58 protein-coding genes and 1 pseudogene (2 of these 59 running past the window's edge) are annotated in these 54622 nt (G+C 62.4%); 35 read left to right on the top strand and 24 right to left on the bottom strand.

Translation table 11 applies throughout. The features are described from left to right. The 3 genes from proB to DIC66_RS04670 all read left to right on the top strand — a co-directional run. A protein-coding gene (gene proB / locus DIC66_RS04660) for a glutamate 5-kinase (protein WP_117174567.1) crosses the window boundary here: on the top strand, window positions 1-625 show its 3' portion. It extends 512 nt beyond the left edge of the window; 625 of the gene's 1137 nt are visible here — the last part of the coding sequence; its start codon lies off the left edge, out of view; the stop codon is at window positions 623-625. 101 nt (window positions 626-726) lie between these two features. Then, a complete protein-coding gene (locus DIC66_RS04665) occupies window positions 727-981 on the top strand; it encodes a type II toxin-antitoxin system Phd/YefM family antitoxin (protein WP_117174569.1) in 255 nt (84 codons plus the stop codon). After that, window positions 978-1403, top strand: a complete 426-nt coding sequence (locus DIC66_RS04670; RefSeq protein WP_199534663.1) for a type II toxin-antitoxin system VapC family toxin — start codon at window positions 978-980, stop codon at window positions 1401-1403. Before DIC66_RS04665 ends, DIC66_RS04670 begins: the two co-directional genes overlap by 4 nt. Here DIC66_RS04670 and DIC66_RS04675 read toward each other — a convergent pair. Next, entirely contained in the window at window positions 1396-1923 is a 528-nt protein-coding gene (locus tag DIC66_RS04675; RefSeq protein ID WP_158558843.1) for a CNP1-like family protein, read from the bottom strand. The two genes, DIC66_RS04670 and DIC66_RS04675, sit on opposite strands and share 8 nt — an antisense overlap. Before the next feature lie 117 nt (window positions 1924-2040). Continuing rightward, window positions 2041-2563: pseudogene (locus DIC66_RS04680) on the bottom strand (RNA pyrophosphohydrolase); the annotation flags it as partial. Between the two features lie 102 nt (window positions 2564-2665). Here DIC66_RS04680 and DIC66_RS04685 point away from each other — a divergent pair. After that, window positions 2666-4408, top strand: a complete 1743-nt coding sequence (locus DIC66_RS04685; protein WP_117174573.1) for a proline--tRNA ligase — start codon at window positions 2666-2668, stop codon at window positions 4406-4408. Window positions 4409-4410: 2 nt separating this feature from the next. After that, entirely contained in the window at window positions 4411-5055 is a 645-nt protein-coding gene (locus DIC66_RS04690) for a lytic transglycosylase domain-containing protein (protein WP_117174575.1), read from the top strand. Window positions 5056-5079: 24 nt separating this feature from the next. Here DIC66_RS04690 and grxD read toward each other — a convergent pair whose 3' ends face one another. After that, a complete protein-coding gene (gene grxD, locus DIC66_RS04695) occupies window positions 5080-5406 on the bottom strand; it encodes a Grx4 family monothiol glutaredoxin (protein WP_117174577.1) in 327 nt (108 codons plus the stop codon). 136 nt (window positions 5407-5542) lie between these two features. On the opposite strand from grxD, the gene DIC66_RS04700 reads away from it, so the two are divergent. From DIC66_RS04700 to DIC66_RS04720, 5 genes are all read left to right on the top strand, one after another. After that, the gene (locus DIC66_RS04700; protein ID WP_117174578.1) at window positions 5543-6019 is read left to right on the top strand and encodes an FKBP-type peptidyl-prolyl cis-trans isomerase; all 477 of its coding nucleotides are present in this window, start codon (window positions 5543-5545) and stop codon (window positions 6017-6019) included. A 62-nt stretch (window positions 6020-6081) separates the two neighbouring features. Beyond that, window positions 6082-6594 (top strand): putative pterin-binding protein, encoded by a 513-nt coding sequence (locus tag DIC66_RS04705; RefSeq protein WP_117174579.1) that lies wholly within the window; start codon window positions 6082-6084, stop codon window positions 6592-6594. After that, window positions 6587-8470, top strand: coding sequence for a response regulator (locus tag DIC66_RS04710; protein WP_233505783.1), 1884 nt, complete (start codon window positions 6587-6589; stop codon window positions 8468-8470). Before DIC66_RS04705 ends, DIC66_RS04710 begins: the two co-directional genes overlap by 8 nt. 143 nt (window positions 8471-8613) lie before the next feature. Continuing rightward, window positions 8614-10350, top strand: coding sequence for a 2-isopropylmalate synthase (leuA, locus tag DIC66_RS04715; RefSeq protein ID WP_117174581.1), 1737 nt, complete (start codon window positions 8614-8616; stop codon window positions 10348-10350). After that, window positions 10347-10751 (top strand): VOC family protein, encoded by a 405-nt coding sequence (locus tag DIC66_RS04720; RefSeq protein ID WP_117174582.1) that lies wholly within the window; start codon window positions 10347-10349, stop codon window positions 10749-10751. The genes leuA and DIC66_RS04720 overlap by 4 nt, the downstream gene beginning before the upstream one ends. A 36-nt stretch (window positions 10752-10787) precedes the next feature. Here the strand turns inward: DIC66_RS04720 and DIC66_RS04725 are convergent, their stop codons facing one another. Next, window positions 10788-11123, bottom strand: coding sequence for a zinc ribbon domain-containing protein YjdM (locus DIC66_RS04725; RefSeq protein WP_117174583.1), 336 nt, complete (start codon window positions 11121-11123; stop codon window positions 10788-10790). Between the two features lie 192 nt (window positions 11124-11315). Here DIC66_RS04725 and DIC66_RS04730 point away from each other — a divergent pair, with 192 nt between their 5' ends. Next, window positions 11316-11882 (top strand): surface-adhesin E family protein, encoded by a 567-nt coding sequence (locus DIC66_RS04730; protein WP_117174584.1) that lies wholly within the window; start codon window positions 11316-11318, stop codon window positions 11880-11882. Between the two features lie 138 nt (window positions 11883-12020). On the opposite strand, the gene prmC is transcribed toward DIC66_RS04730, so the two are convergent. From prmC to hemA, 3 genes are all read right to left on the bottom strand, one after another. Beyond that, a complete protein-coding gene (gene prmC / locus DIC66_RS04735; RefSeq protein ID WP_117174585.1) occupies window positions 12021-12938 on the bottom strand; it encodes a peptide chain release factor N(5)-glutamine methyltransferase in 918 nt (305 codons plus the stop codon). A gap of 57 nt (window positions 12939-12995) precedes the next feature. After that, on the bottom strand, window positions 12996-14114 hold the full coding sequence (gene prfA / locus DIC66_RS04740; protein WP_117174586.1) for a peptide chain release factor 1: 1119 nt from the start codon (window positions 14112-14114) through the stop codon (window positions 12996-12998). Between the two features lie 72 nt (window positions 14115-14186). Then, window positions 14187-15446, bottom strand: a complete 1260-nt coding sequence (gene hemA / locus DIC66_RS04745) for a glutamyl-tRNA reductase (RefSeq protein WP_117174587.1) — start codon at window positions 15444-15446, stop codon at window positions 14187-14189. Window positions 15447-15524: 78 nt separating this feature from the next. Between hemA and DIC66_RS04750 the strand changes: the two genes are divergently transcribed. Further along, a complete protein-coding gene (locus DIC66_RS04750) occupies window positions 15525-15803 on the top strand; it encodes a hypothetical protein (protein ID WP_117174588.1) in 279 nt (92 codons plus the stop codon). 27 nt (window positions 15804-15830) lie between these two features. Further along, window positions 15831-16334: a GNAT family N-acetyltransferase gene (locus tag DIC66_RS04755; protein WP_117174589.1), complete on the top strand. Its 504-nt coding sequence runs from the start codon at window positions 15831-15833 to the stop codon at window positions 16332-16334. On the opposite strand, the gene DIC66_RS04760 is transcribed toward DIC66_RS04755, so the two are convergent. The 5 genes from DIC66_RS04760 to DIC66_RS04780 form a co-directional block, all read right to left on the bottom strand. Beyond that, window positions 16331-16594: a helix-turn-helix domain-containing protein gene (locus DIC66_RS04760; RefSeq protein ID WP_117174590.1), complete on the bottom strand. Its 264-nt coding sequence runs from the start codon at window positions 16592-16594 to the stop codon at window positions 16331-16333. The genes DIC66_RS04755 and DIC66_RS04760 overlap by 4 nt on opposite strands. Beyond that, a complete protein-coding gene (locus tag DIC66_RS04765; protein WP_147321239.1) occupies window positions 16594-17172 on the bottom strand; it encodes a hypothetical protein in 579 nt (192 codons plus the stop codon). Before DIC66_RS04765 ends, DIC66_RS04760 begins: the two co-directional genes overlap by 1 nt. Window positions 17173-17248: 76 nt before the next feature. Next, window positions 17249-18046, bottom strand: coding sequence for a glycerophosphodiester phosphodiesterase (ugpQ, locus tag DIC66_RS04770; protein ID WP_117174594.1), 798 nt, complete (start codon window positions 18044-18046; stop codon window positions 17249-17251). Between the two features lie 49 nt (window positions 18047-18095). After that, window positions 18096-18515 (bottom strand): putative toxin-antitoxin system toxin component, PIN family, encoded by a 420-nt coding sequence (locus tag DIC66_RS04775; RefSeq protein ID WP_117174596.1) that lies wholly within the window; start codon window positions 18513-18515, stop codon window positions 18096-18098. After that, a complete protein-coding gene (locus DIC66_RS04780; protein WP_117174598.1) occupies window positions 18502-18753 on the bottom strand; it encodes a type II toxin-antitoxin system Phd/YefM family antitoxin in 252 nt (83 codons plus the stop codon). The genes DIC66_RS04775 and DIC66_RS04780 overlap by 14 nt, the downstream gene beginning before the upstream one ends. Before the next feature lie 196 nt (window positions 18754-18949). Between DIC66_RS04780 and DIC66_RS04785 the strand changes: the two genes are divergently transcribed. From DIC66_RS04785 to DIC66_RS04860, 16 genes are all read left to right on the top strand, one after another. Continuing rightward, the gene (locus tag DIC66_RS04785) at window positions 18950-22864 is read left to right on the top strand and encodes a DUF3683 domain-containing protein (RefSeq protein ID WP_117174600.1); all 3915 of its coding nucleotides are present in this window, start codon (window positions 18950-18952) and stop codon (window positions 22862-22864) included. 16 nt (window positions 22865-22880) lie between these two features. Then, on the top strand, window positions 22881-23294 hold the full coding sequence (locus tag DIC66_RS04790) for a gamma-butyrobetaine hydroxylase family protein (protein WP_117174602.1): 414 nt from the start codon (window positions 22881-22883) through the stop codon (window positions 23292-23294). Window positions 23295-23412: 118 nt separating this feature from the next. After that, window positions 23413-24144: a bifunctional demethylmenaquinone methyltransferase/2-methoxy-6-polyprenyl-1,4-benzoquinol methylase UbiE gene (ubiE, locus tag DIC66_RS04795; RefSeq protein ID WP_117174604.1), complete on the top strand. Its 732-nt coding sequence runs from the start codon at window positions 23413-23415 to the stop codon at window positions 24142-24144. 22 nt (window positions 24145-24166) lie between these two features. Beyond that, window positions 24167-25138, top strand: coding sequence for a Tim44 domain-containing protein (locus DIC66_RS04800; RefSeq protein WP_117174606.1), 972 nt, complete (start codon window positions 24167-24169; stop codon window positions 25136-25138). Between the two features lie 15 nt (window positions 25139-25153). Continuing rightward, entirely contained in the window at window positions 25154-25708 is a 555-nt protein-coding gene (locus DIC66_RS04805; RefSeq protein ID WP_117174608.1) for a ubiquinone biosynthesis accessory factor UbiJ, read from the top strand. Further along, entirely contained in the window at window positions 25705-27273 is a 1569-nt protein-coding gene (gene ubiB, locus DIC66_RS04810; protein WP_117174610.1) for a ubiquinone biosynthesis regulatory protein kinase UbiB, read from the top strand. The genes DIC66_RS04805 and ubiB overlap by 4 nt, the downstream gene beginning before the upstream one ends. 52 nt (window positions 27274-27325) lie before the next feature. Further along, window positions 27326-27667 (top strand): FmdB family zinc ribbon protein, encoded by a 342-nt coding sequence (locus DIC66_RS04815; protein ID WP_117174612.1) that lies wholly within the window; start codon window positions 27326-27328, stop codon window positions 27665-27667. A 57-nt stretch (window positions 27668-27724) separates the two neighbouring features. After that, window positions 27725-28369: a DUF502 domain-containing protein gene (locus tag DIC66_RS04820; protein ID WP_117175090.1), complete on the top strand. Its 645-nt coding sequence runs from the start codon at window positions 27725-27727 to the stop codon at window positions 28367-28369. 38 nt (window positions 28370-28407) lie between these two features. Continuing rightward, entirely contained in the window at window positions 28408-30225 is a 1818-nt protein-coding gene (aspS, locus tag DIC66_RS04825) for an aspartate--tRNA ligase (protein ID WP_117174614.1), read from the top strand. Between the two features lie 67 nt (window positions 30226-30292). Beyond that, window positions 30293-30850 carry a dihydroneopterin triphosphate diphosphatase gene (gene nudB, locus DIC66_RS04830; RefSeq protein ID WP_117174616.1) on the top strand — a complete coding sequence of 186 codons (558 nt, stop codon included), beginning with the start codon at window positions 30293-30295 and terminating at the stop codon, window positions 30848-30850. Further along, window positions 30847-31584 carry an endonuclease/exonuclease/phosphatase family protein gene (locus DIC66_RS04835; protein ID WP_117174618.1) on the top strand — a complete coding sequence of 246 codons (738 nt, stop codon included), beginning with the start codon at window positions 30847-30849 and terminating at the stop codon, window positions 31582-31584. The genes nudB and DIC66_RS04835 overlap by 4 nt, the downstream gene beginning before the upstream one ends. A gap of 6 nt (window positions 31585-31590) precedes the next feature. Then, window positions 31591-32814 (top strand): cardiolipin synthase ClsB, encoded by a 1224-nt coding sequence (clsB, locus tag DIC66_RS04840; protein WP_117174620.1) that lies wholly within the window; start codon window positions 31591-31593, stop codon window positions 32812-32814. A gap of 102 nt (window positions 32815-32916) precedes the next feature. After that, on the top strand, window positions 32917-33618 hold the full coding sequence (gene folE, locus DIC66_RS04845) for a GTP cyclohydrolase I (RefSeq protein WP_233505784.1): 702 nt from the start codon (window positions 32917-32919) through the stop codon (window positions 33616-33618). 4 nt (window positions 33619-33622) lie between these two features. Beyond that, window positions 33623-34045: a BLUF domain-containing protein gene (locus DIC66_RS04850; protein WP_117174624.1), complete on the top strand. Its 423-nt coding sequence runs from the start codon at window positions 33623-33625 to the stop codon at window positions 34043-34045. Between the two features lie 7 nt (window positions 34046-34052). Next, window positions 34053-34934 (top strand): DMT family transporter, encoded by an 882-nt coding sequence (locus DIC66_RS04855; protein WP_117174626.1) that lies wholly within the window; start codon window positions 34053-34055, stop codon window positions 34932-34934. Between the two features lie 6 nt (window positions 34935-34940). Then, window positions 34941-35786 carry a DUF429 domain-containing protein gene (locus DIC66_RS04860; RefSeq protein ID WP_117174628.1) on the top strand — a complete coding sequence of 282 codons (846 nt, stop codon included), beginning with the start codon at window positions 34941-34943 and terminating at the stop codon, window positions 35784-35786. 205 nt (window positions 35787-35991) lie between these two features. On the opposite strand, the gene DIC66_RS04875 is transcribed toward DIC66_RS04860, so the two are convergent. From DIC66_RS04875 to gpmA, 5 genes are all read right to left on the bottom strand, one after another. Further along, the gene (locus DIC66_RS04875; protein WP_117174630.1) at window positions 35992-36825 is read right to left on the bottom strand and encodes a MinD/ParA family protein; all 834 of its coding nucleotides are present in this window, start codon (window positions 36823-36825) and stop codon (window positions 35992-35994) included. Continuing rightward, window positions 36825-37562: a GGDEF domain-containing protein gene (locus DIC66_RS04880; protein ID WP_233505785.1), complete on the bottom strand. Its 738-nt coding sequence runs from the start codon at window positions 37560-37562 to the stop codon at window positions 36825-36827. The genes DIC66_RS04875 and DIC66_RS04880 overlap by 1 nt, the downstream gene beginning before the upstream one ends. Before the next feature lie 130 nt (window positions 37563-37692). Further along, window positions 37693-38451: a HesA/MoeB/ThiF family protein gene (locus tag DIC66_RS04885; RefSeq protein WP_117174634.1), complete on the bottom strand. Its 759-nt coding sequence runs from the start codon at window positions 38449-38451 to the stop codon at window positions 37693-37695. A 17-nt stretch (window positions 38452-38468) separates the two neighbouring features. Beyond that, window positions 38469-39905 (bottom strand): S41 family peptidase, encoded by a 1437-nt coding sequence (locus tag DIC66_RS04890; protein ID WP_117174636.1) that lies wholly within the window; start codon window positions 39903-39905, stop codon window positions 38469-38471. Between the two features lie 100 nt (window positions 39906-40005). Then, window positions 40006-40749 (bottom strand): 2,3-diphosphoglycerate-dependent phosphoglycerate mutase, encoded by a 744-nt coding sequence (gene gpmA / locus DIC66_RS04895; protein WP_117174637.1) that lies wholly within the window; start codon window positions 40747-40749, stop codon window positions 40006-40008. 114 nt (window positions 40750-40863) lie between these two features. On the opposite strand from gpmA, the gene DIC66_RS04900 reads away from it, so the two are divergent. The 4 genes from DIC66_RS04900 to DIC66_RS04915 all read left to right on the top strand — a co-directional run bounded on the left by DIC66_RS04900 (window position 40864) and on the right by DIC66_RS04915 (window position 43171). After that, window positions 40864-41271 carry a rhodanese-like domain-containing protein gene (locus tag DIC66_RS04900; protein ID WP_117174639.1) on the top strand — a complete coding sequence of 136 codons (408 nt, stop codon included), beginning with the start codon at window positions 40864-40866 and terminating at the stop codon, window positions 41269-41271. Between the two features lie 24 nt (window positions 41272-41295). Further along, window positions 41296-41556, top strand: coding sequence for a glutaredoxin 3 (grxC, locus tag DIC66_RS04905; RefSeq protein ID WP_117174641.1), 261 nt, complete (start codon window positions 41296-41298; stop codon window positions 41554-41556). 82 nt (window positions 41557-41638) lie between these two features. Further along, entirely contained in the window at window positions 41639-42094 is a 456-nt protein-coding gene (gene secB, locus DIC66_RS04910) for a protein-export chaperone SecB (RefSeq protein ID WP_117174643.1), read from the top strand. 57 nt (window positions 42095-42151) lie between these two features. Continuing rightward, a complete protein-coding gene (locus tag DIC66_RS04915; protein WP_117174645.1) occupies window positions 42152-43171 on the top strand; it encodes an NAD(P)H-dependent glycerol-3-phosphate dehydrogenase in 1020 nt (339 codons plus the stop codon). Between the two features lie 41 nt (window positions 43172-43212). On the opposite strand, the gene cphA is transcribed toward DIC66_RS04915, so the two are convergent. Beyond that, window positions 43213-45783 carry a cyanophycin synthetase gene (cphA, locus tag DIC66_RS04920; RefSeq protein WP_117174647.1) on the bottom strand — a complete coding sequence of 857 codons (2571 nt, stop codon included), beginning with the start codon at window positions 45781-45783 and terminating at the stop codon, window positions 43213-43215. A 7-nt stretch (window positions 45784-45790) separates the two neighbouring features. Next, window positions 45791-47968 carry a cyanophycin synthetase gene (locus DIC66_RS04925; RefSeq protein ID WP_117175092.1) on the bottom strand — a complete coding sequence of 726 codons (2178 nt, stop codon included), beginning with the start codon at window positions 47966-47968 and terminating at the stop codon, window positions 45791-45793. Between the two features lie 215 nt (window positions 47969-48183). On the opposite strand from DIC66_RS04925, the gene DIC66_RS04930 reads away from it, so the two are divergent. Both DIC66_RS04930 and DIC66_RS04935 read left to right on the top strand, forming a co-directional pair. Then, window positions 48184-50490, top strand: a complete 2307-nt coding sequence (locus DIC66_RS04930) for a cyanophycin metabolism-associated ABC transporter (RefSeq protein WP_117174649.1) — start codon at window positions 48184-48186, stop codon at window positions 50488-50490. Continuing rightward, window positions 50490-50981, top strand: a complete 492-nt coding sequence (locus tag DIC66_RS04935) for a cyanophycin metabolism-associated DUF1854 family protein (protein ID WP_117175094.1) — start codon at window positions 50490-50492, stop codon at window positions 50979-50981. Before DIC66_RS04930 ends, DIC66_RS04935 begins: the two co-directional genes overlap by 1 nt. 359 nt (window positions 50982-51340) lie before the next feature. On the opposite strand, the gene panC is transcribed toward DIC66_RS04935, so the two are convergent. The 5 genes in view from panC to DIC66_RS04960 are tightly spaced (at most 56 nt apart) and all read right to left on the bottom strand, a layout consistent with a single transcriptional unit that may run on beyond the window. Continuing rightward, entirely contained in the window at window positions 51341-52174 is an 834-nt protein-coding gene (gene panC / locus DIC66_RS04940) for a pantoate--beta-alanine ligase (RefSeq protein ID WP_117174651.1), read from the bottom strand. Window positions 52175-52184: 10 nt separating this feature from the next. Continuing rightward, the gene (panB, locus tag DIC66_RS04945; protein WP_117174653.1) at window positions 52185-53081 is read right to left on the bottom strand and encodes a 3-methyl-2-oxobutanoate hydroxymethyltransferase; all 897 of its coding nucleotides are present in this window, start codon (window positions 53079-53081) and stop codon (window positions 52185-52187) included. Window positions 53082-53137: 56 nt separating this feature from the next. After that, window positions 53138-53935 (bottom strand): segregation and condensation protein A, encoded by a 798-nt coding sequence (locus tag DIC66_RS04950; protein WP_117174655.1) that lies wholly within the window; start codon window positions 53933-53935, stop codon window positions 53138-53140. A gap of 18 nt (window positions 53936-53953) precedes the next feature. Further along, window positions 53954-54160 carry a DUF3460 family protein gene (locus DIC66_RS04955; RefSeq protein WP_117174657.1) on the bottom strand — a complete coding sequence of 69 codons (207 nt, stop codon included), beginning with the start codon at window positions 54158-54160 and terminating at the stop codon, window positions 53954-53956. Between the two features lie 23 nt (window positions 54161-54183). Beyond that, window positions 54184-54622: the 3' portion of a SulP family inorganic anion transporter gene (locus tag DIC66_RS04960; protein ID WP_117174659.1), read on the bottom strand. Its footprint extends 1286 nt past the window's final position; 439 of the gene's 1725 nt are visible here — the last part of the coding sequence; the start codon falls outside the window, past its right edge — the gene reads right to left on this strand; its stop codon occupies window positions 54184-54186.

Consider the following 54622-nt stretch of genomic DNA (forward strand, 5'->3'; position numbering starts at 1 on the left):
CGATGCACTGATCATCCTCACGGACCAGAAGGGCCTGTTCACGGCCGATCCGCGCAAGGACCCCTCTGCCCGCTTTGTGCACGAAGCCAAGGCCGGTGACCCGGAGCTCGAGCAGATGGCCGGGGGTGCTGGCTCCAGCATTGGGCGCGGCGGCATGATCACCAAGATTCTGGCAGCCAAGCGCGCCGCGGGCTCCGGGGCCTCCACGGTGATTGCCTGGGGCCGTGAGCCCGACGCGCTGATCCGCCTGACGGCGGGCGAGCCCATAGGAACGCTGCTGGTGGCACAAACCCAGAAGACGCAGGCCCGCAAGCAGTGGATTGCTGACCATTTGCAGATGCGCGGCGCCGTGGTGGTGGACGCCGGTGCGGTGGCCAAGCTGCGCGATGGGGGCAAAAGCCTGCTGCCCATTGGCATGGTGCAGGTAGAAGGCGATTTTTCGCGCGGGGATGTGATTGCGGTGCGCGACGACAGCGGCACCGAGATCGCCCGCGGACTGGCCAACTACTCCAGCGCCGAGGCGCGCCTGATATGCCGCAAGCCGTCTTCAGAGATTGAGCGGCACCTGGGCTATGCAGCCGAGTCCGAGATGGTGCACCGCGACAACCTGGTGATTACGCGCTAGTTGCCAAGAGAGCGCCTGCCCAGGCACTCATGCGTTGGCTTGAACCTGCTGAAGTGATGTAGTAACATTTCTACCTCTCTTGAACATGCGGGGTAGTTGCCATGACCATCACCACCTTATCAAGCCGGGAGTTCAACCAAGGCGCTAGTGAGGCAAAGCGGGCTGCAAACAATGGGCCTGTGTTCATCACAGATCGGGGCCGACCGGCCCACGTGCTCCTGAGCATTGAGGACTACCAGCGTCTCACAAAGCAACGGCGCAACATTGCCGATGCGCTTGCCATGCCGGGTGTTGCTGACATCGAGTTTGAGCCGCCCCGTATGAACTTTGAAGCGCGGCCGGCTGATCTCTCATGATGTTTGTTCTTGATACCAACGTGGTGTCTGAACTGCGCAAGGTGCACCTTGGCAAGGCGGCCCCGAGCCTGATGGCATGGACCGAAAGTGTTGATGCAGCTGATCTTTATGTATCAGCCATCACCATCATGGAACTGGAACTTGGCGTTCTGTTGATTGAGAGAAAGGACGCCACCCAGGGGGCCTTGCTGCGCTCGTGGCTGGAGCAGCACGTGTTGCCTGAATTCTCCGGGCGCACGCTGCCTGTCGATACCGCGGTGGCACAACGCTGCGCCCGGCTGTACGTACCTGACAAACGCGGCGAGCGTGATGCACTCATCGCGGCGACTGCCCTTGTGCACGGCATGACAGTGGTCACTCGCAATGTCGCAGATTTCCTGCCCACCGGAGTCAGCCTCGTCAATCCGTGGGATTTCAGTTAGACCGCTTGCCTAGGCCTGGCTTTTGCCCACTGCGCAGTGCGTCAATGATTTCTTGCTTGCTGGTTGCCAGGCGGCTCTGGCAACCGCCTTGCCGTGCAAAGGCCTGGGCGTGGCGGGAGGGCATGTTGTCGTTGACCGGTTTCCAGTCTGTTTTTGCCTGTGTGACCCATGCGCCAGACGCGTTGAGCCGTGCGTAGGTTTTCACTTCATCGGTAACGCAGCGTATGCCTTCATAGACCGCGTTGGTGCTGCCGGTGGCGTTGGCCATGACAATGACATAGCGCACCACGCCATCACTACCCACAGCAATGGTTTCCGGGTCCACGCCCACTTTGATCGACACATAGCTTGGCATGTCGATGGGAATCAGCCGGTCTTTGGAAAATGCGGGGGGCGGGGGTGTTGCTTCTTCCGCCCAGTCCGGGTTGTCAGTGCCGTTGCCGGACTGCGCCAGACTGCATGTGCCAGACAGCGCCAGCATGCATGCCAGAGTCAGCCGGGCCAGGTTGTTATTGCTCATTGGAATCCGTGAGGTCGCCATGGGGCAGGCTTTGCCCGGCGGCTGGTTCGCTGCCTATGGGGGTGAAAGGGGCAAAGGGTGCGAGCGGCGCGGGTGCACTTTGGCGCGCGCCCGGGTCAGCGTCACGCGTGCGGTTGCCGTGGCGCAAATAGCGGTTGCGGATTTCGCTGCGCGGCAGAAAGCGGGCCAGCTCGGTCAGGGCCATTTCATACACGCCACGTTTGAATTCGACTACCGACTCCAGCGGTACCCAGTAGTCATTCCAACGCCAGGCGTCGAACTCCGGGTGGTCGGTGGCGCGCAGGTTCAAATCCCAGTCGTGGCCGGTCAGTTGAAGCAGATACCAAATCTGCTTCTGGCCCTTGTAATGGCCACGCGCGTCGCGTCGGATGTACCTGTCTGGCACCTCATAGCGCAACCAGTCTCGGGTACGGGCAACGATCGCTACATGCTGCGGATGCAGCCCCACTTCTTCGTGCAATTCACGGAACATGGCCTGCTCGGGAGTCTCCCCCCGGTCAATGCCACCCTGCGGAAATTGCCACGAGTGGGTGCGTAAACGTTTGCCCCAAAATACCTGATTTCTCTGGTTGAGCAGGATGATGCCGACATTGGGGCGAAAGCCGTCCCGGTCAAGCATAATCAAACCCCAATTCTTAAACTTCGTTCATTATGCACAGCAACTGAGGTGCATCAAGGGACGAAGCCTTCTGCAGCCTTTGAAGAACATCCAAGCAGCGCCATGAAAGCCTCCCAATTCCTTATCTCCACCCTCAAAGAAGCGCCGGCCGATGCCGAGGTGGTCAGCCACAAACTGATGATGCGTGCGGGGATGATCAAAAAGCTGGGCGCCGGCATTTACAGCTACATGCCCATGGGTCTGCGGGTGGTGCGCAAGGTGGAAGCCATCGTGCGCGAGGAGATGAACCGCGCTGGCGCTGTGGAGCTGGCCATGCCGGTAATTCAACCCGCCGAGCTGTGGCAGGAGACCGGCCGCTTTGAGGCCATGGGCCCGGAACTGCTGCGCATCAAGGACCGCCATGAGCGCGACTATGTGGTGCAGCCCACCAGCGAAGAGGTGGTGACCGACATCGCGCGCCAGGAGATCAAGAGCTACAAGCAGCTGCCCAAGAACTTCTACCAGATACAGACCAAGTTCCGCGACGAGCGCCGCCCGCGTTTTGGCCTGATGCGTGGGCGCGAGTTCACCATGAAGGACGCCTACAGCTTTGACCGTGACCAGGATGCCGCCAAGCTGAGCTACCAGGTCATGGCGAAGGCCTACCGCAAGATTTTTGACCGCTTTGGCCTGGTGTACCGCGCCGTGGCCGCTGACAGCGGTGCCATTGGGGGCGACCTGTCCGAAGAGTTCCAGGTGATTGCCGCCACCGGTGAAGACGCCATCGTCTACTGCCCGGGCAGCGACTACGCCGCCAACATGGAAAAGGCCGAGGCGCTGGCGCCCCAGAGCCCACGCGCAGCGGCCACCCAGGCGTTGGAGAAAGTCTCCACCCCCGGCATGAGCACCTGTGTGGACGTTGCCAACTACCTGAAGCTGCCGATTGAAAACTCGCTCAAGACCCTGGTGGTGGCTACCGATGAGCGTGATGACAAGGGCGAGATCGTCAAGAGCCGTGTGTGGCTGCTGCTGATTCGTGGCGACCGCAGCATGAACGAGGTGAAGGTTGGCAAGATACCCGGCCTGGCCGGTTTCCGCTTTGCCACACTGACCGAGATTGACGAGCACTTTGGCTGCGAGCCCGGCTACCTGGGCCCGGTGGGCCTGAAGAAGCCGCTGAGCGTGGTGGTTGACCGCGAAGTGGCCGTGATGTCCGACTGGATTTGCGGCGCCAATGTGGCCGACTACCACCTGAGCGGTGTGAACTGGGGCCGTGACCTGCCCGAGCCCGATGTGATTGCCGACCTTCGCAATGTGGTGGAGGGCGACCTGTCGCCGGATGGCAAGGGTGCGTTGGCGATTGAACGCGGCATTGAAATTGGCCACGTGTTCTACCTGGGCACCAAATACAGCCGCGCCATGAACGCCACTTTTCTGGATGTGAACGGCAAGCCGCAGTTCATGGAGATGGGCTGCTACGGCATTGGCATTACCCGCCTGCCTGCAGCTGCCATTGAGCAAAACCACGACGAGCGCGGCATCATCTGGCCGGATGCCTTGGCACCGTTTACCGTGGTGTTGTGCCCCATCAGCCCGGACCGTTTCCCCGATGTGAAGGCCGCCGCCGACAAGCTGTACGCCGAGCTGATGGAAGCCGGTGTGGACGTGATTCTGGACGACCGCAACGAGCGCCCGGGTGCCATGTTTGCCGATTGGGAACTCATCGGTGTGCCGCACCGCGTGACCCTGGGCGACCGGGGCCTGAAGGAAGGCATGGTGGAGTACCAGCACCGCCGCGATGCAGCAGCCACCAGCGTGCCCGTGGCCGAGGTTCTGGGTCTGATCCAGGCGCGCCTGAAGGCCTGAGCATGGTGGCGTCGGCGCAGGGTGGGCCCAGTCGACGCGGCGTGTTGACCTTGTTGGGCGCACCCGCTTTGATGGGGCTGCCACAACTGGCCCGGGCAGGTGCGCAAATCGAAGAACCCTTGGCTGATGCGGTACGCAATGCCCTGAGCACAGCCGTCAGCAGCAGCGAGCCGCCCGAACCCGTGTTTGCCGATACCGAGGCGCGGCTGCACTACCTGCGCTGGAAGGTGGAGATGAACCAGCGCCTGGTGGCGCGCAATTCCGATCTGAAAACCCTGCAGGACCGAGACGAGTTCCTGCAGACGCTTTGGTACAACTGCAAGCGCACGCGGCTGGATGTGGCCCTGGTGTTGGGTCTGATCCAGGTGGAGAGTAACTTCCGCCGCTTTGCCGTGAGCAGCGTGGGTGCGCGCGGCTACATGCAGGTAATGCCGTTCTGGACCCGCAGTATTGGCGACGGCAACCCCAACAACCTGTTCCACAAGAAAGTGAATTTGCGCTTTGGCTGCGTGATCCTGCGCCACTACCTGGATCTGGAACGTGGCGACGCGTTTCTGGCGCTGGGGCGCTACAACGGCTCACGCGGCAAGGCGCCGTACCCCGATGCGGTTCAGGGTGCCCGCCGCCGCTGGGAAATCAAGGCCTGAACAAGGCCCGGATTGGTTTGGTGTTCAGGCCGGTTTGGCGGCCAGCGTCTGGGCCAGTTCGCCGGATTCGTACATTTCCATCATGATGTCCGAGCCACCAATGAACTCGCCCTTGACATAGAGCTGGGGGATGGTGGGCCACTGGCTGTAGTCCTTGATGCCCTGGCGGATTTCGTCGTCTTCCAGCACGTTGACGGTCTTGACCGCCTTGGGATCCACGCCGCAAGCTTTCAGGATCTGGATGGCGCGGCCCGAGAAGCCGCACTGGGGAAAGCTGGCCGTGCCCTTCATGAAAAGCAGGACTTCATTGGACTTCACCAGTTCATCGATACGTTGCTGTGCGTTGCTCATGTCAAAAACCTCTTTAAGTGCAAGCCCGGATTATTTCATCTTTGTTCAAGGCTGGATGCAATGAGCCGGTCTGGCCGCCAAAGCGGTGGGGTTTTTTACTGATAATCGGCCATCCCCACCTGTTCAGGTCCTCACCATGAAAATCGAAAAAAATTCCGCCGTTACCCTGCACTACACCGTCTCCGACACCTCTGGCAAATTGCTGGAGGAAAGCAAGGAGCCCATGTCCTATCTGCACGGCGGCTATGGCAACACCTTCCCCAAGGTGGAAGAAGCCCTGGAAGGCCAGCAAACCGCCTACCAGACCACGATTGAACTCAAGCCCGAAGATGCCTTTGGCCTGCGCGACGAAGGCCTGCTGCAAACCATTCCCAAGAGCCAGTTCCCGCCCGGCGTGAAGATTGGCGGCCAACTCGAAGGGCGCGATGACAGCGGCCACAGCATTGTGTTCACGGTGCTCAAGATCAAGGGCGACACGGTGTACCTGGATGGCAACCACCCGCTGGCTGGCAAGACCCTGCGCTTTGGCATCAAGGTGCTGGAGGTGCGGGCTGCCTCGGAAGAGGAAATTTCCCATGGACATGTGCACGGTGCACACGGCCACCACCACTGAACTGGATCCATAATGCGGGCCTAGGGAAGATAATTACAGTTTTTATCAATAAAAGGGTCTTTATGCGTCCAGCATTTCCTCGCGCCTTGTCGGCACTGATTGCGGCCACGGCCTTGTGCTTGGCGTTGCCTGCGGCAGCACTCCAGCCCGCCGCTGGCAAGGTGATCTTGTCCATTTCGGGCAATGTGGCTGAAAAGAACACGGCCACTGCGGCGGTATTTGATCTGGCCATGATCGAAAAGTTGCCACAGCGCAGCTTTACCACGATGACCCCCTGGGACAAGCAGCCCATCAAGTTCACCGGCCCCTTGTTGCGTGACGTACTGGCAGCGGCCAAGGCAACAGGTACCACCATCAAGGCGGTGGCCCTGAATGACTACCAGAGCAGCATTCCGTTGGAGGATGCACAGAAGTTCGACGTCATCCTGGCCCACAAGATGAATGATGCCGACATCCCGGTGAAGACCAAGGGCCCCTTGTTCATCGTCTACCCCTACGACACCAAGCCCGAGTTGCGCGCCGCCACCTATTACGAGCGCTCGGCCTGGCAGCTCAAGTCCCTGACGATTGAATAGCCTGCAAATGCAGGCCCGTACCAACAACCAGCGCTACCTGCTTTGGCTGGCGCTAGGTACGGCGGCCATGGCGCTGGCCATGGCTTCGTTGCTGGTTTTTGTGCTGGCGCAGAAGCGCGCCATCGATCAGAGCAGCGCTATCCAGTCGGACTCCCTCACGGCGCTGGCCTTCCAGTTTGAGCGGGAGTTCTTGCGCACCCGGCAATCATTTGCCGTCGCGTTGGCTAACCCGGACGCCGCGGATCTGGACGAGCTCACGTTGCGCTACGATATTTTCCAAAGCCGGTTGACCCTTCTGCGCGAAAGCCCAGGCGTCTCCCTGCTGGCTTCACGCAGCGAGTACCAGAAGGTCATCCCCCGGCTGGAGCACCTGGTGTCTGAATCGGATCAGGCGCTGTCGGGAAAACCCATGGATCGCGGGGCGCTGGCCCATGCGCTGGCGGAGTTCAACAGCCTGGGCTCTGATGTGCAGGCCTTGACGCTGGCAGCCAACTCCGAGGTGGCGCGCTTGCTGGAGCGCCAGTCGGACACGATGCGCAAACAGAATGCGCTCATCGTGTGGCTGACAGTGGCCCAATTGGTGCTGCTCCTGATTGCTTCGGGTGCCTTGGTGCTGCGCCAAAGGCGGCTGGAAGCCGAGCGTCTGGCCCTGGAGAAGATGACCGATGAACTCCGCGAGGCACATTTCCGGGCCGAAGCCGCCAACCGTGGCAAGAGCCAGTTCCTGGCCAATATGAGCCATGAGTTGCGGACCCCTTTCAACGGCCTGATGGGCATGCTGGGCCTGATGCAAAGCACGCCCATGACGCCGCAACAGGCCGACTACATTGAGACGGCACAGGGTTCTGCCAGCCACTTGTTGACCTTGTTGAATGACATTCTGGATCTGTCGGCGCTGGAGACCGGCAAGATGACCATCAAGCCCGCTCCTCTGGATCTGCCGCGCCTGCTGCGTGAGGTGAACGCGCTCATGCTGCCTCTTGCCAAGAGCAAGGGCCTGGGCTTCCAGATCCATGCGCCATCCGGGCCTTTGGCGCCCGTGCTGGCCGATGAGACGCGCATCAAGCAGATCGTGTTCAATCTGGTCAGCAACGCCATCAAGTTCACGGCCCAGGGTCGAGTGGACGTCAGGGTGTCGTGGCAGCTGCTCCCCGACGCAATCCAGGAAGTTGCCTTCGAGATTCAGGACACGGGCCTCGGCATGGACGCCTCGGTGCTGTCCCGCCTGTTCCAGCGCTTCTACCAGGTGGACGACAGCAGCACGCGGCGTTTTGGCGGCACGGGCCTGGGGCTGGAAATTTCGCAGTCGTTGGCGAACATGATGGACGGCGAAATTACGGTGCGCAGTGAAGTGGGCGTGGGTTCAACCTTTACCGCCACACTGCGCTTGCCCCTGGACACCGCTGCCCCCGCGTTGCCCGCGGTGGTCCCTGCAGGTGCCACGCAGGTGAGTCTTCCCTTGGTGGCTGCACCGGTGCCCGAGCTTGCACATACCCTGCGTGTGCTGGTGGTGGAGGACCACCCCATCAACCAGAAACTGGTGGGGGTGCTTCTGGGGCGCATGGGCTGCCACATCAGCTACTGCGAAAACGGGCAACTGGCCGTGGAGCAAGTGCAACGCGAGGCGTTTGACCTGATCCTGATGGATGTGAATATGCCGGTGATGGACGGGCTGGCCGCCACCCGTCTGATCCGGGCCTTGCCAAGCCCTGTAGCGGACACCCCGATTGTGGTGCTGACGGCCGATGTGATGAACGAAGCCAGCGAGCAGGCGCTGGCGGCCGGTGCCAACGACTTCATCAGCAAGCCGCTCAAGGTTGAGCAGTTGCGTGCCATCATTCAGAAGCATGCCGTAGCCAGGACTTTGCATAAGTAGATTTATTGCTTGAATATCAAAAATTTGGCAATTAAATTGCTAAAAACACCTTTTCAATAATTTTTTGGCAATAGTCTGCGCTTCTTGTTGGCATACCATACTTCTTAGACGGCTTCGTATGCAAAGCCCAAGGAGTTTCACCCGTGTTAGCCCAGCCCGCCACCAAATACCGCGCCTTCCAGGGCATTCAGCTCACTGACCGCCAATGGCCCTCGCGCACCCTGACCAGCGCACCCCTGTGGATGAGCAGCGACCTGCGCGACGGCAACCAGTCGCTGTTTGAGCCCATGAACGGCGAGCGCAAGATGCGCATGTTCCGCACCCTGTGCCAGGTGGGTTTCAAGCAGATTGAGGTGGCTTTCCCCAGCGCCTCGCAAACCGAGTTTGACTTTGTGCGCAGCCTGATTGAAGGCGGCAATATTCCGGCTGACGTCACCATCGAGGTGCTGACCCAATCGCGTGAACACCTGATACGCCGCACCATGGAGTCGCTCAAGGGCGCCCGCAGCGCCATCGTGCACGTGTACAACGCCACCGCCCCGGTGTTCCGCGAGGTGGTGTTTGGCATGCAAAAGGCCGAGATTGTGGAGATGGCCCTGCAGTCGGTGCGCCTGATCAAGCAACTGGCCGCCGAGCAGCCCGAGACCGCCTTCACCCTGGAATACAGCCCCGAGGTCTTCAGCAGCACCGAGCCTGAATTTGCGCTGGAAATCTGCAACGCCGTGACGGCCGAGTGGGGCGCAACCCCTGCCAACAAGGTGATTCTGAACCTGCCTGCCACTGTGGAAGGCTCCACGCCCAACGTGTATGCCGACCAGATTGAGTGGATGCACCGCAACCTGGCGCGGCGCGACAGCGTCATCCTCAGCCTGCACCCGCACAACGACCGCGGCACCGCCGTGGCCGCTGCCGAGCTCGGCCTGATGGCCGGTGCCGACCGGGTGGAAGGCTGCCTGTTTGGCAATGGCGAGCGCACGGGCAATGTGGACATCGTCACCCTGGCCCTCAACCTCTATACGCAGGGTGTAGCGCCCGGCCTGGACTTTTCCGACATCAACGCCGTGGCCCGCACGGTGGAGTATTGCAACCAGTTGCCCATCCACCCGCGCCACCCCTATGTGGGCGACCTGGTCTTTACGGCCTTTAGCGGCTCGCACCAGGACGCCATTAAAAAAGGCCTGGCCGCGCAAAAGCCGGACACGATTTGGGACGTGCCCTATATGCCCATTGACCCTGCCGACCTGGGCCGCAGCTACGACTCGGTGATCCGCGTCAACAGCCAGAGCGGCAAGGGCGGTATCGCCTACCTGATGGAGGTGGATTACGGCGTCGTGATGCCGCGGCGCCTGCAGGTGGAGTTTTCGGGCGAGGTGCAAAGCTACACCGACGCACACGGCGGCGAGATGACGGCACAAGACATCTGGAAGCTGTTTGACGCCACCTACCTGCACGCTGCCAACGCCGGTGTGCGCTATGTGGACCACCATCTGTTTGAGGCTGCCGCCGTGGGCAGCATGCATGTGCAGGGCATTGAGCTGCATTTGGAGTCCCACGGCAAGCCGCTGCATCTCAAGGGCGCTGGCAACGGCCCTATTGATGCCGCCGTGCACGCCCTGCGCAGTGCGGGTATCGAGGTGCAGGTACGCAGCTTTGAAGAACGCTCCACCAAAGCCAGCCACCAGGGCGCGGACGCCCAGGCCTGCGCCTTTCTGGAGCTGGCCGCGCAGGGTGCCGTCAACGCCAAGCAGGGTGAGCGCTTTGGCGTGGGGCTGGACAGCAACATCGTCACCGCCTCCATCAGGGCGCTGGTCAGCGGTGTCAACCGTCTGGGCCTGGCTGCAGCGGTTGCCCGTGTCGAAGTGGAAGACGCGGCTGCGTGATCTCGCACGTCAACATCGGCATCACGGATTTCGAGCGGGCCTTTGCCTTCTACAGCGCCGTGCTGCCGGAGCTGGGCCTGGTACTGAAGTTCAGCGAACCGGATAAGCCCTGGGCGGGTTGGGTCTCACCCGAGGCGCCTCGGCCATTGTTTCTGATTGCACGCCCCTTTGATGGCCAGCCGCACGCTGGGGGCAACGGCCAGATGGTGGCGCTGCAGGCCCGCACCCGGGCTGCGGTGGACCGCGTTTATGCCGAGGCCATGGCCCAAGGCGCGCGCAGCGAAGGCGCGCCGGGCCTGAGGGTGCATTACCACGCCGACTACTACGGCGCCTACTTTCGCGATCTGGATGGCAACAAGCTGTGCGTGTGTTGCCACGCGGCCGAGAGCACGGCTTCTTAGCGATAGAAGGGTGCCCGGGAGCGGCACCCTGAGGGCCTATGCCTTTTTCAAAAAGCAGGCCTTCAGCATAAAGCTGCCGCCGTCCATCTTGCAGTCCACCTCGTGGTCGCCACCCACCAGGCGGATGCTTTTGACCTTGGTGCCCATTTTCAGCACGGTCGAGCTGCCCTTGACCTTCAGGTCCTTGATCAGCACCACCGCATCGCCGTCTTGCAGCACCTGGCCGTTGGAGTCTCTCACTACCGCATCGGCATCGTCTTCCGAAGCAGCGGCGGCTTGCGGCCACTCAAAGCCGCAATCGGCGCAGACAAAGTTGGTGCCATCGGGGTAGGTGTTTTCCAGTGTGCACTGGGGGCAGGCGGGTGTGGTCATAGTGGGGCTCAACAAGAGAATGGGTTACTGGACGCTCGGGTCCAGGCTGCAGGCGTGGAATACGTCGTCACGCTTGCACAGCAGTCTGGTGGACGCTGGGCACCTGGTGACCAGCACGTTGCGGTCCCTCATGATATCGTTTGATCTGTCGGCGTTCAGAGTACCCCTCGCCTCAATCTTGCTGCCGATTGGATGCATTTCCCGGTCGGGGACCTCTGCGCTTTTATCAGCAATGAATTGCGGATACCCAAAAATTCGAAGGTGGCAAATATGGGAATTGGTGGGCCGAAATTGAATGTTGGAACAGCCTTCAGGATTGCTGTGTTGTCTATGGCCTGCCTGATGACTGCAAAGGCGCATGCTGAATGGAAAGTCCTGACGGTCAACTTCGACAAGACAGTCACTATCTGGGTCGAGTCCTCATCCATGAAGAGGCGTGACGACTATGTTTTCGCCTGGGTGATCTACGACCGCGAAGATGCAGCAGAGGACGGTGCAATGTCCTCCAAGGCCCTGAACCAGTACGATTGCGCTAACCGCCAGGCCCGCACTTGGCTGCAAAGCGTCTATACCAAATCAATGGCGGGCGGTGAGCGCATGACACCGCGGCGCAAGGCGCAGTGCGAGGCTGGTGATTCCCTGGAAATCCGCCTGGACGACGATTGCGCCCAGACCTGGAAGCCGGTTATGAACCGCACGACCGGTTCAGACATTCTGAAGGAGCTGTGCGTGGGGCAGGCGGCTTACGTTTACCGGTAGCCGTTTGACAGGTGCGGGTTGGCACGTGCGCCGCTGGCATGCACAAGGAGGGAAAGTAACGGCAAACTCAGTCTCTTCATGTCAGTTGTCTTCGCCGTTGGCTCGAATGAACGATTGCCAATGCAGTTTCACAGCGTATCAAAGTGCTTGCAAGCACCTGCTGATGCGCAATTGCCCGCCGCTGCAGCGCTCAATGCCTGCCAGATCGCAGCGCGACTGCACCTGGTCAAAGCCCGCCTGCAGCAGCAGGACGCGCACCGCCTCGGCCTGGTCATAGCCATGCTCCAGCAGCAGCCAGCCGCCAGGCAGCAGGTGGGCAGAGGCTTGGTCGATGATGGTGCGCAGGTCATTCAATCCATCCGCACCACTTGCCAGCGCCTGCAAGGGCTCGTGGGTGAGGGCGGCCAGATGCTCGTCCTCGGCGGCTATGTAGGGCGGGTTGGAGACTATGAGCTGGAAGCTGCCTTTCAAACCGGCCAGCCAGCTGCCCTGGTGAAACTGCACATCCAGCGTCAGCCGCGCGGCATTGGCACGTGCTACGGCCAGTGCGTCGGTGCTGAAATCCAGGGCGTGTACCTGCCACAAGGGGCGGCTGTGCTTGAGGGCCATTGCGATGGCGCCGCTGCCGGTGCCCAGGTCGATTGCGGCGGGCTGTGCGTGGGCCGTGGGTGACGTACTTTCGGCGGATGCAGATGCAGATGCAGATGTGGGTGTCGTTGACGGCGTGCTGTGCAGGCTGTCCATGGTTTCCAGCGCCCAGTCCACCAGGGTTTCGGTGTCGGCGCGCGGGTCCAGCACGCGCACGTCCACGGCCAGCGTCAGGCCGTAAAACTCTTTCAAGCCGGTGATGTAGGCCAGCGGCTCTCCCGCCGCCCGGCGCTGGGCCACGGTTTGCAACAGTGCCTCGGCCTCGGCGGGCATGGCGTCCGTGCCGTGGGCCAGCAGCCAGGCCCGCTCGCTGCTGGCGCGGCCCAGCGCGTGCAGCACCAGCAACTGCGCGTCCAGCCGCTCCAGCCCCAACGACTGGCCGTAGCGCACCGCCTCGTCAATGCGCATGCCGCGCTCCGAAGCGGGTGAGAAGGTGAACGCAGATGGGCATGCCGGTGCAAAGAATCAGGCGTTGAGTTCCAGCGCCGCCATTTGCTGCGCGGCCTCATAGGCCTGCAGTGCGTCGATCACGTCAATGAGGTCGCCCTCCATGATGTTCAGCAGCTTGTACAGGGTCAGGTTGATGCGGTGGTCCGACAGGCGGCCCTGCGGAAAGTTGTAGGTGCGTATGCGGTCACTGCGGTCACCGCTGCCCACCAGGCTCTTGCGTTCGGCCGCATCCTTGGCGGCGCGCTCGGAGCGGTCTTTTTCGTGGATGCGGGCGGTCAGTACCTTGAGGGCTTGGGCCTTGTTGCTGTGCTGGCTACGCCCGTCCTGGCATTCGGCCACGATGCCGGTGGGCAGGTGGGTGATGCGCACGGCCGAGTCGGTTTTGTTGATGTGCTGGCCACCGGCGCCGCTGGCGCGGTAGGTGTCAATGCGCAGGTCGGAAGGGTTGATTTTGATGGCCTCGGCCTCATCCTGCTCGGCCAGTACGGCCACGGTACAGGCGCTGGTGTGGATGCGCCCTTGGGTTTCGGTGGCGGGTACCCGTTGCACGCGGTGGCCGCCGGACTCGAACTTCAGCATGCCATAGGCGCCGCAGGCTCCGCCACTGGTCATCACCGTGCCTTCGATGCGCAGCACCACTTCCTTGTAGCCGCCGAGCTCGCTCTCCGACGCGCTCATGATCTCGGTCTTCAGACCCTGGGCATCGCAAAAGCGGGTGTACATGCGCGCCAGGTCCGCCGCAAACAGGGCCGATTCATCGCCCCCCGTGCCGGCACGGATTTCCACAAAGGCCGGACGCTGGTCGTCCGGGTCTTTGGGCAAGAGCATGCGCTGCAACTCCAGCTCCAGTTGGGCCAGCTCGGCGGTGGCGCCGTCAATTTCTTCCTGTGCCATCTCGGCCATGTCGGCGTCGTCGCTGGAGCCCGCCAGCATCTCCTGGCCCGCTGCCAGGTCAGCTTCACGCTGCTGGTAGCGCGCCCAGCGGCTGGCCACAGCGCCCACTTCGGTGTGCTCGCGTGAGAGGGCCAGAAACTGCTTCATGTCCTGCATGATGTCTTCGCGCGAGAGCAGGAATTCCAGCTCGCCCAGGCGGTCGGCAAAGCGGGAGAGTTGTTGGCGTAAAAAGGGTTTCATGGGATTTTGGAATACAGAAGAACAAGAACACCGCCTGTCGATGGCGGCCACAGCGGCGGCAGGGCAGCCCCGCTAACGTTCTTTGCGCAGGAAGAAGTGTTCGATGGCGTTGGCGGCGCGCTCGCGCGCCTGGGCATCGCCCGTGCGCAACTCGGCCATGGCGCCGTGCAGCATCTTTTGGGTGAGGCCCCGGGCCAGCGCTTCCAGGGTGGCGTCCACATCACCGCCTCGGGCCAGCGCCTTGCGCGCCTTCGCCAGTTCGCCGGCACGCCACTGGTCCGCCTGGGCGTTGAGCTGCTGAATCAGGGGCACAGCATTGCGCTGCTCGATCCAGTGCATAAAGCTTTGCACGCCGGCATCCACAATCGCCTCGGCCTGGGCCACTGCCGCCTGGCGGCTGGCCTGGGCGGTTTGCACAACACCGGCCAGGTCGTCCACGGTGTACAGGTACACGTCACCCAGGGCCTTGACCTCGGGTTCGATGTCGCGAGGCACAGCCAGGTCCACCATGAACATGGGGCGGTGGCGACGTTTCTTGAGGGCACGCTCCACAGCACCCAGGCCGATGATGGGCAAGGTGCTGGCGGTGCAGCTGATGATGGCGTCGAACTCGTGCAGGCGGTCTGGCAGGTCGGCCAGGCGCATCACCTCGGCGCCAAAGCGCACGGCCAGCTTTTCACCGCGCTCCAGGGTGCGGTTGGCTATGGCCATCGATTTCGGATTCTTGGCGGCAAAGTGGGTGGCGCACAGCTCGATCATTTCGCCCGCGCCCACAAACAGCACCTTCACCTGGGCCAGGTCTTCAAACAATTGGCCCGAGAGGCGCACGGCCGCTGCGGCCATGCTGATGGAGTGCGCGCCGATTTCGGTGGAAGTGCGTACTTCCTTGGCCACGGCAAACGAGCGCTGGAACAACTGCGACAGGGTGGTGCCCAAGGCACCGGCGGCGTCGGCGGCACGGACCGCGTCCTTGATCTGCCCCAGAATTTGCGGCTCGCCCAGCACCATGGAGTCCAGCCCGCTGGCCACACGGAAGGCGTGGCGTGCGGCCTCATCGCCTTCCAGGTGGTAGGTGTGGGAGCGCAGTTCGTGGGTGGATACGCCGCCGCTCTGGGCCAGCCAGGCCAACGTCTGCTCCATGGCGGCTTCGTCGCCGGCGCAGTAGATTTCGGTGCGGTTGCAGGTGGAGACAATGGCCGCTTCCGGATTGCGGGCCAGCGAATCGCGCAGGGCCTGCAGATGGGGCTCCACCTTGTCCATGGCGAACGCAAACCGGCCCCGCATGTCCAGCGGTGCGGTGGTGTGGTTGATTCCTAATGCCCAGACTGCCATACGTTGTGTTGCGGATTATAAAATCCCGTTCTTCCCTGTTCCAATGGGGTTCGTTCTTATTGCGGACCCAATCACACCATGAGCCTGCTCGGCTTGCTAGACCATCTGCTGAATTTCATCGCACCCGCCTTGGTGGTCGGCCTGTTGGTGGCGGCCCTGGCGCCACTGGTCATGAAAAAGGCACGTCCCCATCATACTTGGCTCACCCAGGCTGCTATAAATTCTGTAGCTTGCGGCCTGACCCTGCTGGCCGGGCTGCTGGTCTTTGGCCGCGACGGCAAGATGCTCACCTATGCCGCCATGGTGCTGGTCTGCGCCAGCTGCCAGTGGTTTGCCGCCAAGGCCTGGCGTGGCTGAGCTCCTGGCTGTATCGGGTTCCTGCGCATGGCACTAGCCTTTGTGCCTGCTGGCGCGCAGCACGTTGCAGTGCTGCAGTCCTTCATTCTGGACCACGGTGCCAACGTCTGGAACTGGCTTCCCGAGGACGGCATTGCGGGGCACATGCAGGACATTGCTGCCGAAAAGGCCCATGGCGTGCTGGCCATGGACGGTGACCAGTTGGTCGGCGCGGTCACTTATTGCTCGACCCTTGATTTTTCCCGTTACCAGTCTGCGCAGCGCCAAGACGCCCCACACGGCTACATCTGTGAGGCCGTGGTGCGGCGTGACCAGGTCGGGCGCGGCCTGGGCGCACAGTTGCTGGCGCGTGCGGTTCAGGCCTTGCAAGGGCTGGGTCTGCAGGAAATCTACATAGACCGGCACGAAGAAAACGCAGCCTCCGCCGGGATGATGCGCAAGGCGGGCTTTGTGGAGTTAGCCACCTTTGCCGAGCCTGCCCGCAGGCCGCATGGCTCGGGGCGCACGACGGTGTGCCGACTTTTGGCTTAAGGCGCGGCGCTATTGATACTGTCAGCGCCACCGGAACTTGCCGGGCGCGTTGTGTCACCCGCCACGTATTCCAGAATATCCCCGGGTTGGCAATTCAGCACGGCGCAAATGCGCTCCAGCGTGTCAAAGCGCACTCCCTTGACCTTGCCGGATTTGAGCAGCGAGATGTTCTGCTCGGTAATGCCCACGAGCGGCGCCAGGTCGCGCGAGCGCATCTTGCGCCGGGCCAGCATCACATCGAGATTGACAACAATGGGCATTAGACAAAGCTCCGGTTTTCTTCTGCCATTTCCATGGTCCAAGCAAAGACGTAGGCAAACATCAGCAGCGCCAGGCAGAACAGCACGGCCAGCAGGTCCACGTTCTGGAAGCGCCATTTCCAGACCTGCTCAGCCACAGGCAGGTGGGCTGTGAGTAAAAAGCTTTGCAACGGGCGAGCCAGCTGCGCAAAGCCTTCACAGGCAATGGCGAACCAGGCGCACATTGAAATATGGCGGGCTGCAGCGCCGCTCCAGCGCGCCGGTTGGCCCAGGTACCCCAGGAATTTCCAGCCTTGCACCACGGACACCAAGAGCAAAGCCCAGGCAATCAAGTCCAGAGCCAGCGCGCCAAGCCTTTGGGATGCACCCATGGCGGACAGGTCGCGGCCTATGAAGCTTCCGAAGTGCCGTGTCACCTTGTCTGCATCCATCCACCAATTCAGGATGTTCCACAACATCCAGAGGGCATACCCGGCGCTTGCCAAGCGCATCAGGTGTGCCACGCGCTGCAGCTTTTGAATAGCAGGGTGTTGAAAAGTGCTTGTGCCGATCTTGGTCGGCTCTTGCTGGGTCTGCATGGCAATCTCCAATTAAGTTGCGATGCGACAATTATGTATTGTTTAACAATAAAAAATCAACTCAATGAAATATTTTTCAGATCGATGGACTGAACACGTCCACCCGGTCAGTGATCACGCCATCGGTGCCCAGGTCCATCAGCCGCTGGGCCTCTGCTGCTTCATTCACGGTGTAGCTCAGGGTTCGAAAGCCTGCAGCCTGTGCTTGCGCCACGGTGTCGGTATTCCAAAGCGTGTGGTTGCAGACGATGGCTTGGCATTGCAGGGCTTTGGCTTTTTGCAGCCAGGCAGACCAGGGTTCGCCCTCCAGGGCATCGATCAGCAGGCCGCGCGGCAGTTCTGGCCTTGCCGCCAGCGCGCCTTCCAGCGCGGGGATGTCAAAGCTGGTGAGCAGTGGGGGAACAGCAACGCCTTGCCACAGACGCGCGGCGTGCTCTGCCACCACTTCACCGGTGTGGCGTTCTGTGCCGGGTGTGGGTTTGATCTCGATGTTCAGAAAGTAGCCGTTGCGAATGCAATAGCGGGCCACCGCCTCCAGCGTGGGCAGTGGCTCACCGGCATAGCTGCGCGAGTGCCAGCTGCCAGCATCCAGTTGCGACAGGGCGCTCCAGGGGTGATCACCGCCGATGTCGCTCACGCTCGCAGGGCTGTTGCTATGTTTTTCGGCGGCGTTGGTGGTGCGGGCCAATTCGGCATCGTGCATCAGGAAGGGCACGCCGTCGGCACTCAGTTTGGCGTCGCACTCAAACATGCGGTAGCCGTGGCTGGCGCCCAGGCGGAACGCGGCCAGGGTGTTCTCGGGCGCAAGCTTGCCAGCGCCGCGGTGGGCAACCCAGCGCGGATAGGGCCAGGCGGGGAGGGGGGCAGTTTTCATGGGAACTCCGGGTGTGCAAAGTGATGCTCAAGGGAATGGGATGCGGGTGTCATGCCTTGAGCAACTCAAGTGCCTGCGCCGCGGTAACGATGTGCAAGCCTTCTGGCAAGGAGATGGCTTCCAGCAAGTCCTTGTCGCCGCTGATCAGGAGCTCTGCACCAGCTGCGCGGGCGGTCTCCACAAATGTGTCGTCATCGCGGTCGCGGCAGTAGTGTTCAGGCTCTGGAATCTCCACCCAATGGGCGATGGCGTTAAAGTCGTGCAATACCTGTTGGCGGTTTTCAAGGCTGATGTAGCGGTCAAACTTGGGGCGGTACAGCCGGGTTCGCAATTCATCGAAGGTCGGTTGCGAGAAAACCAATGTGTGTTGCTGCAGTGCCAGGCTCACCAACCGGGCCGGAGCACCTTGTGAGGAGAGCACCGCGCTGATCAGGACGTTGGTATCAATGACCAGCCTATGACTCGTCACGCAGCAGGTCTTCCAGTACCTCCGGCGTCAGCCCGGCCCGTTCGGCCTCTGCTGCGGTTCGCTCCAAGGTGTGTTGCAAGCGGTCGGCATAAAAGGCGCGCATGGCCTCATAGTCCTGGGCCGAGACCATGACACCCACTACCCGGTCACGGCGCATCACGCGCACGGGCTCCCGCTGGGCCAGGTCAATGAAATGGCCAAACTGGGTTTTGGCCTGGTTGGCTGAAAAGGTTTGCATACCAAAAGTCTAGCACCAATCGAACGATTGGGCTGTTTCGGTTGGATTTTTACAGTCGTCCCTGCCTGCACCAGCGGTGTGGCCTTTTCAGAACAAATCAGGTCGCATTGCTGCACTGCGGTACCATCGCGGCTCTGCCATTGGCGGCGTGGGGATTGGCGGTCCAGCCCCTTTTCGCTTGCCCACACACCACCCGATGAACGCCCCGACACTTCATACGCATTTGACCAGCGCCAGCCCTGCAGCCCATTCCGAGGCACAGCAGCCCCATGAGCGCATTCGCGAAATTCCCTATAACTACACCTCGTTTTCCGACCGCGAAATTGTGATCCGCCTCTTGGGCTCCAAGGCCTGGGACACGCTGAACCAGCTGCGCGAAGAGCGCCGCACCGGCCGCTCAGCCCGCATGCTGTACGAGGTGCTGGGCGATATCTGGGTAGTGCAGCGCAACCCCTATCTGCAGGACGACTTGCTGGACAACCCCAAGCGCCGCGGCCAGTTGGTGGAGGCCCTGAACCACCGCCTGGGCGAAGTCGAAAAGCGCCGCACCCCCGATGCCGACCGCGAACGCGATGCCATGGTGGTTGGCCTGCTGACGGCTGCGCGTTCTGCCGTGGAGCAGTTCGATGACAGCTTTGAGGCAGTGGCCAACCTGCGGCGCAAGGCCCAACGCCAGCTCAACAAGGTCACTGCCAAGGACAACATCAAGTTTGACGGCCTCTCGCGCGTCAGCCATGTGACCGACGCCACCGACTGGCGTGTGGAATATCCGTTTGTAGTGCTCACACCCGACTCCGAAGAAGAGATGGCCGGTCTGGTCAAGGGCTGTATCGACTTGGGCCTGACCATCATCCCGCGCGGCGGCGGCACCGGTTACACCGGCGGCGCTGTGCCCTTGACCTGGAAAAGCGCGGTGATCAACACCGAAAAGCTCGAAGCCATGAGCGAAGTGGTCATGATGCGCCTGCCCGGCCTGGACCGGGAGGTGGCCACCGTCTGGAGCGAAGCCGGTGTGGTGACACAGCGCGTGGCCGATGCGGCCGAGCGCGCCGGTTTTGTGTTCGCCGTGGACCCCACCTCGGCCGAGGCCAGCTGCATAGGCGGCAACATCGCCATGAATGCCGGTGGCAAAAAGGCCGTGCTTTGGGGCACGGCCCTGGACAACCTGGCGAGCTGGCGCATGGTGACACCGCAGGCCGAATGGCTGGAGGTCACCCGCGTCAACCACAACATGGGCAAGATCCATGACGCAGAGACTGCCAGCTTTGAGCTGCAGTACTTCAAGGCCGATGGCAAGACCAAATTGCGCACCGAACGCCTGGACATTCCGGGCCGAAGCTTTCGCAAGGAGGGTTTGGGCAAGGACGTCACCGACAAGTTCCTGAGCGGCCTGCCCGGCATCCAGAAGGAGGGCTGCGACGGCCTGATCACCAGCGCGCGCTGGGTGGTGCACCGCATGCCGCAGCACACCCGCACCGTCTGCCTGGAGTTTTTTGGCGACGCGCGCAATGCCGTGCCCAGCATCGTGGAAATCATCGACTTCATGTTTGCCGAGCAGAAGCGCAGTGGCGTGCTGCTGGCCGGTCTGGAGCATCTGGATGACCGCTACCTCAAGGCCGTGGGTTACGCCACCAAGTCCAAGCGCGGTGGCCTGCCCAAGATGGCCTTGTTCGGCGACATTGCCGGCGATGATGCCGACGCCGTGGCGCGTGCTACCTCGGAAGTGGTGCGCATTGCCAACTCGCGCTCGGGTGAGGGTTTTGTGGCCATCAGCCCGGAAGCGCGCAAAAAATTCTGGCTGGACCGCAAGAAGACGGCAGCCATCAGCCGCCACACCAACGCCTTCAAGATCAACGAAGACGTGGTGATTCCCCTGCCGCGCATGGCCGAATACACCGACGGCATCGAGCGCATCAACATTGAGCTCAGTTTGCGCAACAAGCTGGCCTTGTGCGACGCACTGAGTGAATTTTTGAGCAAGGGCAATCTACCCCTGGGCAAAGCCGATGCCAGCATCGATGTCCCAGCGCCCGAACTGCTGCAAGAACGCGTGGACCAGGCCCTGGCCCTGGTGACCGGGGTGCGCACCCAGTGGCAGGGCTGGCTGGACCAGGTCGAGCCGCTGTTTGCCCAACTGCAGGACCATTCCCTGCGCGCCAGCTGGAAAGCCCAGCTGCGTGGTCCGCTGAAGGAAATCTTTACCGGTGGCGCTTTTGCCGCCGTGCTGCAGGAATGCACCGCCATCCACCAGCGCGTGCTCAAAGGGCGTGTTTGGATTGCGCTGCACATGCACGCAGGTGACGGCAATGTGCACACCAACATCCCCGTCAACAGCGATGACTACGACATGCTGCAGGCCGCCCATGGCGCGGTCAAACGCATCATGGCACTCGCCCGTTCGCTGGACGGTGTGATCTCCGGGGAACACGGCATTGGCATTACCAAGCTGGAGTTTTTGAGCGATGCCGAGCTGGCACCGTTCACCGCCTACAAGGCCAAGGTCGATCCGGAAGGGCGTTTCAACAAGGGCAAGCTGCTGCGGGGCACTGACGCATATGCTGATCTCACCAATGCGTATACGCCGTCCTTTGGACTCATGGGACACGAATCCCTGATCATGCAGCAGAGCGACATTGGCGCCATTGCCGATTCGGTGAAAGACTGCCTGCGCTGCGGCAAGTGCAAACCGGTATGCGCCACCCATGTGCCACGCGCCAACCTGCTGTATAGCCCGCGCAACAAGATTCTGGCCACCTCGCTGCTGGTGGAAGCATTTTTGTACGAAGAGCAGACACGCCGGGGCGTGAGCATCCGCCACTGGGAAGAGTTTGAGGACGTGGCCGACCACTGCACCGTGTGCCACAAATGCGAGTCGCCCTGCCCGGTGAAGATCGACTTTGGCGATGTCACCATGAACATGCGCAACCTCTTGCGCAAGATGGGCAAGAAGACCTTCCGCCCGGGCAATGCCGCGGCCATGTTCTTCCTCAACGCCACCAACCCGCAGACCATCAAGCTGGTGCGCGCAGGCATGGTGGGCGTGGGCTTCAAGCTGCAGCGCCTGGCCAACCAGGTGTTGCGTCTGGCCGCGCGCGCCCAGACCAACAAGCCACCGGCCACGGTGGGCACTGCGCCCATCAAGGAGCAGGTGATCCACTTCATCAACAAGAAGATGCCCGGCGGCCTGCCCAAGAAGACGGCGCGCGCGCTGCTGGACATTGAAGATGGCGACTACGTGCCCATCATCCGCAACCCGGTGTCCACCACCTCCGAGACCGAGGCGGTGTTCTACTTCCCCGGCTGTGGCTCCGAGCGCCTGTTTTCCCAGGTGGGCCTGGCAACGCAAGCCATGCTGTGGCACGCCGGTGTGCAGACCGTGCTGCCGCCCGGCTACCTGTGCTGCGGCTACCCGCAGCGCGGCTCTGGCCAGGCGGAAAAGGCCGAGAAGATCATCACCGACAACCGCGTGCTGTTCCACCGCGTGGCCAACACGCTGAACTACCTGGACATCAAGACCGTGGTGGTGAGCTGCGGCACCTGCTACGACCAGCTGCAGGGCTATGAGTTCGACAAGATCTTTCCGGGCAGCCGCATCATCGACATCCACGAGTTCCTGCTGGAGAAGGGCATCACCCTGGTGCCCGAGGGCGGCGCAGGTGCTGGCTACCTGTTCCACGACCCCTGCCACAGCCCCATGAAGCTGCAGGACCCCATGAAGACCGTCAAGGCTCTGGTGGGAGACGCGGTCCTCAAGAGCGAGCGCTGCTGCGGCGAGTCCGGCACACTGGGCGTGAGCCGCCCCGACATTTCCACGCAGATCCGCTTCCGCAAGGAAGAGGAGTTGAAGAAGGACGAGGCAGCACTGCGGACGCTGACGGCCAGTGCGCCCGGTGCAGACAACACAGTGCAGGCCAAGGGCAATGTGAAGATACTCACCAGCTGCCCGAGTTGCCTGCAGGGCCTGAGCCGCTACGGCAATGACCTGAACAATGGCCTGCTGGAGGCGGATTACATCGTGGTGGAAATGGCCAACCAGATCTTGGGCCCGGAATGGTTGCCCGCGTACGTGAAGACAGCCAATGCCGGTGGCATTGAGCGGGTCTTGGTGTAAGTCCTACAATTTGCCTATGGCTGGATTACAAACAGGCTCGCCCACTCCACAGGCTCTCACGGTGCATGCGCAATCGCGCATGCTCGAAATCAGTTTTTCTGACGGTGCGAGCTTTCGCATTCCCTTCGAGCTGATGCGCGTGTATTCGCCCTCGGCCGAAGTGGCGGGCCACGGCCCGGGCCAGGAAACCCTTCAGACGGGCAAGCGCCTGGTGGACCTGACCGGCCTGGAGCCGGTGGGCAACTACGCCGTGCAGCCACGCTTTTCGGATGGCCACGACACCGGCCTTTTCTCCTGGGACTACCTGTACTTCCTGGGTTCGCAGCAGGAGCAACTGTGGGCCGACTATGAGCAACGCCTGCAGGCCGCCGGCGTGCACCGCGATGCGCCCATGCCCGAAAAAGGTGGTCATAGCTGCGCCAGCCACTGATCTGGATCTGTCGGCCTTCTGCACAAGGCCGGTGCGCGAACGCAACGCGCTCGCAAATGAATAGCTGATTGGGCAGCCTTTATCGTGCTTGCGGCGGTGAACTGCTTAAAATCAGTGCATGACTACCACCCATTTTGGTTTTGAATCCGTAGACGAGGCGGAGAAGGCACGCAAAGTGCGCGGCGTGTTCGACTCGGTCGCCCCCAAGTACGACCTGATGAACGACCTCATGTCCATGGGCTTGCACCGCGCCTGGAAGGCCTACACCCTGATGGTGGCCAACCTCAAACCCGGCGACCGTGCGCTCGACATTGCAGGCGGCACTGGCGACCTGGCACTGGCCTTCTCCAAAAAAGTGGGCGCCAGCGGGCAGGTGGTGCACACCGACATCAACGAGGCCATGCTCAGTACCGGGCGCAACCGCCTGCTGGACGCGGGTGTGTCCCTGCCCACCCTGGTGTGCGATGCCGAGAAGCTGCCCTTTGCCGACAACTATTTTGACTTGGTCAGCGTGGCCTTCGGCCTGCGCAACATGACCCACAAGGACATCGCTCTGGCCGAGATGAACCGCGTGCTCAAGCCCGGCGGCAAGCTGCTGGTGCTGGAATTTTCCAAGGTGGCGGCGCCGTTGGAGAAGGTGTATGACTGGTATTCGTTCAAGGTGCTGCCGCGCCTGGGCAAGTTGGTGGCAGGCGACGACGCCAGCTACCGCTACCTGGCCGAGTCCATCCGCATGCACCCCAGCCAACAGGAGCTAAAGGCCCTGATGCACAAAGGTGGTTTCGGCCATGTGGACTACCACAACCTCACTGGTGGTGTTGCCGCGTTGCATGTTGGAATCAAGTGTTGAACAAATTTAAATTGGAGCTTGTATGAAGTGGTCTGTGTCCGCGGTAGTTTTGACTCTCGCTTTGGCCTTGGGTGGCGTAAACGCCGAGGCCGCCAAGCGCCTGGGCGGTGGGGGCTCGTTTGGCAAGCAGTCGAGCAACGTGACACAGCGCAGCACGGCACCAGCGGCTCCCGGCGCGCCTGCGCAAAGTGCGACCAACGCAGCCAAGCCGGCACCGGCGGTGGCCCCTGCGCCTGCACGCCGTCCCTGGGGCGCCATGCTGGGCGGCCTGGCTGCTGGCTTGGGACTTGCCTGGCTGGCCAGTTCGCTGGGTATGGGCGAGGCCTTTGGCCAGATTCTGATGTTTGGTCTGTTGGCCTTGGGGGTGATGATGTTGGTGGGCTTCATCATGCGCAAGCGCAATGCGGCCCCGGCCGCTGCACAGCGTAGCCCTTTCGCCTTCCAAGGTGCTGGCGGAGCGCCTGTGCCCCAAGCCTACCGGCCCGAAAATGTGGGTAACGATGCCTCGGCCCGGCCCTTTGAGCGCAGCAACCTGACGCCCATTGAATCGGGTGCCGGTGGTAGCTCGATGATTGGCTCCGCCCTGCAGGGTTCGCAGAACTGGGGTGTGCCTGCAGGTTTTGACAGCGAAGGCTTTCTGCGCGCGGCCAAGGGAAATTTTGTCACCCTGCAGGCGGCTTGGGACCGCTCCGACATCCCCGCGCTGCGCGCCATGATGACGGACGGCATGCTGGGTGAAATACGCACCCAGTTGGCTGAGCGCGAAGCCCACACCGGCACAGCACCCAATAGCACCGAGGTGGTGATGATCGAAGCCCATCTCTTGGGTATCGAGGAGTTGGCCGACGAATATATGGCCAGCGTGGAGTTCTCCGGCATGATCCGCGAAGAACCCTCGGCCGGACCCAGTCCGTTCCGTGAAGTCTGGAACATGACCAAACCAAAAAGCGGCAACAGCGGCTGGCTGGTTGCCGGCGTGCAAGCGCTGCAATAAGGAATAATCGGGGCTATGGCAACACAGTCCCCCTTTTCTTTCCTGGAAGAACTCTTCCAGAAGCTCCCCGTTCCCACGCCACCGGCCTGGGTGATTGACGAAACCCACCGCCGCGTGGTGCTCATGCTCAACCATGTGTTGATGCAGGAGCCTCAGGCCATGGAGCGCCTGGTGCGCCAGAGCGGGCGGGTGGTGCTGGCGCAATGGCGCAGCTTCACGTTTACCTTGCTGGTGACCCCGGCCGGTTTGTTGGACCTGGCAAGCGCGGACGCCACGCCCGACCTGACCCTGGTGCTGACCGAAGAGTCCCCCTTGGCCCTGGCCCAGACCCTGATGGCCGGCACCAAGCCCCCGGTGCGCATTGAAGGGGACGTGCAACTGGCCGCTGAAGTCAACTGGCTGGCCGACAACGTGCGCTGGGACGTGGAAGAGGACCTGTCGCGCATCATTGGCGATGCACCCTCGCACATGCTGATGCAAGCCTGCCGCACGGTGGGCGGCGGACTGCGCGATTTCCTGGGCCGCAAGGCCGCGGACGCCACAGACACACGCCCTGGCACTTCGGCATGAGCCGCTTGTTCCGGGGGGCGTTCATCATCTGGATCGTCCTGCGCTATGGCCTGGACGAGTTGGTGCTCTCCAGTTTTCAAAAGCCCTGGCTGCACTGGATTGCCAAAGTGGTGTCGGTCGGGCGGCGCGACGCGCCACGCGGCCAGCGCCTGCGTGAAGCGCTGGAGCGACTGGGCCCTGTGTTCGTGAAGTTCGGCCAGGTGCTGTCCACCCGGCGCGACCTGATGCCGGTGGACATTGCCGATGAGCTGGCCCGCCTGCAGGACCAGGTGCCGCCTTTCCCTGCAGCCCAGGCTGTGGCCATCATTGAGCGCGCGCTGCGCAAGCCCTTGGCCGAGATTTTTGTCTCCTTCGACCAAGTGCCGATCGCCAGCGCCTCCATTGCGCAGGTGCACTTTGCCGTCATCAAGGACCGCAGCGGCCGCGAGCGCGACGTGGCCGTCAAGGTGCTGCGTCCCGGCATGTTGTCGGCCATTGACAGCGATCTGGGTCTGATGCGTTTGATGGCAGCCTGGCTGGAGGGTTTGTCCAGCGACGGCAAGCGCCTCAAACCCCGTGAGGTGGTGGCCGAATTTGACAAGTACCTGCATGACGAACTTGACCTGATTCGTGAAGCCTCCAGTGCGGGCCAGTTGCGCCGCAACATGGAAGGCCTGAACATGGTGATGATTCCCGAAATGCTGTGGGACTTCTGCACCACGGAGGTGTTGGTGATGGAACGCATGATCGGTGTGCCCATCAGCCAGGTAGAACGCCTGCGTGCGGCCGGTGTGGACATCAAGAAGCTGGCGCGCGACGGGGTTACGCTGTTTTTTACCCAGGTGTTCCGGGACGGCTTTTTCCATGCCGATATGCACCCGGGCAACATCCAGGTCAGCCTGGCACCCGAGACCTTTGGGCGTTATATCTCGCTGGACTTCGGCATCGTGGGCACGCTCACCGAGGTCGACAAGGAGTACCTGGCGCAGAATTTCGTGGCCTTCTTCCGGCGCGACTACAAGCGCGTGGCCGAGTTGCACATTGAGTCCGGCTGGGTGCCTGCCAGTACGCGTGTGGATGAGCTCGAAGCTTCGGTGCGTTCGGTGTGTGAGCCGTATTTCGACCGCCCACTGAAGGAAATTTCCCTGGGTGTGCTGCTGATGCGCCTCTTCCAGGTATCGCGCCGCTTCCAGGTGGAGATTCAGCCGCAGCTGGTGCTGCTGCAAAAGACCCTGCTCAACATCGAAGGCCTGGGCCGCGAGCTCGACCCCGACCTGGACCTGTGGGCCACGGCCAAGCCCTTCCTGGAGAAGTGGATGCTGGGGCAGGTGGGGCCGCAAAAGTTCTGGGAGCAGCTCAAGTCGCAGGCGCCGCATTACGCCAAGCTCTTGCCCGAGCTGCCCATGCTGGTGAACAACTACCTCAAGCGTGGTGCGCAAGCGTCCGGCTCGGACAAGCTGGTGGCTGAGCTGCTGCAGGAGCAAAAACGCACCAACCGCATGCTGCAGTGGCTGATCGCCATGGTCATCGGTTTTTCTGTGGGGCTGGTGGTGATGCAGTTTGTGGTGCGGGTCCGGCCTTTCTAGCCGCACCTCTATAATTGAAGGCTTTGCCACCACCGACAAAGCCTTACATCCCATGCCCATATACGCTTACAAATGCGAGTCCTGCGGGTTTGCCAAGGACGTCCTGCAAAAAATGTCGGACGCACCGCTGACCGACTGCCCGTCGTGCGCCAAGCCGGCTTTCCAGAAGCAGGTGACTGCTGCAGGCTTTCAGCTCAAGGGCTCGGGCTGGTATGCCACCGATTTCAAGGGTTCTGGCGCTGCGCCCAGCACCGCGGTGGCACCGGCCGCCAGTGGCGAGGCGGCACCTGCTGCTGCATCCAGCGAGACACCCGCGACCAGCAAGGCCGAAACAGCTGCGCCCACCGCGCCTGCCGCAACCCCTGCGGCAAAACCTGCACCGGCCGCAGGCTGAACCACTTTTTCCACCGGAGCCACCGTGCCCTTTAAAAAATACCTGCTCACTGGCCTGATGGTCTGGCTGCCCCTGGCCATCACCATCTGGGTGCTGCTGTGGTTGATGGGCACCATGGACTCGGTGTTCTTCGGCCTGCTTTCCATGCTGTCGGCGGTAACGCCCACCTATCTGGAACCCCTGATCGAGCGCCTGCACCACATTCCCGGCCTGGGCGTACTGCTGGTGGTGTTAGGCCTACTGTTGACCGGGGCCCTGGTCACCAACGTGGCAGGCCGCTGGTGGCTGCGTCAGTGGGACACCTTGTTCACCAACATCCCCATCGTCAAGTCGATCTACAACAGTGTCAAGAAAGTTTCCGACACGCTGTTCTCCAGCAACGGCAATGCCTTTCGCACCGCCATGCTGGTGCAGTACCCGCGTGCGGGCAGCTGGACCATTGCCTTCCAGACCGGCGTGCCCGGCGGCGAGGTGCAATCCCACCTGGGTGCGGACATGGTGAGCGTGTACGTGCCCACCACGCCCAACCCCACCAGTGGTTTTTTCCTGATGCTGCCGCGCTCCGAAGTGATAGAGCTCGACATGAGTGTCGACGAGGCGCTGACCTACGTGATTTCCATGGGCTCGGTGGCACCGACGGCGCATCCGCATCCAGGCGCAGCGGGTGCTGTTGCGCCCACCCTTCCCAACACCTCTTTATAAAACCAGCTGCCGACAGTGCAGCGTTCTGAAAGCAAGCCATGGCCATGCGCTCCCACTATTGCGGTCTTGTGACCGAAGCCCTGTTGGGCCAAACCGTTACCCTGTGCGGCTGGGTCAACCGCCGCCGCGACCACGGCGGCGTGATCTTTGTGGACCTGCGCGACCGCGAAGGTTATGTGCAGGTGGTCTGCGACCCGGACCGCGCCGACATGTTCAAGGTGGCCGAAGGCGTGCGCAATGAGTTCTGCGTGCAAATTGTCGGCCTGGTGCGTGCACGCCCCGAAGGCACCGTCAACGACAACCTCAAGAGTGGCAAGATTGAAGTGCTGTGCCACGAGTTCAAGGTGCTCAACCCGTCGGTCACGCCTCCATTCCAGCTGGACGACGACAACCTGTCGGAGACCACCCGCCTGACCCACCGCGTGCTGGACCTGCGCCGTCCCTACATGCAAAACAACCTGATGCTGCGCTACCGCGTGGCCATGGAAGTGCGCAAGTTCCTGGATGCCAACGGCTTTGTGGATATCGAAACCCCCATGCTCACCAAGAGCACGCCCGAAGGCGCGCGGGATTATCTGGTGCCCAGCCGTGTGCATGACGGCCATTTCTTCGCGCTGCCCCAGTCGCCCCAGCTGTTCAAGCAGCTGCTGATGGTGGCCGGCTTTGACCGCTACTACCAAATTACGAAATGCTTCCGCGACGAAGACCTGCGCGCCGACCGCCAGCCCGAGTTCACGCAGATCGATATCGAGACTTCGTTCCTGAGCGAAGAAGACATCCGCGACATGTTCCAGGGCATGATCACCACCGTCTTCAAGAACACCATTGGCGTGGATCTGGGGGAGTTCCCGGTCATGACCTACCAGGACGCGGCCCGCCTGTATGGCTCGGACAAGCCCGATCTGCGTGTGAACTTGCAGTTCACCGAAGTCACCGACGTGATGGCCGACGTGGACTTCAAAGTCTTCTCGGGTGCTGCCACCATGAAGGGCGGCCGTGTGGTGGCCCTGCGCGTGCCGGGTGGCTCCAAAGAAGGCGGCGGCATCAGCCGCGGCGAGATCGACGCCTACACCGAGTTCGTCAAGATTTACGGCGCCAAGGGCCTGGCCTATATCCGCGTGAACGATGTGACCAAGGGTCGCGACGGTTTGCAGAGCCCCATCGTCAAGAACATCCACGACAAGGCGATTGCCGAAGTGCTTGCGCGCACCGGTGCCCAGGACGGCGACCTGATCTTCTTTGGCGCAGACAAAGAGAAGATCGTCAACGACGCCATTGGTGCCCTGCGCATCAAGATCGGCCACAGCGAGTTCGGCAAGAAGAACGGCCTGTTCACTGCCGGCTGGCGCCCCATGTGGGTGGTGGACTTCCCCATGTTCGAGTTCGACGAGGACAACCAGCGCTACACCGCTGTGCACCACCCCTTCACCGCGCCCAAGGAAGGTCACGAAGACTGGATGGTCACCGCGCCCGAGAAGTGCATCTCGCAAGGCTATGACATGGTCTTGAACGGCTGGGAAATGGGTGGCGGCTCGGTCCGTATCCACCGCGCCGATGTGCAGCAGAAGGTGTTCGATGCCCTGAAGATCACGCCCGAAGAAGCGCAGGTCAAATTCGGCTTCCTGCTCGACGCCCTGCAATACGGCGCGCCCCCGCACGGCGGCCTGGCCTTTGGCCTGGACCGCATCGTCACCATGATGACGGGTGCCGAGTCCATCCGCGACGTGATTGCCTTCCCCAAGACCCAGCGTGCCCAGTGCCTGCTCACGCAAGCCCCCAGCCTGGTTGACGAGAAGCAGTTGCGCGAATTGCACATCCGCCTGCGCAATACCGAGCTGGCTGCCAAGCCAGCGTAAGGTAGCGCACGGAGGCGCGTCCTCCTGTGGTGCACAATGAAAGGGCGCTTTTTGAGCGCCCTTTTTTATGAGCGACGCGCTGGGCCGCCCCAAGCAAGCTCGCACCGCAGTGCGCTGCACGGAGGTTTTTTTGCTTCAACCCTTCAAGATCCCCCTGTCCGTGCTGGTGGTGATTTACACCCCGGCGCTCGATGTATTGCTGATACGCCGCGCGGACACGGACGACACGGTGTTCTGGCAATCCGTCACCGGCAGCAAGGACGCGCTTGAGCACAGCTTTGCCGAGACCGCCATGCGCGAGGTGCTGGAAGAAACCGGCATCGACTGCAGTGAAGGCTCCCCTCTGCACAGTGGCTTGCAGGATTGGGAATTGGAGAATGTCTACAACATCTACCCGCGCTGGCTGCACCGCTATGCGCCTGGCACCGTGTTCAATACCGAGCGCGTGTTTGGCCTGCAAGTGCCCGCAGGAACGCTGGTCACGCTGAGCCCGCGCGAGCACACCCATTACCAGTGGCTGCCTTTTGTGGACGCTGCAGCGCAGTGCTATTCGCCCTCGAACGCGGAGGCCATCCTCATGCTGCCGCGCTTTGCAGGCGCACTGGGCAAGGGGCAGTCCGCATGACCCGCCTGCGCATTGCCACCTACAACATCCACAAGGGCGTGCAGGGCATGGGCCCCAACCGCCGCCTGGAGATCCACAACCTGGGCCACGCGGTGGAGCAGTTCAATGCCGACATCGTCTGCCTGCAGGAGGTGCGCAAAATGCACCGGCGCGAGGCGGCCTACTTCAAGCACTGGCCTGAGGAGGCGCAGGCCGATTTTCTGGCGCCCGAAGGCTACAACGTGGTCTACCGGACCAATGCCATCACCCGGCACGGCGAGCATGGCAACGCCATCCTGTCGTGCTGGCCGGTGCTGGCGCATACGCACGAAGACATGTCGGACCACCGCTTCGAGCAGCGTGGCCTGCTGCATGCCGAGGTGGATGTAGACGGTGTGTCGGTGCATGTGGTGGTGGTGCACCTGGGGCTGATACGTGCCAGCCGCGTGCGCCAGTTGGCGCAGCTGGCGCAGTTCATTGCGCGCGAGATACCGGCCCAGGCGCCTCTGCTGGTGGCGGGCGACTTCAACGACTGGGGCGCGCTGTTGTCGCGGCCGCTGGCCACCGTGGGCTTGCGCAGTTGCTCCGGCAGCCAGACCCCCACCTTTCCGTCGCGCATGCCGCTGGTGCAGTTTGACCATATCTATGCGCGGGGTCTGGTGCCGGTGTCGCAGCAGGTGCCCAAGGGCCGCATCTGGTGGCGCATGTCGGACCATTTGCCGCTGATCGCCGAATTTGAGCTGGCGCCCCCTTGAGCTGATATGCCCAATATGCGAGCCGGCCATAGCGTGCAGTTGCTCACCACCGGGCAGGCGTTCTTTCCTGCGCTGGTGGAGGCAGTGGATGCGGCACTGCACGAGGTGCGCCTGGAGACCTACATTTTCCACGAGGATGCCGTGGGCGAGTCGGTGATCGCTGCGCTGGAGCGAGCCGCCCTGCGCGGTGTGGAGGTGTATCTGGTCGTGGATGGCATTGGCACACCCGAGCTGCCGCGGCACTGGCAGGAGCGCCTGCGTGCCAGTGGCGTGCAGTGGCAGCAGTTCTTGCCACTGGGCTCCTTGGGCCTGTTGATTCCCGGTCGCTGGCGCCGCCTTCACCGCAAGCTGTGTGTGGTGGACCGTGCGCAGGCGTTTTGCGGCGGCATCAATGTGATGGATGATTTCTTCGAGCTCAACCACGGGGTTCAGGAAACCGCCCGTTTTGACTTTGCAGTGCAGGTGCAAGGTCCCCTGGTGGGCGATATCCACCAGGCCATGGAGCAATTCTGGCAGCGGTTGCTGGCAACCCGGCAGCTCGAGCATGGACGGTTTCAGGGTGCGCGGCGCGCACTGGAGCATCTGACGGTCTTGCCGCGCACCACGGCCGAACCTCTGGGGAATGGAACGGGCTTGCCTGAGCGCCCAGTCCCGGGCATGCGCGCAGCGCTGCTGCTGCGCGACAACCTGCGCAATCGCACCGGCATCGAGCGCGCGTACCGTTCGGCAATAGCCCGCGCGCGGCATGAGGTACTGATTTCCAATGCCTACTTTCTGCCCGGAGCCAAGCTGCGCCGCGCCCTGGTGCATGCGGTGCAACGGGGTGTGCGGGTAAGGCTGCTGCTGCAGGGGCGCTATGAGTTTTTCATGCAGTTCCACGCCGCCAAACCGTTTTACGACGCGCTGCTGGAAGCCGGTGTGGAAATACACGAATACCAGGCCGGCTTTCTGCATGCCAAGGTAGCCGTCATCGATGGCAAGTGGGCCACCGTGGGCTCGTCCAACCTGGACCCTCTGAGCCTGCTGCTGGCGCGCGAGGCCAACGTGGTGGTAGACGATGTGGCCTTTGCCCAGACCTTGCTGGAGCCCCTCAATGCAGCCATTGCGCAGCACAGCGTGCAGCTCGACCGGGCCCGGTTTGCCCACCGGCCCCTTTGGCAGCGCCTGCAGGGCAGGCTGGCCTACAGCCTGATGCGCCTCACCCTGTTTTTGACGGGCAGGGACTACTGATGCCATAGCGGCGCTGCCATGGTTTTCAGGGTCCCTGCCGCTATAACCCTACTGTTTAAAGACTGGTACCATCATTCCATGTTAATGAAAATGCAGAGCAGCATGAACCCAAACGATGCCGACGAGGGGACTCCGGTTTCCGTGAAAATCCGGGAGCGCATCACAGCATCGCGCAAACGCTACAACGCCAACGACAACATTGCACAGTTCATCGAGCCAGGTGAATTGGAGCTGCTGCTCGACGAGGTGGAAGAAAAAATGAAGGGCGTGCTCAGCAGCCTGGTCATAGACACCGAGCGCGACCACAACACCGGCAACACGGCACGCCGCGTGGCCAAGATGTACCTCAACGAGGTGTTCAAGGGCCGCTATGTACCAGCACCCACCATCACCGAGTTTCCCAACGCAGAGCACCTCAATGAGCTGATGATTGTGGGCCCCATCACGGTGCGCAGCGCCTGTAGCCACCACTTCTGTCCTGTGATCGGCCAGATCTGGATTGGCGTCATGCCCAATGAGCACACCAATGTGATCGGTCTTTCGAAATATGCACGCCTGGCCGAATGGATCATGGGTCGTCCGCAAATCCAGGAAGAGGCGGTGGTGCAACTCGCTGACCTGATCCAGGAAAAAACGCAGCCTGATGGCCTGGCCATCGTCATGGAGGCCAGCCACTTCTGCATGTCCTGGCGCGGCGTCAAGGATATGGACAGCAAGATGATCAACTCCGTTATGCGCGGAGCCTTCCTCAAGAATCCGGACTTGCGCCGCGAATTTTTGTCACTGATTCCCCGGAAAGGCTGAAGCCATGTTGGTTCGTTTGTTGTATGCCAGCCGTGCCATTGACCCTGCTTGCAGTGCCATTGAAGACATTCTTTCGCAGTCGCGCCAGTTCAATCCGGGCAGCGGCATCACAGGTATCCTGTGCTATGGCGGCGGCATTTTCCTGCAGGCCATAGAAGGCGGGCGCAATGCGGTCAGTGAGCTCTATGGCCACATCCAGAAAGACCCGCGCCACAAGGACGTGGTGCTGCTGCACTACGAAGAAATTTCCGAACGCCGTTTTGGCGGCTGGACTATGGGTCAGGTCAACATGTCCAAGGTGAACACCAGCATCCTGCTCAAGTACGCCGAGAGGCCCGAGCTGGACCCGTACGCTGTATCTGGCAAAGTGTCGCTGGCGCTGCTGGAAGAACTGATGGCCACAGCGAGCATCATCGGCCGCGCCTAGCAAGTAAATGCCCATTTCAGCCCTGGCCCTGGTGGTTCTGGCGGGGCTTATCCATGCCTTGTGGAATATCGCTGCCAAAAAGGCCAATGGCGACGTGCGTTACGCGTGTTTCATCGCGCTGTTCACGGTCCTGGTGTGGGCGCCCGTGGGACTGTACCTGGCTTGGCAGCAATTACCGCAATGGGACGTTGCCGCCTGGGCCTGTGTGGTGGCCAGCGGACTGATCCATGTGCTGTATTTCATCGTGCTGCTACGTGGTTACCGCGAGGCCGACCTCACGGTCGTCTATCCACTGGCACGCGGCTCCGGTCCCCTGATCTCATCGCTGGTGGCTGTCGTGCTTTTTGGTGAGCATATTTCTGTCTACGGCTTTGCCGGCCTGGCCGCCGTAGTGCTGGGTGTCTTCCTGGTTGCAGGCGGGACGGGCATCTGGCACAACGCCCACAGCCCGGAGCAGCGCAGCCGCATACACCGGGGCCTGTTCTACGGCCTGCTGACCGGCTTTTGCATTGCCAGCTATACCCTGGTGGATGGGTACTCTGTCAAGGTGCTGTTGTTGTCGCCCATCCTGATGTTTTACATGGCCTGTTGCGTGCAGGCGCTGCTGCTGCTGGCGCCTGTCGTGCAGGACCGGGCCTTGGCACGGCAGCACTGGCAGCAACAGTGGAAATCGGCTCTGCTGGTGGGGGCCTTGAGTCCGGTGTCCTATGTGCTGGTGCTGTATGCCCTGCAAATCGCGCCCATCAGCCATGTGGCGCCTGCCCGCGAGGTATCCATGCTGTTTGCAGCGTTGCTGGGCGGGCACCTGCTGCGCGAGGGGGATCGCCTGGCCCGCATGATGGGGGCGGCCTGTATTGGTCTGGGCGTGGTCGCGCTGTCCCTGGGCTGAGCACCGATGGCAACAAGCACGCCACCGCTCCAACTGTTGGGTTGTGATTTTTCAAGCAGTCCCACGCGGCGCAAGCCCGTGCTGCTGGCTTGGGGCACCCTGTCACAGGGCAGAGTTCAACTGCAGCGCCTGGAGCGGCTGGAAACGCTGGACAACTTCGCAGCCTGCATGGCACGTGATGAAGTTTGGCTGGGAGGCTTTGACATGCCTTTTGGCCTGCCGCGTGAATTGGTTGAAACACTGGGCTGGCCGCGCGAGTGGGAGGCCTGCATCGGCCACTATGCGGCCCTGAGCCGCTCCGAAATTCGCGACTGTTTCGCGGCCTTTTGCGATGCCCGTCCCGTGGGCGGCAAATTTGCCCATCGCGCCACGGACCGTCCCGCTGGCAGCAGCCCGTCCATGAAATGGGTGAACCCGCCTGTGGCCTACATGCTGCATGCGGGCGTGCCGCGCCTGCTGGCTGCAGGCGTTTATGTGCCCGGGCTGCAGCCGAGGGCCAAGGCCACTGCCAAAGTGGCGCTGGAAGCCTATCCTGGCCTGTTGGCGCGTGAAGTGTTGGGGCAGCGCAGCTACAAGAGCGATGATCGCGCCAAGCAGACGCCCGAGCGCCTGATTGCACGCAAGGATTTGCTCACCGCCCTGGAACTGGGGCAGACCCGTTTGGGCCTGCGCTTGAAGCTCAGCCACGCGCAGCACGATGCGTTGGTGGATGATGCCAGCGGCGACAGCCTGGACGCCGTGCTATGCCTGATGCAGGCTGCATGGGCCCAAACCCAGCATGTGGCAGGCGCTCCGCTGTACGGATTGCCTGCTGACATGGATACATTGGAAGGGTGGATCGTCACCGCCTGAGGGCAGCGCAGTACACGCAGTGGCAAGCGTGGGGGCCACAACCCGGTGCTGGGCCGCCCCGAGCCGGGTTGGCCCCCTTGGGGGGCAGCGCAGCACACGCAGTGGCAAGCGTGGGGGCCACAACCCGGCGCTGGGCCGCCCCGAGCCGGGTTAGCCCCCTTGGGGGGCAGCGCAGCACACGCAGTGGCAAGCGTGGGGGCCACACTTAAATGCGCGGAATCACCGTTTCTTGAATCTTCTGTGCGAGCTGGGTGATCGCCAAGGATGCAGGGCAGCCTGGTGCCGTTTGCACCAGCAGTTGCCTGCGCATCACGGCCTGACGCACGGTGGGGTCGGCTGGAATGTCGCCCATATGGATCAGCTTGATCGGGCGGCCTGGTTCGGTGACGACAAAACGGTCCAGCACCTGCTGCAGTTGCACGGTGATGGCACGGCCGTCACCCAGGCGCGCCGTCTGGTTGATCACCATGCGAATCACTTGGCGCTTTTGTTGGCCCACCAGCACTTTGATGGTGGCGTAGGCGTCGGTCAGCGACGTGGGTTCTGGTGTTGCCACTACCACCACCTCGGAAGCCAGTGACACGGCAAACAGCACCACATCCGAAATGCCGGCGCCCGTGTCCAGCAGCACGATGTCGTAGTGCGGCACCAGGCCGGTCATGATGTTCAGAAATTCGTTGCGTACCTCGGGGGTCAGGCGCGAATACTCAACCATGCCCGAGCCTGCCAGCAGCACCGAGAAGCCCCCCGGCGCCTTGATGATGGCGTCTTCGAGTTTGGCCTTGCCGGTGAACACATCGTGCAAGGTGGTCTTGGGGTACAGGTTGAGCACCACGTCCAGATTGGCCAGGCCCAGGTCGGCGTCCAGCACGAGCACGCGCAGTCCGCGCTTGGCCAGGGCAGCAGCCAGATTGGCCGACACAAAGGTCTTGCCAACGCCGCCCTTGCCGCTGGTGACAGCGACCACTTTGCCCAGAGGCTTCAGCGGGACATCGAGCAATTTTTCAGCTTTTGCGGGTGGAATCACTTCATCAGACATCAATTAACCCTCTGCCCCGCGGCACTTGCCGTGCCATCACCCGATTCAATCCAAGCCGGTTCGCCCAGCGCCAAATGTCCGAACAGCATGTTTTTCTCTTCGGCGCTGACAAATATTTCCTGCTGCGTATCCAGCACCACCCGGTTGCGGCCTTCGTGCTTGGCACGGTAGAGCTGCACGTCGGCGCGCTCGGTCCACAAGGCCGCTGTGGAGCGCACCCATTCCGGAGCGTAGGCGCCACCGATGCTCACCGTAACTTGAAGCGACAGAGCCGGGTTGATGGCTATCTGCATGTTCTCGATGGTCTGGCGAATCCGCTCTGCCACCGTGATCCCAAAAAACGCGTGGCAGTTGGGCAAGACCACGGCAAATTCCTCGCCACCGTAGCGGGCCACCGTGTCCATAGGGCGCACACATTTGGCCAGGGCCTGAGCCACGACCTGGAGCACCATGTCACCGGCTTGGTGGCCGTGGGTGTCGTTGACCTTCTTGAAGTGGTCGATGTCCACCATGAGCAGCAAGGCCGGCTCTCCTGAACGGGCCACCATATCGGTGGTACGGTCCAGCACTGAACGGAAATGGCGGCGGTTGGAGAGTCCGGTGAGCGGGTCTTTGAGCGAGAGTTCGCACAGCCCGTCAATCACTCTTTGCAGATATTCAACCGGCGACTCCACCGCAGCGGGCAGTGCCAGACCGGAGTCACGGTCCAACAGCGCGCGGGCGTCATCTAGACGCAATTGATCCAAGGCAACGAGGGATTCTGGTGTTGGTGATGCCACTGTTGGGGTGCTTTAAGTTCTGCGCCAAAGTCTAACAGCAGGAGTTGCACTCATGGCAACTTTATCGTGCAGAAATGCAGGCTTTGCATCAGTGTGTCGGGCGGTGGCTGCATACCGGGCACGATGGATTGCGTGGCAGGCGAATTTCGTTCCACTCCATGGCGCGCCCATCCAGCATCAACAGGCGGCCATTGAGGCTGCGGCCCGTACCCACCACCAGTTTGAGTGCTTCGGCGGCCTGCATGGAGCCGATGATGCCCACCAAGGGTGCAAACACTCCCATGGTGGAGCAGCGTGCTTCTTCAAAAGTCACGTCGGGCGGGAAGGTGCAGGCATAGCAGGGTGCTTGCGCGTCGCGTGTGTCGTAGACGCTGATCTGCCCGTCAAACTGGATTGCTGCGCCCGATACCAGGGGCTTGGCATGCTGCACGCAAGCAGCATTGACCGCGTGGCGCGTCGTGAAGTTGTCACAGCAGTCCAGCACCACGTCGGCGGCTTGCACCAGCACGTCCAGTGAGTCAGCGTCCGCGCGGATGGGCAGCGCCTGCACTTCCACCAGCGGATTAAGCTCCTGCAGGGTGCGCTTGAGCGAATCCACCTTGGGGCTGCCCACAGAATCGGTGCGGTGGGCAATCTGGCGCTGCAGGTTGGTCAGGTCCACGGTGTCGTGGTCTGTCACTGTGATGTGGCCCACACCGGCACACGCCAGGTACATGGCAACCGGTGAACCCAGGCCGCCGGCACCAATCACCAGCGCCCGTGTGGCCCGTATCCGCTCCTGGCCCTCGATGCCAATTTCATCGAGCAGAATGTGGCGCGAGTAGCGTAGCAGTTCAGCGTCCTGCATCGTGGGCCAGCCCGTGCCTACTCTTCTTTCTTGACTTCCTGGCGCTCCACCAGGGTTTTGCTCACCAGCACCGGCTTGCCCTTGAGCTGGTTAATGGCCTGCATCAACTGGAAGTCCTGCTCGGAGCCGTACTCGGGGGCTTTGCGCTCCGATGGGGGCTTGCGCGATTCCTCCTCCAGGCGCTTGAGCGCGTCTTCACGGGCTTTTTCGCGCTCCGGGTCTTTCTTCTCTTCGCCCTGGCCGCTGGTCAGGTGCTTGTCGTAGTCGGCCTCACGCATGCGCAGTGCGGCGTAGGGGCTGCCTTCGGCGGTGTCATCGACCATCACTTCGGGGACGATGCCCTTGGCCTGGATGGAGCGTCCGCTGGGCGTGTAGTAGCGTGAGGTGGTGATCTTCAGGCCGGTGTCTGGCCCCAGGGCGCGGAAGGTTTGCACCGAGCCTTTGCCGAAGGTCTGGCTGCCCATCAGGGTGGCACGCTTGTGGTCTTGCAGGGCACCGGCCACGATCTCGCTGGCCGAGGCCGAGCCTTCGTTCACCAGCACGACCAGTGGGACCTTCTTCAGCCCGGCGGGCAGGGTCTTGAGTGCGTCTGCCCCGGGGATGCCACGGAAATCGTCATAGGTGGCCTTGAGTACCTGCTTGCTTTCGGCGGTCTGGCCATTGGTGGAAACCACCACCGCATCATCCGGCAAAAAGGCGGCAGAAATTGCCACGGCGGCGTTCAGCAGTCCACCCGGGTCATTGCGCAGGTCCAGCACAAAGCCCTTGATCTTGGGGTCTTGCCGGTAGATCTCGTTGACCTTCTTCACGAAGTCATCCACCGTGCGTTCCTGGAACTGGTTCAGGCGTACCCAGGCGTAGCCCGGCTCGATCAGTTTGCCGCGTACCGATTGCTGCTTGATTTCTTCGCGGATGATGGTCACCGGGAAGGTGCGGTTTTCGTCCTTGCGGTAAATCGTCAGCAGCACCTTGGTGGCGGGCTCGCCGCGCATGCGCTTGACGGCTTCGTTGAGGGTCAGGCCCTTGACGGCGGTTTCATCAATTTTGGTGATCAGGTCATTGGGCTTGAGGCCGGCGCGAAAGGCGGGAGAGCCCTCGATGGGAGACACCACCTTGACCAGCCCGTCTTCCTGCGTGATCTCGATGCCAACGCCGACAAACTTGCCGGATGTGCCTTCCCGGAATTCCTTGAAGGACTTCTTGTCAAAGTATTGCGAGTGTGGGTCCAGCGCCGAGACCATGCCGGAGATGGCGTCGGTGATGAGCTTCTTCTCGTCCACCGGCTCTACATAATCGCTTTTGATCATGCCGAATACGGCGGCCAGCTGCTGCAGCTCTTCCAGGGGAAGCGGTGCCAGCGCGCTGCGTGCCACGGTCTGCAGGGACACGGTCGTGAGTGCGCCCGCGACTACGCCTATTGCAATCCAGCCGGTGATTTTCAATTTTTGACCCATATATGTTCCTGTCTCGTCTCAATATACACCGGCAGACGCATTCGGGCATTGATCGCCCGGTGCTGCAAAAGTGAGTAGGGTCTTTGGGCGCCGGTCCGCGTCAGGCCTTGCCTTGCGAGGCTACGGCCGCAGCAGCTTTGGCCGCGGCTTCGGCATCGCCCAGGTAGTAGTTGCGGATCGGCTTGAGGTTGGCGTCCAGCTCATAGACCAGCGGAATGCCATTGGGAATGTTGACACCCACAATGGCGTCGTCGGCGATGTCGTCCAGGTATTTCACCAGGGCGCGTATGGAGTTGCCGTGGGCGGCAATCACCACGTTCTTGCCGGCACGGATCGCAGGGGCTACCGCTTCGTTCCAGAACGGCATGACGCGGGCCACGGTGTCTTTCAGGCATTCAGTCAGCGGTACCTGGTCGGGCTGCAGCTTGGCGTAGCGCAGGTCGCTTCGCTCGCAACGCGGGTCAGTGGCTTCCAGCGCAGGCGGGGGCGTGTCGTAGCTGCGGCGCCAGACCAGCACCTGCTCTTCGCCAAATTGCTTGGCCATGTCGGCCTTGTTCAGGCCCTGCAGGGAGCCGTAATGGCGCTCGTTCAGGCGCCAGGAGTGCACCACCGGCAGCCAGGTGCGGTCCATCTCATCCAGGCAATGCCACAGGGTGCGGGTGGCGCGCTTGAGCACGCTGGTGTAGGCCAGGTCAAACTCGTAGCCCTCGGCCTTGAGCAGGCGCCCGGCATTCTTGGCCTGCTCGATGCCGGTGGCCGTCAGGTCCACATCGGTCCAGCCGGTAAAGCGGTTTTCAAGATTCCAGGTGGATTCGCCGTGGCGTACAAGAACGAGTTTGTGCATGGTGGATGGGGGATGTTGGAGGGGCAATGGCCCGTCTTTAAAAAGTGCAGGCAACGCATTCTAAAATGGCGGGCTAATACTTTCGCAGGTGCGATGGTACGAACAAGGAACAAAGTGAACTTTATTGTCAATAACTGGATGTTGATTGCCATCGCCCTGGCCTCTGGCAGTCTGCTGCTGTGGCCGGTGATTCAGGGTGCGGCTACCGCAGGTCTGTCCCCGGCAGGTGCGGTATTGCTGATGAACCGCGAAAAGGCTGTGGTGGTGGATGTATCCGAAACCGGTGAATTTGCCGCAGGCCACATCGTCGGTGCCAAGAACGTGCCGCTGGGCGACCTGGAAGCCAAACTGGGCGCTGCCGTGAAGAACAAGAGCCTGCCGCTGATCCTGGTCTGCCAGACCGGCGCGCGTTCCGGCCGGGCTTTGGCCATTGCCAAAAAGCTGGGCTATGAGCAGGCGCAAAGCCTGGGCGGCGGACTCACAGCCTGGAAGGCCGCCAACCTGCCGGTCGAAAAAGCCTGAAGCCAGCCCACCAAGGAACACCCCATGCAAGCCGTCAAGATGTACACCACTGCCGTCTGCCCTTACTGCGTGCAGGCCAAACGCCTGCTGCTGTCCCGGGGCGTGGCGCAGATCGAGGAAGTGCGGGTGGATGCCCAGCCGCAAGAGCGCATGAAGATGATGGAACTGACCGGCCGGCGCACCGTACCGCAAATCTTTATCGGCGAAACCCATGTCGGCGGTTGCGACGACCTGATGGCTTTGGACGCCAAGGGCGGCCTGCTGCCACTGCTGAACGCGGGCTGACATAATTCTCGCCAATAATCCCTGATCCCAGCCCGCCAGGAACAGCCTGGCGGGCTTTGTTTTACTTAGAAAGAGTTTTTTCATGGCCGATCAAGATCCCGTTTTCCAGATCCAGCGCGTTTACCTCAAAGAGGCATCGCTGGAGCAGCCCAATTCGCCGGCCATCTTGCTGGAGCAGGAACAACCTTCGGTGGACATCCAGTTGGGCGTGGAAGCCACTCCCGTTGCCGAAGGCATTTACGAAGTGGCGGTGACCGCCACCGTGCATACCAAGATCAAAGAGCGGACCGTGTTTCTGGTGGAAGCCAAGCAGGCCGGTATTTTTGAAATCCGCAACCTGGAAGAAGAGCAGTTGGGTCAGATCATGGGCATTGCCTGCCCGCAAATCGTCTATCCCTACCTGCGCGGCAATGTGGCCGACCTGATCCAGCGCGCAGGCTTCCCGCCCGTGCACCTGTCGGAAATCAACTTCCAGGCCATGTACGAGCAGCAGCGCAGCGAAGCCGCTGCCGCACCTGCGGGCACATTACCCCAGTAAGCCGATGCGCAGGCAGGCCTGTGCCTGCCGGCTGCTGTCGATTGCTTTGGACCTGCCATGAAAATTCTTGTACTCGGCGCCGGCGCCTGGGGTACGGCCTTGGCCATCAGCGCGGCCCAAACTGCCAGTCACCACCAGGTTACGCTGTGGGCGCGTGATGCGGCCCAGGCCGCTGCCATGCAGGCCAGCCGCAGCAATGCGCGTTACCTGCCGGGCATTGCCCTGCCTGACGGGCTGCAGATTGCCGGTGGCAGCCTGGAGTCTGTGACCCATGGCCTGGGGCCCAAGGACCTGCTGGTCGTGGCTACACCCATGGCCGGGCTGCGCGCCATGCTGACCCGGCTGCGCGACAGCGCGGTGCCGGTGGTCTGGCTGTGCAAGGGCTTTGAGGCCGAACGCGACGACAGCTTTGGTCTGCTGGGCCACGAGGTGCAGGCGCAGGTGGCGCCCGCCCTGCTGGCGGGTGTGCTCAGTGGCCCCAGCTTTGCGCAGGAAGTGGCTCTTGGCAAACCGACGGCGCTGGTGGCTGCCAGCAGCCACGCGCCGGTGCGCGACGCCATGGTCCAGGCATTCCACAGCCGCAGCTTGCGCGTTTATGCCAACGACGATGTGGTGGGCGTGGAGGTAGGCGGTGCCGTGAAGAACGTGCTGGCCATTGCCACAGGCCTGTGTGACGGCCTGCAACTGGGCCTGAACGCCCGTGCTGCACTGATCACCCGTGGCCTGTCTGAAATCACCCGCTTGGGGCTGGCACTCGGTGCCAAGGCTGAGACCTTCATGGGATTGAGCGGCCTGGGCGACCTGGTGCTGACTGCCACTGGAGACCTGTCACGCAACCGGCGTGTGGGCATGGCGCTGGCCCAGGGCAAGACCCTGCAGCAGGCGGTGGACGAGCTGGGCCATGTGGCCGAGGGCGTGTACTGCGCCCACACGGTGCTGCAGCGCGCACGGCAGCTGGATGTGGATATGCCCATTACCGAGTGTGTGGTCGAGCTGCTGGTGGGCCGCATCCGCCCCGATCAGGCCGTGGCCCAACTGATGGGGCGCGAGCCGGGCACCGAAGTGCCGCTGGCCTGAGCCTCACGTGACCCACACGCAGTGGGCGAACGTAGGGGCTCTTAGCTTGCTGCTACCTTGGCTGCGATGTGCGCCAGGGCTTCCTGCACCTGGTCCACCAAAATCAGGCACAGCTCGCCCTCTTTCAGTTTGTCCATGGCCGTGTCGATGGCCAGGAACTCACCAAAGATTTCCGAGGATTCGGTGGTGCGCTTGGCGCCCTTGAGGCCTTCGCGCAGCAGGGCAATCACTTCGCCATCCTTGCGCCCGCGCTGGCACTGGTCTTCAAACAGCACCACCTCGTCAAAGGCCTCGCCCAGGATTTCGGTTTGCTGGCGGATGTCCTGGTCGCGCCGGTCACCGGCACCGCTGATGACCACGCTGCGGCGGGTGGCCGGTATGGCCTGTACCGCCTGCACCAGCGCCGCCATGGCGTCGGGGTTGTGGCCGTAGTCGGCAATCACGGTGGCGCCCCGGTACTTGAACAGGTTGAAGCGCCCGGCGGCGTTGTCGTTGTCGTTGGAGAAGCTGGCCAGGCCCGCCTCGATCGTGGCCCAGTCCAGCTTCAGGGCCCAGACGGCGGCCACCGAGGCCATCACGTTTTCGACCTGGAAGCCAATGCTGCCGCCCAGGGTGACGGGCACTTTGCTCAAGGGAATGTGGTGCTTGAAATCTCCCTTGGCAGCCACCAGGTTGCCTTCTTCCACAAAGACCACAGCGTGGCCTTGCGCACGGTGCGTGGCCATCACCGGGTGGTGCCGGTCCTGGGCGAAGAAGGTCACAGCACCCCGGGTCTTGGCCGCCATGGAGGCCACATTCGGGTCAGCCGCATTGAGCACGGCCACGCCGTGCTTGGAGACGTTTTGCACGATCACGCGCTTGAGCACCGCCAGGTCCTGCACCGTGGTGATGTAGTTCAGGCCCAGGTGGTCACCGCTGCCCACGTTGGTGACTACGGCCACATCGCAGCGGTCGAAGGCCAAGCCCTCGCGCAGCACGCCGCCGCGCGCGGTTTCCAGCACAGCCGCGTCCACATCCGGGTGCAGCAGCACGCTGCGTGCGCTCTTGGGGCCGCTGCAGTCGCCGGTGTCTATGCACTGGCCGTCCACGTAGACGCCGTCGGTATTGGTCATGCCCACGCGCATGCCGTTGGCCTTGAGCAGGTGCGAGATCAGCCGCACCGTGGTGGTCTTGCCGTTGGTGCCGGTCACGGCCACCAGGGGGATGCGCCCGGTCTGGCCGTTCTTGAACAGCATGGAAATAATCGCCTCGCCCACCGGGCGGCCCTTGCCAAAGGAGGGCGCCAGGTGCATGCGCAAGCCGGGGGCGGCGTTCACTTCCACCATGCCGCCGCCTTGCTCTTCCAGGGGCCGCAGAATGCTGTCGCTCACCACGTCCACACCGCAGATGTCCAGGCCCACCATGTGGGCGGCGGCCACTGCACGCGCGGCCACGTCGGGGTGCACATCGTCAGTCACGTCGGTGGCTGAGCCGCCGGTGGAGAGGTTGGCGTTGTTGCGCAGGTTGACGCGCTGGCCCTTGAGTGGTACCGACTCGGCACTGAAGCCCTGGTTGGCCAGGCACTCTTTGGCGATGTCATCAAAGCGGATTTTGGTGAGCGACGTGGAGTGGCCGGAGCCACGGCGCGGGTCCTTGTTGACCTGCTCCACCAGTTGCGCAATGCTGCTCACGCCATCGCCAACGACCTTGGGCGGGTCGCGCCGGGCCGCAGCCACCAGCTTGTCGCCCACCACCAGCAGGCGGAAATCGTTGCCGGGCATGTAGCGCTCCACCAGGATGTCGTCGCGGAAAGTGGCAGCCACCGCATAGGCTTTGCGCAAAGCCTCTTCGCTGGTGATGTTCACCGTCACGCCCTTGCCCTGGTTGCCGTCCAGCGGCTTGACCACGACCGGCAGGCCAATTTCCTGTGCGGCCTTCCAGGCGTCATCGGCGTCGCTGACGGCGCGACCGGCAGGCACCGGCACACCGGCTGCGGCCAGCAGGCGCTTGGTGAGCTGCTTGTCCTGCGCAATGGCCTCGGAAATGGCGCTGGTGGAATCAATCTCGGCGGCCTGGATGCGGCGCTGCTGGCTGCCCCAGCCAAAGCGCACCATGCTGCCTTCGGTCATGCGGCTGAACGGTATGCCGCGGGCTACGGCCGCGTCCACGATGCAGCCGGTGCTGGGCCCCAGGCGCACGTCTTCGTCCAGATCGCGCAGTTCGGTGAGGGCCGCAGCCAGATCAAACGGTGTGTCATTCAGGGCCGCTTCGCACACGGCCTGTGCCATTTCCATCGCCTTGCGGCCCACGGCTTCTTCGCTGTACTCCACCACCACCTGGTAGACGTTGGCGTCCAGCGTGGGCATGGTGCAACTGAAGGTAACCGGGCAGCCGGCCTGGGCCTGCAGCCCGAGGGCCACGGCTTCGAGCACATGGGCCATGGCAATGGTGTCCTTGTGGCCGGTGGGCTGCAGCGCACCGAGTTCCGGAAAGCGCTCGCGCAAGCGTGCTTCAAAGGCCGGCAGGTGCGCAATCGAATCTTCGGGTGGCAGGCAGGACACAATGGACTGAATGGCCGTGTGGTGGCTCCAGAGATTGGGGCCGCGCAGGGCGCGAATACGGGTGACTTCCATGGCGTGCTCAGTAAGGGGTTTTCTTGGGGGCGGACTCGAAGGTGCGCAGGCCGGCGCCTATCAGCTCCACCGGAATGTCCAGGGCCCAGGCAGCGGCCACTGCGGCCATCACCATTTCCGGTTTGGAGGCCTTGGCGGGCTTGAGGGTGGAGAGCGACAGGCTGGCGGCCAGTTGCGCACCCTGGGCCAGCACAATGCTGTCGCCCTGCAGCACCACCACGCGCTCACCGGCTTCGCGGTGGGCGGCGACAGCCGCGTTGTCGGCTTGCAGGCTGTAAAAAATCACTTTGCCGTCACACAGTTCGGCCATCTCCACGGCCTGGTGGTCATCGGCATTGAGGACCGCCGTACCACTGGGCAGCACCACATCCACCTGGGTGCGCGCCACCTTGTAGGTCTGCTCGTCGTCCAGGATGTCGAAGTGCTTGAGGCCCTCCGTCCAGGCCACGTCGGTCACCACGCCCACGGTGCATTTGTCATAGGCCAGGCCCTCGCCCAAAATCATGCTGCCGGAGTTTTCGAACACGGCCGCCTGCACCGAGCGGTTGATCAGCACGCGCTGACCGGCTTCCCAGTGGGCGCAATCGGCGGCGTCAATCTGGCGCCCGTCCAGGTACAGGCCTTCGCTGCAGGCCAGGCCCACATGCCTGCCGCTGATGTGCACCAGCCAGGCCACCAGGCGCGCAATGCGGCCGGTGTTCTGGGTGCCGGTGATGCCGACGATGGGGATGCGCCCGTCATGGCCTGCGCTGAACAGGTGGTCAATGATGGCGCGACCCACTGGCTGGCCAGTGCCGTTGGAGGGTTTGATGTGGGCCAGGAGCCCGGGGCTGGCATTCACCTCGATCACACAGGCGCGCTGGCTGCTCAGGGGCTTGGTAATGTCTTCCATCACCATGTCCACACCGGCAATGTCCAGGCCCACCACGCGCGCGGCCAGGGCGGCAGCGGCGGCAATGCTGGGGTGCACCTGGTCGGTGACGTCGAACTTGACGTTGCCGTTGCGCTGGATGAGCACGCGCTCGCCGTCCTGCGGAATGGATTCGGGCGTGAGGCCTGCGCGTTCGAGCTCCAGCATGATCTCGCCGCTCTTGCTGGGCATCAGTGCGTTGAGCGGTGAGTCTTCGCCGGAGCCGCGGCGTGGGTCGATGTTGATTTGCAGATCGGTCAGCTGGTCAATGTTGTGCACGGCATCGCCCGTGACCCACAGGGTCTCACCGGCTGCAGCAGCCACCATTTTCTTGCCCACCACCAGCAGGCGGTGTTCATTGCCGGGGATGTACTTCTCCACAATGACCGCGCTGCCATTGCCCTTGCGAAAGGCCAGCTCGAAGGCCGCATGGACTTCCTTCTCGGTTTTCAGGTCCAGCGAAACCCCACGGCCGTGGTTGCCGTCATAGGGCTTGAGCACCACTGGCACGCCGATCTCCTGGGCCGCTTCCCAGGCAGCATCGGCGCTGCGCACCAGTTCGCCCTCGGGCACGGGCACGCCGCAGGCCTTGAGCAGGGACTTGGTCAGGTCTTTGTCGCTGGCGATCTCTTCGGCAATGGCCGAGGTCTGGTCGGTCTCGGCCGTCCAGATGCGGCGCTGTGCCATGCCGTAGCCCAGTTGCACCAGGTTGCCGCTGGTCAGGCGGATGTTGGGAATGCGCCTGGCCGTGGCGGCATCCACAATGTGCGCGGTGCTGGGCCCCAGGCACAGGTCATCGACCATTTCCTGCAGGTCAGCCACGGTTTTGGCCATGTCGAAGGGCGTGTCCTGAATGGCTGAGAGCAGCAGGGCGCGGCCCGCCTCCAGCGCGGCGCGGCCCACGTCTTCATGGCGGGTGCGAAAGGCGATCTTGTAGACGCCGGGCTTGGAGGTGCTGCGGGCCTTGCCAAAGCCGGTGCGCATGCCTGCCAGGTTTTGCATCTCCAGGCACACATGTTCGAGTATGTGTGCGGCCCAGGTGCCTTCCTGCAGGCGCTGCAGAAAGCCGCCCCGTACACCGGGGCTGCATTCGTGCTCGATCAGGCCGGGCAGCAGGGTGGTCAGGCGTTCGTAAAAGCCGGGGATGGTGTTGGAGGGATGGTTCTCCAATTCGCCGATGTCCACCCATGCTTCGATGACCGGACGGTAAGTCCAGATGTTGGGACCGCGTAAGTGGGTAACCCTGAGGATTTCGATATTGATCTTGGCTTGCATGGGGCTTTGTGGCTTGGGCAGTCCACCGACATGGCGCTGTCCGCGTTGTGTATTCTCGCTCACTGTGGGACTAGGAATTCCGGAGCCAACCGCAGCGGTATGGCCTGTAAGTCCCGCTTGTGGGTGGTATGGTTAACTTGTCGCTGCTGAAGGGGCTGCAAGATGCGCCAATGGCTGAGCCCTTTGATCCGAAGAAAACATGAATTTTGCCTGTAATGACCACTGAAACTTCCCTTGTTCGCGCTGTGCCCGGCGAACTCGCCGCAGAACTCACAGCCCCCTGGCGCCACGAAGTTCAGACACAACTGCATCCCCTTGAAAACGTTCTGGCCGCCCTGGAGGTTGACCTGGACGCGCGCCTTCACTTTGTCAAAGGCCTGCTGCTCATCACCACCGAGCGTGTGCTGAGCCGCGAGGCGGGCACCAGCGGCTGGCGGGAGTGGACCTATTCTGCGGGCCTTTCCTTGCAGCACCATGACCACGCCGGTGTCGGCCATCTGGAGTTGCAGGACGCCACCGGCCTGCTGGCCAGCTGGCGCTTTACCCTGGGACAGAACCTGCACGCCATTCGTGTGGTGGACCAGTTTGGCGCGCAGTTGGAGAGCGTTGTGTCGGGCAAGCCGCTGGCGCAGGCGTTGAAGAATGTGTGCCCCAGCTGCAAGGCCCCCTTGGAGCCCGACCAGGAGGAGTGCCCGGTGTGTACCAAGGTGGTCCACACGCCGCCCAGCACCTGGACCCTGTTTCGCCTGTGGCGCTTTGCCAAACCGTACCGCGGCCAGTTGTTCCTGGGCTTCTTCCTGATGCTGCTGGGCACCGCCGCCAGCCAGGTGCCGCCCTACCTGACCATCCCGCTGGTGGACGAGGTGCTGATCCCTTTCCAGAACGGCCAACACATTGAGCCCAGCACCATCGCCTTGTACCTCTCGGGCCTGCTGGCTTCGGGCATTCTGGCCTGGGGCTTGAGTTGGGCCAAGACCTACATCCTGGCCCTGGCCTCCGAGCGCATCGCCGCTGATTTGCGCACCACCACCTACGAGCATTTGCTGCGCCTGTCCCTCGAATACTTCGGCGGCAAGCGCACCGGTGATTTGCTCTCACGCGTGGGCAGCGAGAGCGACCGCATTGCGGTGTACTTGTCCCTGCACCTGACCGACTTTGCCAGCGATGTGGTGATGATCGTGATGACCGCCGTCATCCTGTTTTCCATGAACCCGTACCTGGCGCTGATCACCCTGGTGCCCTTGCCCTTCATCGGTTGGATGATCCACTTTGTGCGCTACCGCCTGCGCACCGGCTTTGAGAAGATTGACCGGGTCTGGGGCGAGGTCACCAACGTGCTGGCCGACACCATCCCCGGCATCCGCGTGGTCAAGGCCTTTGCGCAGGAGCAGCGCGAGGCCAAACGCTTTCGCGAGGCCAACAAGCACAACCTGATCGTCAACGACCGCATCAACAAGATCTGGTCGCTGTTCTCGCCCAGCGTGTCTCTGCTGACCGAGATCGGCCTGCTGGTGGTCTGGGGCTTTGGCATCTGGCAGGTGTCCAAGGGCGACATCACCGTGGGTATGCTGCTGGCGGCCATTGCCTACATCGGCCGCTTTTACGGGCGGCTGGACTCCATGAGCCGCATCGTGTCGGTGACGCAAAAATCGGCTTCAGCGGCCAAGCGCATCTTTGACATTCTGGACCACGTATCCAGCGTGCCCGAACCGGCCAACCCGGTGCATGTGGGCAAGATGGAGGGACGCATCGAGGTGCGCGATGTGGGCTTCCGCTACGGCAACCGCGAGGTGAACCGCGGCATCACCCTCAACATTGCGCCTGGCGAGATGATTGGTCTGGTGGGCCACAGCGGCTCGGGCAAGAGCACGCTGGTCAACCTGATCTGCCGCTTCTACGATGTGTCCGAGGGCGCGATTCTGGTGGACGGCGTGGACATCCGCTCGTATGCGATTGCCGACTTCCGCCAGAACATCGGCCTGGTGCTGCAAGAGCCGTTTTTGTTCTTCGGCACCATTGCCGAGAACATTGCCTATGGCAAGCCGGATGCCACCCGTGAAGAGATCATTGCCTCGGCCCGTGCGGCGCACGCCCACGAGTTCATATTGCGCCTGCCGCAGGGCTACGACTCCATGGTGGGCGAGCGCGGACAGGGCCTCTCGGGTGGCGAACGACAGCGTATTTCGATCGCACGCGCCCTGCTGATCGACCCGCGCATCCTGATCCTGGACGAGGCCACCTCGTCGGTGGACTCCGAGACCGAGAAGGAAATCCAGAAGGCGCTGGAGAACCTGGTGCAGGGCCGCACCACGATTGCCATCGCCCACCGCCTGTCCACCCTGCACCGCGCCGACCGCCTGGTGGTGCTGGACCGCGGCCGTGTGGTGGAAGAGGGCACGCACGACGTGCTGATGGCGGCCGAGGGCGCCTACTTCAACCTCTACCAGGCGCAGGCGCGCAACATGGATGTGGACATGGACGCCAGCCGTGGTTCGGACAATGCAGACAAGGAAGGTGAATGATGGCTGCCCCGCAGATTGTGGAACACACGCACTTCACGCTGGAGCGCAATGCCTTTGGCAAGCTGATCCTGACGACAGAGAGCGGTGTGCGTTTTGAGGGCGTGGTGCCGGTGCGCGCCTTCCCCATCCAGGCGCCGGAAATCGGCATTTCGCTGGTGAATACCGACAGCGAAGAAGTGGGATGGGTGGACCGGCTGGCCGATGTGCCCGAGCCCGCGCAAAGCCTGATCCGCCAGGAGTTGGCTGCGCGCGAGTTCATGCCGGTGATTGCGCAGATTGTGTCGGTCAGCAGCTTTTCTACCCCCTGCACCTGGACCGTAGAGACGGACCGTGGTCGCACCGAGTTTGTGTTGCGCGGTGACGAGGACATACGCCGCATTGGCAAAGACAACGCCTTGCTGATTGCCGACACGCATGGTATCCAGTATTTGGTGCGGGACCAGTTTGCCTTGAATACGGGCAGCAAGAAGATACTGGACCGGTTCCTTTGATTTTCTGATTGGTTGGTTCGCCCGGGTCTTGCGCCTGCTTCTTTGTTTGAGGTTGTTGGTTCGCTTGTGTTTCGTGCCTGCTTGGGTGGCAGGGTAGGCGAACCGGGTATCCCTTCTCCAGCCCTGCTCGCGGGCGTCTGCTTCGGGTTCGCCCACACCGCTTTGTTAACGCCATTGCTGGCGCGCTGGCTCTGTGGCAACCGCGAATGGGGGCTTGCGAAGGGACACCCGATCCGCCTACCCGGCGGTGCATGTTGGCGCTCAGCAGGGGTATCCCTCGCGGCGCTTGTCACGCCAGCAGCCGCCCGCGCGGTGCAGGCTTAAAGCATATGCAACCCACACGCGGTGCAGCTAAGAAATCAGACTTCCAGGTTGTCAATCAAGCGCGTCGTTCCCAATTTGGCTGCCGCCAGCACCACCAGCGCCTCCCCTGGATGATCCGGCTGCGGCACCTGCAGGTCCACGCGCCTGCGTGCCACCACGTAGTCGGGCTGCCAGCCTGCGTTGCGCAGTGTGGCCATGGCGTCAGCTTCCAGTGCCGCGTAGTCAGTGCGGCCGGAGCGGATGGCGTTGGCCAGGGCCTTCAGGGTTTGGGACAGCAACACTGCCTGCTGGCGCTCAGATGCGTTCAGGTACCCGTTGCGCGAGGACATGGCCAGGCCGTCGTCAGTGCGCAAGGTGTCCAGCCCGACGATGTTGATGGGCATTGCGAACTGCTGCACCATCTGGCGCACCACCATCAGCTGCTGGTAGTCCTTCTTGCCAAACACGGCGCTGCGGGCCTGGGTGCAGCTCAGGAGCTTCATCACGATGGTGGCCACGCCGGTAAAAAAGCCGGGGCGGAATTCGCCTTCCAGGATGTTGGCCAGCTCTACCGGGGGCTGCACCAGAAAGCCCTGGGGCTGCGGGTACAGCTCGGCCTCTGAAGGTGCAAACACGATGTCACAACCGGCCTGTGCCAGCTGCGCACAGTCAGCCTCCAGCGTGCGCGGGTAGGTGGCGAAATCTTCCTTGGGGCCGAACTGCAGGCGGTTCACAAAGATGGTGGCCAGCGTCACGTCGCCCAGGGGTTTGGCGGCTTTCACCAAGGCGATGTGCCCGGCATGCAGATTGCCCATGGTGGGAACCACTGCGGGGTGGCGGTAGGCCGCAAGCGCAGCGCGCAGCTCGGGCAGGGTGTGTACGATTTTCATAGGCAGTTTGCTACCAGGCGTGTACCGCGTTGTCCGGGAAGCTGCCGTTTTTCACAGCTGCTACATAAGCCTCCATGGCGCCGCGCACGCTGCCGGCGTCCTGCATGAAGTTGCGCACGAACTTGGGCATCTTGCCCAGGTTCATACCCAGCATGTCATGCAGCACCAGCACCTGCCCGGCCGTGCCGTTGCCCGCACCGATGCCGATGGTGGCGCATTGGGTGAGTTCAGTGGTTAGCTCGGCGGCAATCTGGTGCGGCACCATCTCCAGCACCAGCATGGTGGCGCCTGCGTCCTGCAGCTCGTGCGACTGGATGCGCAGCAGTTCGGCGCTGGCTTGCGTCTTGCCCTGCACCCGGTAGCCGCCCAGGGCGTGCACGGTTTGCGGCGTCAGGCCCAAGTGGGCGCAGACCGGAATGCCGCGCTCCACCAGAAAGCGCACGGTCTCGGTGGTCCAGCCGCCACCTTCCAGCTTGACCATGTGGGCTCCAGCCTGCATCAATACAGAGGCACTGCGGATGGCCTGCTCCTTGGACTCGTGGTAGCTGCCGTAGGGCAGGTCGCCAATCACCCAGGCCGTGGCTTGGGCACGGTACAGGCCACGTGTGACGCTCTCGGTGTGGTAGCGCATGTGCTCCAGGCTCACACCCACGGTGCTGGCCAGGCCCTGGCAGACCATGCCCAGCGAGTCGCCCACCAGAATGGTCTCCACACCGGCGGCATCGGCCACGGCGGCAAAGGTGGCGTCATACGCCGTGAGCATGGTGATCTTCTCGCCACGTGTGCGCATCTCCTGCAGGCGCGGCAGGCTCATGGGCTTGCGGCTGGGCATGGGGGAGGCCGGGGCAAAGGTGCCGTAGGGTGTGGCGTGCAGCGCGGCGGCAGTGCCCGTGGTGGCGTCGGTCATGGCAAGAACTCCTGCGGAAAAGTGGGGCAGATACTAACCGCTTACAAGCGGAGTTTTCAGCTGGGCGAGTAGGCCAGTCGCACATAGATGGGTGCGAAGGCCTCGGCCTGGGTGATTTCGATCAGGGTTTCCTTGGCCAGCTCCAGCATGGCGATGAAGGTCACCACCAGCACCGGGTGCCCGGCCTCGGGGTCGAACAGGTCTTCAAAGCCGACAAAGCGCCGGCCTTGCAGTTTTTTGAGCACGATGCTCATGTGCTCCCGAACGGACAACTCGGCGCGGCTGATCTTGTGGTGCTGAACCAGTTTGGCGCGCTTGAGGATGTCGCGCCAGGCCTCCTGCAGGTCCACTAGGTGCACTTCCGGAAAGCGTGGCTGCAGGCTTTGCTCGATGAAGATGCTGGCCTTGAGGTAGTCGCGCCCGTATTGCGGCACGGCGTTCAGGCGGGCCGCGGCCAGCTTCATCTGCTCGTATTCCAGCAGGCGGCGCACCAGCTCGGCGCGCGGGTCTTCGGCCTCTTCGCCCTCGGCCACCTTCTTGGGTGGCAGCAGCATGCGGGATTTGATTTCAATCAGCATGGCCGCCATCAGCAGGTATTCGGCCGCCAGCTCCAGGTTGCGCTTGCGGATCTGCTCCACGTAGACCAAATATTGCTTGGTCACGCTGAGCATGGGGATATCCAGGATGTTGAAGTTCTGCTTGCGGATCAGGTACAGCAGCAGATCCAGCGGGCCTTCAAACGCCTCCAGAAACACTTCCAGTGCATCGGGCGGGATGTAGAGGTCCTGTGGCAGCGCAAACAGCGGCTCGCCATACAGGCGGGCCAGCGCAACCTGGTCCACCACTTCGGGCATGGCAGCGCTCAAGGCAGCTTAGTCGTGGTTGGTCTGGTAGACGTAGGGCTTTTGCGCTACTTCGGCCTTGCGGAAACCCTTCCAGGCCAGACGGTCCACCACTTTGTCCCACAGAAGGGAGCGTCCCTTTTGCTGTTCCACTTCCAGTGCGGGCTTGAGGGCCTTGAGCTGGTCAATGAACTGGGTGGCGTCAGAACGGTAATCGGGGCGGCGGAATATGGACATGTGGGTAACCTCTTTGCGCTATTTTACGGTGTGCCAGGGTCCGGGTGCGCGTCCAGAGGCCCCAGGTTGGCGCTGCCCTCGATGGCCGTGGCTACATTGGGGTAGATATTGGCGGCCCCCACCGAGGCACAGAAGCCGCAGCGCTGGGCAATGTCCAGGGGCTGGTGCATCAGGCCGCAGATGACCAGGCGCACCCGGTTTTTGTGGCACGCGCGGGCCAGATCGCCCAAAGAGTCGGCTCCACTGGAGTCCACATAGATCACGTTTTTCAGGTCCAGCAGCAGGGTGCGTTGTGGCAAATGGTCCTGCAGGTCCTCGATCAGCTTGACCGCCCCGAAGAACAAGGCGCCATACAGGCGGTGTGCCTCCACCTGACCTTGCAAGCCTGCCAGCGCAGGGTAATCGGCCGCGCTGATGGGTTCGGTGCGCGAGAGGCTGGAGATGCGGTAAATAAAGGTAATG

Origin of the sequence: Rhodoferax lacus (assembly GCF_003415675.1) — a bacterium.
GTDB classification, from domain to species: Bacteria; Pseudomonadota; Gammaproteobacteria; order Burkholderiales; family Burkholderiaceae_C; genus Allorhodoferax; species Allorhodoferax lacus.

What these genes read in the sequence shown, in the direction of transcription:
- DIC66_RS04665 (WP_117174569.1), top strand. Translation starts at nt 727, where the DNA reads ATGACCATCACCACCTTATCAAGCCGGGAGTTCAACCAAGGCGCTAGT.
- DIC66_RS04670 (WP_199534663.1), top strand. Translation starts at nt 978, where the DNA reads ATGATGTTTGTTCTTGATACCAACGTGGTGTCTGAACTGCGCAAGGTG.
- DIC66_RS04675 (WP_158558843.1), bottom strand. Translation starts at nt 1,923, where the DNA reads ATGAGCAATAACAACCTGGCCCGGCTGACTCTGGCATGCATGCTGGCG.
- DIC66_RS04685 (WP_117174573.1), top strand. Translation starts at nt 2,666, where the DNA reads ATGAAAGCCTCCCAATTCCTTATCTCCACCCTCAAAGAAGCGCCGGCC.
- DIC66_RS04690 (WP_117174575.1), top strand. Translation starts at nt 4,411, where the DNA reads ATGGTGGCGTCGGCGCAGGGTGGGCCCAGTCGACGCGGCGTGTTGACC.
- grxD (WP_117174577.1), bottom strand. Translation starts at nt 5,406, where the DNA reads ATGAGCAACGCACAGCAACGTATCGATGAACTGGTGAAGTCCAATGAA.
- DIC66_RS04700 (WP_117174578.1), top strand. Translation starts at nt 5,543, where the DNA reads ATGAAAATCGAAAAAAATTCCGCCGTTACCCTGCACTACACCGTCTCC.
- DIC66_RS04705 (WP_117174579.1), top strand. Translation starts at nt 6,082, where the DNA reads ATGCGTCCAGCATTTCCTCGCGCCTTGTCGGCACTGATTGCGGCCACG.
- DIC66_RS04725 (WP_117174583.1), bottom strand. Translation starts at nt 11,123, where the DNA reads ATGACCACACCCGCCTGCCCCCAGTGCACACTGGAAAACACCTACCCC.
- DIC66_RS04730 (WP_117174584.1), top strand. Translation starts at nt 11,316, where the DNA reads ATGCATTTCCCGGTCGGGGACCTCTGCGCTTTTATCAGCAATGAATTG.
- prmC (WP_117174585.1), bottom strand. Translation starts at nt 12,938, where the DNA reads ATGCGCATTGACGAGGCGGTGCGCTACGGCCAGTCGTTGGGGCTGGAG.
- prfA (WP_117174586.1), bottom strand. Translation starts at nt 14,114, where the DNA reads ATGAAACCCTTTTTACGCCAACAACTCTCCCGCTTTGCCGACCGCCTG.
- hemA (WP_117174587.1), bottom strand. Translation starts at nt 15,446, where the DNA reads ATGGCAGTCTGGGCATTAGGAATCAACCACACCACCGCACCGCTGGAC.
- DIC66_RS04750 (WP_117174588.1), top strand. Translation starts at nt 15,525, where the DNA reads ATGAGCCTGCTCGGCTTGCTAGACCATCTGCTGAATTTCATCGCACCC.
- DIC66_RS04755 (WP_117174589.1), top strand. Translation starts at nt 15,831, where the DNA reads ATGGCACTAGCCTTTGTGCCTGCTGGCGCGCAGCACGTTGCAGTGCTG.
- DIC66_RS04760 (WP_117174590.1), bottom strand. Translation starts at nt 16,594, where the DNA reads ATGCCCATTGTTGTCAATCTCGATGTGATGCTGGCCCGGCGCAAGATG.
- DIC66_RS04765 (WP_147321239.1), bottom strand. Translation starts at nt 17,172, where the DNA reads ATGCAGACCCAGCAAGAGCCGACCAAGATCGGCACAAGCACTTTTCAA.
- ugpQ (WP_117174594.1), bottom strand. Translation starts at nt 18,046, where the DNA reads ATGAAAACTGCCCCCCTCCCCGCCTGGCCCTATCCGCGCTGGGTTGCC.
- DIC66_RS04780 (WP_117174598.1), bottom strand. Translation starts at nt 18,753, where the DNA reads ATGCAAACCTTTTCAGCCAACCAGGCCAAAACCCAGTTTGGCCATTTC.
- DIC66_RS04785 (WP_117174600.1), top strand. Translation starts at nt 18,950, where the DNA reads ATGAACGCCCCGACACTTCATACGCATTTGACCAGCGCCAGCCCTGCA.
- DIC66_RS04790 (WP_117174602.1), top strand. Translation starts at nt 22,881, where the DNA reads ATGGCTGGATTACAAACAGGCTCGCCCACTCCACAGGCTCTCACGGTG.
- ubiE (WP_117174604.1), top strand. Translation starts at nt 23,413, where the DNA reads ATGACTACCACCCATTTTGGTTTTGAATCCGTAGACGAGGCGGAGAAG.
- DIC66_RS04800 (WP_117174606.1), top strand. Translation starts at nt 24,167, where the DNA reads ATGAAGTGGTCTGTGTCCGCGGTAGTTTTGACTCTCGCTTTGGCCTTG.
- DIC66_RS04805 (WP_117174608.1), top strand. Translation starts at nt 25,154, where the DNA reads ATGGCAACACAGTCCCCCTTTTCTTTCCTGGAAGAACTCTTCCAGAAG.
- ubiB (WP_117174610.1), top strand. Translation starts at nt 25,705, where the DNA reads ATGAGCCGCTTGTTCCGGGGGGCGTTCATCATCTGGATCGTCCTGCGC.
- DIC66_RS04815 (WP_117174612.1), top strand. Translation starts at nt 27,326, where the DNA reads ATGCCCATATACGCTTACAAATGCGAGTCCTGCGGGTTTGCCAAGGAC.
- DIC66_RS04820 (WP_117175090.1), top strand. Translation starts at nt 27,725, where the DNA reads ATGGTCTGGCTGCCCCTGGCCATCACCATCTGGGTGCTGCTGTGGTTG.
- aspS (WP_117174614.1), top strand. Translation starts at nt 28,408, where the DNA reads ATGGCCATGCGCTCCCACTATTGCGGTCTTGTGACCGAAGCCCTGTTG.
- nudB (WP_117174616.1), top strand. Translation starts at nt 30,293, where the DNA reads ATGAGCGACGCGCTGGGCCGCCCCAAGCAAGCTCGCACCGCAGTGCGC.
- DIC66_RS04835 (WP_117174618.1), top strand. Translation starts at nt 30,847, where the DNA reads ATGACCCGCCTGCGCATTGCCACCTACAACATCCACAAGGGCGTGCAG.
- clsB (WP_117174620.1), top strand. Translation starts at nt 31,591, where the DNA reads ATGCCCAATATGCGAGCCGGCCATAGCGTGCAGTTGCTCACCACCGGG.
- folE (WP_233505784.1), top strand. Translation starts at nt 32,917, where the DNA reads ATGAACCCAAACGATGCCGACGAGGGGACTCCGGTTTCCGTGAAAATC.
- DIC66_RS04850 (WP_117174624.1), top strand. Translation starts at nt 33,623, where the DNA reads ATGTTGGTTCGTTTGTTGTATGCCAGCCGTGCCATTGACCCTGCTTGC.
- DIC66_RS04855 (WP_117174626.1), top strand. Translation starts at nt 34,053, where the DNA reads ATGCCCATTTCAGCCCTGGCCCTGGTGGTTCTGGCGGGGCTTATCCAT.
- DIC66_RS04860 (WP_117174628.1), top strand. Translation starts at nt 34,941, where the DNA reads ATGGCAACAAGCACGCCACCGCTCCAACTGTTGGGTTGTGATTTTTCA.
- DIC66_RS04875 (WP_117174630.1), bottom strand. Translation starts at nt 36,825, where the DNA reads ATGTCTGATGAAGTGATTCCACCCGCAAAAGCTGAAAAATTGCTCGAT.
- DIC66_RS04885 (WP_117174634.1), bottom strand. Translation starts at nt 38,451, where the DNA reads ATGCAGGACGCTGAACTGCTACGCTACTCGCGCCACATTCTGCTCGAT.
- DIC66_RS04890 (WP_117174636.1), bottom strand. Translation starts at nt 39,905, where the DNA reads ATGGGTCAAAAATTGAAAATCACCGGCTGGATTGCAATAGGCGTAGTC.
- gpmA (WP_117174637.1), bottom strand. Translation starts at nt 40,749, where the DNA reads ATGCACAAACTCGTTCTTGTACGCCACGGCGAATCCACCTGGAATCTT.
- grxC (WP_117174641.1), top strand. Translation starts at nt 41,296, where the DNA reads ATGCAAGCCGTCAAGATGTACACCACTGCCGTCTGCCCTTACTGCGTG.
- secB (WP_117174643.1), top strand. Translation starts at nt 41,639, where the DNA reads ATGGCCGATCAAGATCCCGTTTTCCAGATCCAGCGCGTTTACCTCAAA.
- DIC66_RS04915 (WP_117174645.1), top strand. Translation starts at nt 42,152, where the DNA reads ATGAAAATTCTTGTACTCGGCGCCGGCGCCTGGGGTACGGCCTTGGCC.
- cphA (WP_117174647.1), bottom strand. Translation starts at nt 45,783, where the DNA reads ATGGAAGTCACCCGTATTCGCGCCCTGCGCGGCCCCAATCTCTGGAGC.
- DIC66_RS04925 (WP_117175092.1), bottom strand. Translation starts at nt 47,968, where the DNA reads ATGCAAGCCAAGATCAATATCGAAATCCTCAGGGTTACCCACTTACGC.
- DIC66_RS04930 (WP_117174649.1), top strand. Translation starts at nt 48,184, where the DNA reads ATGACCACTGAAACTTCCCTTGTTCGCGCTGTGCCCGGCGAACTCGCC.
- DIC66_RS04935 (WP_117175094.1), top strand. Translation starts at nt 50,490, where the DNA reads ATGGCTGCCCCGCAGATTGTGGAACACACGCACTTCACGCTGGAGCGC.
- panC (WP_117174651.1), bottom strand. Translation starts at nt 52,174, where the DNA reads ATGAAAATCGTACACACCCTGCCCGAGCTGCGCGCTGCGCTTGCGGCC.
- panB (WP_117174653.1), bottom strand. Translation starts at nt 53,081, where the DNA reads ATGACCGACGCCACCACGGGCACTGCCGCCGCGCTGCACGCCACACCC.
- DIC66_RS04950 (WP_117174655.1), bottom strand. Translation starts at nt 53,935, where the DNA reads ATGCCCGAAGTGGTGGACCAGGTTGCGCTGGCCCGCCTGTATGGCGAG.
- DIC66_RS04955 (WP_117174657.1), bottom strand. Translation starts at nt 54,160, where the DNA reads ATGTCCATATTCCGCCGCCCCGATTACCGTTCTGACGCCACCCAGTTC.